Source organism: Pseudomonas sp. 10S4 (assembly GCF_034344865.1).
Taxonomy (GTDB): domain Bacteria; phylum Pseudomonadota; class Gammaproteobacteria; order Pseudomonadales; family Pseudomonadaceae; genus Aquipseudomonas.
In genome coordinates, this window is the sequence record NZ_CP133774.1 from 1 (window position 1) to 57,671 (window position 57,671).

Here is a 57,671-nt window from a genome sequence, read left to right on the forward strand (position 1 = left end):
TTTTCCTGCAGGCCTCTGCGATTAGAATTGGAGGAGTTATCCCAGTTACGCACACCATGCATTCTTCACTGGAATATGAATCACTTTGTGGTGCTAGAGAGAGTGAAGGGAAACAGCCTAAGTATTCTAGACCCAGCATTTGGTCGTAGGGTGATGACATCGTCTGAGGCCTCGAGGCATTTCACCGGCGTAGCTCTGGAATTGACACCTAACGCTACATTTCGCCCCGATTCACAGAAAGCTCGAGTCCGCCTGTACGACTTGATTCGCCGCACCATTGGGCTCAAGCGCGCTTTAGGCAATATATTTGTACTTGCACTGGCGTTGGAAACTGTCGCACTACTCGCTCCACAAGTTACTCAATGGGTAATCGATGGGGCACTGGTGTCTTCTGATCATGATCTGCTGTTGTTGGCTGTATTGGGGGGCTGCCTACTGATGGTGACGGATTTTGTCCTACGGATGGCTCAGGGTTGGATGTCATTACGTCTGGGCCAACAGTTGGCAATACAGTGGTCGGGAAACTTGTTCAGCCATATGTTACGTCTGCCCTGGACATTTTTGAAAAACGTCAACTTGGGGATATCGCTGCCCGTTTCCAGTCATTTGCTGTCATCCGCAAAATATTGACAAACGGCGCTATCACAGGAGTACTTGATGGATTAGTTGCAATAGCGACACTAACAATGATGCTTTTATACAGCCGCGCACTTACAGCAATTGTATTGATTGCCTTGGTACTGTATGGCGTCGCGCGACTAGTTTTTACCACCCGCTCCGCAACGCTTCTGAGGAGCGCATAGTACTTGGCGCCAGAGAAAACTCTTATTTCCTGGAAACAATAAGGGCAATTTTACCCATCAAGTTATTCAATGCAACCCAGTTGCGATTGGCGACTTGGCAAAATATGATTGCAGATGTTCAGAATCGAGATGTAACAACACAGAAAATATTGCTAGTGTTTGCCTGTTTGAACATTCTGATCTTTGGATTAGAAGGAATGCTGCTGCTCTATGTCGGTGGCTCCGCCGTTCTCCAGGGCGCACTATCATTGGGTATGTTGTTAGCATTCATCGCCTACAAAACCCAATTTACTGGACGAGCAAGCAAGTTGATTGACTTGGGCATTGAAATTCGTATGCTTTCACTACATTCCGAGCGACTGGCCGATATTGCTTTAGAAACACCAGAGCCTGATGAACCGATGGAAGCGGATTTTGATCGTATAGAACCTTATATTGAATTCAGACACGTTTCATATCGATATGCACATGGCGAGCCCTCGGTAATACACAATCTGTCTCTCACGATCAACGCAGGGGATTCAGTAGCAATCGTCGGTCGTTCTGGTTGCGGTAAAAGCACATTGCTTAAATTAATACTCGGCCTGCTTACACCGACAGAAGGGGAGATTTTGATTGGCGGAATACCTATGCGTCAGCTGGGGCCTCGGACATGTCGTAGCTTAGTAAGTGCTGTAATGCAGGAGGATCAATTACTGGCAGGATCTCTAGCCGAAAATATTGCTTGTTTCGATCCACACTTCTGTCAGGAACACATAGCGGAAGTAGCTCACCAAGCAGATATCCACAAGACTATTACTAATATGCCTATGGGCTACCAGACGCTTGTGTCTGAGATGGGAACCGGATTATCTGGCGGACAGAAACAGCGAATTTTTATAGCACGCGCCTTATATCGAAAACCAAAAATTCTTGCGCTTGACGAGGCAACTAGCCACTTGGATCTGCACAGTGAGCAGCATGTAGTCAGGGCGCTGCGTGAAATGCCAATTACGCGAATAATTATTGCTCATCGTCGTGAAACAATCGCTTTCGCTAAGCGTCTTGTCTGCCTGGACAATGGGAAGGTCGTGGAAGATGTTCGTCTCGATGAGACAAGGGTCAATATATGAGGCCCATCAAAATAATTGTGATAAGTGCTGTCTTGTTGCTGGATGGGATGATTGCTAAGGCTCATGACAGTGATCTTTTGCACATCTATCAACAGGCATTATTGAATGATGCTCGGTACACCGCAGAGAAAGCCCATCAGCGCACGGGGCAGGAGCACTGGTTACAAGGCCGATCAGGACTTTTACCCAAAATATCGCTAGATGCTCAAACCCACTGGATAGAAACCGACTACCAAGTTCCTACCGGCAATATCGAGCACAGCCGACAGAATCGTAGTTACGGCATCCAATTGATACAACCTATCTTTCGTTGGCAGAACTGGGTTCAGTTCAAGCAGGGTGAACTTCAACGTGTGCAAGCAAAAATCCGTCTTGAAAACGCGGGACAGGTCTTAATGTTGCGTGTTGCGCATGCTTACTTTGAAGTACTGAATGCAACTGACGTACTTCGGGCAGTACGGGATCTACGAGCTGCCGATGGGGAGCAGTTAGCAAGCGCTAAAAAGAACTTTGAATTAGGTAACACCAGCATCATTGATGTGCATGAGACTCAGGCAAGTTTTGATCGCAGCACCGCGCAACTTATCAAAGCTAAAAGCGACCTGGATCTGACCCAAAACTCCTTAGTTCGAATCATTGGGCAGCATCCAGGCTTACTGAGAGGATTGGACGACAATGTGACTCTCTTACCTCCGCAACCATTAGAGCTATCTACATGGGTTAAAGCGGCTCAGCAATTTAGTCTTGCTGTACAAGCACAAGCATTACTCCTAGACATCGCAGGCAATGAAGTACGTATTCGTAAGGCCGAACACTTACCGTCTATCGATCTGATCATCAGTCAGAACATACAGCAAAACCCTAATGCCAATACGAACCGCATTGACTCGTCTAGTATTGGACTACGTTTAAGCATGCCACTGTATAGCGGGGGTAGACTGAGTTCTGCTACTCGGCAAGCAGTAGCGATGCAGGAACAAACTGAATTTGAATTGGAAGACGCCCGCCGCGCTGCTGCGCTGACAGCCCGAAAGGCTTGGTCGGGCGTAATGGACGGCATAGCGCAGGAAAATGCGCTTAAGGCAGCGAAATCGTCCGCACTCTCGGCAGTGACATCTAATAAAATCGGATACAAGGTCGGAATTCGAGTTGGTATCGATGTCCTAGAAGCTCAAAGAAAATACAGCGACATAGTTCAACAACTGTCTCGCGTCCGTTATGACATCTTGTTGGCCCAGTTACAGCTTAAGGCCGCGGTAGGTACATTAAATGAAGTTGATATTGCCGAAATCAACGCGTTGCTGAGCGGTTGATAAAACAATAATTGAAAGTACATTGCTACAAGCTATCTATTATGGGATGTTTCCCCTACTACCAAATCGACTATTTGCCGCCCGATAGGTCGAGAAACTCAACCATGTACGCATCGCGGAATATCTCAAGCGCCGCAGGGTGAGTTTGTCTCAGCGCTGCCGAGACTTTTGCCGGTTGGGTGACGCTGCGCTCGAACAGGGCCGCTTTGAACTGGCGCTCCAGTTCGCGCGTCGACCACCTCTCCTGTATCGCCATACGCAGGTAAAACTCACGCTCTTCCGGGAGTCTGCTCTGAGTCAGGATGAGCAGATTGTGGGTTCAGAGCAATTGTGTCAGCAGCGCTGACACTTTTTTACCGGATGGCACGGCTTCATCGCGAGCAAGCTCACTCCCACAGTGTTCAGTGTTGTTCACGCGGTTTGTGACCTACACAAGTCCACTGTTGATCGGGTTGTCCGACCAAGGCAATTGTCTCACCAGTGGTGAGACTATCTCTTCAGCGCTGTAGAGGGCGGTGACTGGTAGGACGTCTTCGCGAGCAAGCCCGCTCCCACAAGGTTCGGTGTTGTTCATACGGTTTGTAGCCTTACACGAGTCCACTGTTGATCCCGGTTTTGCGACCTGGGCAATTGTCGCACCAGTGGCGCGACTATCTCTTCAGCGATGCAGAAGGTGGTGGTTGGGAAGGCCTCTTCGCGAGTAAGCCCGCTCCCACAGGGGATCGGGGGTAACTACACAATTTGTGGGCGACACACATCCACTGTGGGAGCGGGCTTGCTCGCGAAGGCGTCGGCACTGACATCATCGATATCAGCCAACAACCGCATATTCAGCCGCAACCCAGTCCTGGTGTTCTCAGCCCAAAGCTCCCCGCCCTGGCGTTGCACCGCATTACGGGCAATGCTCAATCCCAGTCCAAATCCACCATCCCCCGGCCGCGAACCATCCAGGCGAATGAACGGCGAGAAGATCCGTTCCAGATTGGCTTCAGCCACCCCGCCGCCCTGATCCTCCAGCCACAAATGCCAAAAGTCGCCATCGCGCTGTCCACCGAGGCGGACAATGCCGCCATCGGGAGAATGCCGAATCGCATTACGCAGAATGTTTTCCAGCGCCTGGGCGAGGGTATTCAGATGGCCGCGCACCCAGCAGGAAGAATCTACCGCACAGTGCAACCGACCCGCCGGCCAGCCACTTTCATAGCAGGCGTTTTCCGTGAGCATGTCCCACAGCGCCTGAACCTGGATCGATTCGTCGGGCAACCGTGTGCGTTCGGTGTCGAGCCAGGCCAGTTGCAGGGTGTCATCTACCAGCCGTTGCATGCCGTCGACTTCGCGCCCAATGCGCTCGCGCAATTGCACCAGGCCTTGCTCGCTTTCGCTGGCCACTCGCAGACGGCTCAACGGCGTGCGCAATTCGTGGGACAGGTCGCGCAGCAGTTGTTGTTGCAGGGCGACGGTGCTTTGCAGGCGCTCGGACATGTGGTCGAAGGCCCGACCCAGTTCACCCAGCTCATCCGAACGGTTGGTGGTGTGGCTCGACAGACGCACGTTCAACTGATCGGCCCGCCAGGCCTTGGCCTGTTCGCGCAAGCTGTTCAACGGCACCACCAATAACCGGTATAAACCGACACACAGCAGCAAGGTGAACAGTCCGGGAATCACCCCATTGGTGATCACGCGCCAGAACACCCGGTATTGCCCGGGCAAGAAACGTTGCGGAAGCTCAATCACCAGGCTGCCAGCGGCCGGATCCTTTGGGAACGGAACTCGCAGCCACGGCAAGCCTCGAGTATGGCGACTGGTTGGCCAATCGAGACCGCGTAGAAAGGTCAGGCGTTGGATTTCCTTCTCCACCAGCGGATAGCTGCTCAAGGACTGCAGATCGCTACCGATCACGCCGACCCAGGTTGTCTCGCGTTGACCGACATCCTGCAACCAGGCATCGACGCCTGCGCTCTTGCGCTCATCCCACGCCTGCTCCGCCTCAGCGGCATAACGCGTCAGGGTGCTTCGGGCCTCGTCGGACAGGAACAGGTTTTTCTGTTCCATGTAGCGGCCCCAGGACCAGCTCAGCCAGATCATCAGCAAACAGAACGCCACCAACAGGCACGCCAGCTTCCAGAACAGCGAGTGCCGGCCCGGCAGGTCAGACCATTTCATCGACGGCGCTCAATACATACCCTTTACCCCAGACTGTGCGCACTTCGCGCTCGGTATAACCGACGGCCTTGAGCTTGCGACGGATTTGGCTGATGTGCATGTCGAGGCTACGGTCGTGGGCCGCGTAGCCCCGTTGCAGCACCTGCTGATAAAGGAAGGCTTTGCTCAACACTTCATCGTTGTTGCGATTGAGGGTTTCCAGCAGCCGATACTCGCTGCGAGTCAGGCCGGCGGCTTGCTCGCGATAAAAGACTTCGCACTGCTCATCGTCGAAACACAGGCTATGGACCGGCGTCGCAATCGCTGTCGGGGCGGGTCGACGGTCGAAAGCCACCCGCCGCAGGATGGCTTCGATGCGCACCCGCAACTCGGCCATGCTGAACGGCTTGGGCAGGTAATCGTCGGCGCCCAGGCGAAACCCGCTGATGCGATCCGCCTCGGCGCCCAGTGCCGACATCAACACCACCGGGGTGGCATGGCTCTGACGCAGTTGGGTCAGAACGTTCAGGCCGTCCAGGCCCGGCAACAGAATGTCCATCAGCACCACATCGAACGGTTGCCCTCGGGCGATGGCCAGGCCTTCCTGGCCGTTCCTGGCACCAGGTCACTTGAAAACCGCAGCGTCCCAAGTGCTCATGGACATAAGCACCCAGCACGAGGTCGTCTTCTATAGACAGGATACGAGGAAGGCCAGCAGCGATGGGAGTCATGACTATCTGCAAATAATTCTCAGTTGCCGATTATTCAAGATTGCCTCGCCAGGGGCAACCCACGGTTTGCCCGGAAGGCAAAAGCGCCCATCCAGCCGACGAATGACGACATCAACTTTACGAAGATTGCCCGCTAGCAAATCGCTACACTGCGCAAGTGGTGCGTGCCGGATGCACGTGCGGGTTATTCAATCGCGGGATGCAGGAGAGTTGCGTGCTCAAGAAACTGGGAATTAAAGGCCGCGTGCTGTTGCTGACCTTGCTTCCAACCAGCCTGATGGCGTTGGTGCTGGGCGGCTATTTCACCTGGATGCAGCAATCGGACCTGCAAACCCAACTCATGCAGCGCGGCGAGATGATCGCCGAACAACTTGCACCGCTGGTTGCCCCGGCCATGGGCCACAAAAACACCGAGTTGCTGGAGCGCATCGCCACCCAGTCGCTGGAACAGACCGATGTGCGCGCGGTGACCTTCCTCGCGCCCGACCGTACACCGTTGGCCCACGCGGGCCCGACCATGCTCAATGCGGCACCGACCGGCAACGGCTCGCAGATGCTACGCCGCAGCGGTAACGACGCGACCCGCTACTTGCTGCCGGTGTTCGGCAAGCATCGCAATCTGGCTGGCGACGTGATTCCCGACGAAGCTGATCGCCTGTTGGGCTGGGTCGAACTCGAACTGTCCCACAACGGCATGCTGCTGCGCGGTTACCGCAGCCTGTTCGCCAGCCTGCTGTTGATCGGCGCCGGCCTGGCCGGTGCGGCGTTGCTGGCTCTGCGCATGGGCCGGACCATCAATCGGCCGATCAGCCAGATCAAACTGGCAGTGGCACAACTCAAGGACGGTCATCTGGAAACCCGCTTGCCGCCCCTCGGCAGCCAGGAACTGGATGAACTGGCGTCGGGCATCAACCGCATGGCCGGCACCCTGCAAAACGCCCAGGAAGAATTGCAGCACAGCGTCGATCAGGCCACCGAAGACGTGCGCCAGAACCTGGAAACCATCGAAACCAGAACATCGAACTGGACCTGGCGCGCAAGGAAGCCCTGGAAGCGAGCCGGATCAAATCCGAGTTTCTGGCCAACATGAGCCACGAAATCCGCACGCCGCTCAACGGCATTCTCGGCTTCACGCACCTGTTGCAAAAAAGCGAGCTGACCCCTCGCCAGCTCGACTACCTTGGCACCATCGAAAAGTCCGCCGACAGCCTGCTGGGGATCATCAACGAGATCCTCGATTTCTCGAAAATCGAGGCCGGCAAGCTGGTGCTCGACAATATTCCGTTCAACCTGCGCGACTTGCTGCAAGACACCCTGACCATCCTCGCTCCGGCCGCCCACGCCAAACAGCTGGAACTGGTGAGCCTGGTCTATCGCGACACGCCACTGTCGCTGGTCGGCGATCCGCTGCGGCTCAAACAGATTCTGACCAACCTGGTCAGCAACGCGATCAAGTTCACCCGCGAAGGCACCATCGTCGCCCGGGCCATGCTTGAAGAAGAGCACGAAGACAGCGTGCAACTGCGCATCAGCATTCAGGACACCGGCATCGGCCTGTCGAACCAGGACGTGCGCGCCCTGTTCCAGGCCTTCAGCCAGGCCGATAACTCGCTGTCGCGCCAGCCCGGCGGCACCGGTTTGGGGCTGGTGATTTCCAAGCGCCTGATCGAACAGATGGGCGGCGAGATTGGCGTCGACAGTACACCGGGTGAAGGTTCGGAATTCTGGATCAGCCTGAGCCTGCCGAAAACCCGCGACGACGCCGAGGACCTGCCCGGCCCGCCGTTGCTCGGGCGTCGCGTGGCGGTGCTGGAAAACCATGAACTGGCCCGCCAGGCGTTGCAGCATCAACTGGAAGATTGCGGCCTGGAAGTCACGCCGTTCAATACGCTGGAAAGCCTGACCAATGGCGTCACCGGCGCCCATCAGACCGAGCAGGCAATCGATCTGGCGGTGCTTGGCATCACCAGCAACGACATGCCGCCGGAGCGCCTCAACCAGCACATCTGGGACCTCGAACACCTGGGCTGCAAAGTCCTGGTGCTGTGCCCGACCACCGAGCAGACGCTGTTCCACCTCTCGGTACCCAACCCTCACAGCCAGCTCCAGGCCAAACCCGCCTGCACCCGCAAACTGCGTCGGGCCTTGTCTGATCTGGTCAACCCGCGCCAGCAGCGCAGCGAGCCCGGCGAACCGGTGTCGAGCCGGGCGCCGAAGGTCCTTTGCGTCGACGACAACCCGGCCAACCTGCTGCTGGTGCAAACCCTGCTCGAAGACATGGGCGCCAAAGTGCTCGCCGTCGAAAGCGGTTACGCCGCGGTCAAAGCGGTGCAGAACGAAACCTTCGATCTGGTGCTGATGGACGTGCAGATGCCCGGCATGGATGGGCGTCAAAGCACCGAAGCGATTCGTCAGTGGGAAAGCGAACGGCATTGCACGCCGCTGCCGATTGTCGCCCTCACCGCCCACGCTATGGCCAACGAAAAACGTGCGCTGCTGCAAAGCGGTATGGACGATTACCTGACCAAACCCATCAGCGAACGGCAACTGGCCCAAGTGGTGCTGAAGTGGACCGGCCTGGCGCTGCGTAATCAGGCGCCGGAGCGCTCCAGTGACAGCCATGGTGCCAGCGACTTGCAGGTGCTCGATCACGAAGAAGGCTTGCGTCTGGCTGCCGGCAAGGCGGATCTGGCGGCGGACATGCTGGCGATGCTGCTGGCTTCGCTGGAAGCCGATCGCGAGGCGATTCGCGTCGCCCGCGAAGCCAACGACCAGAACGCCTTGATCGAACGGGTCCATCGCCTGCACGGGGCCACGCGTTACTGCGGCGTACCGCAATTGCGTGCGGCCTGCCAGCGCAGTGAAACGCTGCTCAAGCAACAGGACCCGAAAGCTGCGGCGGCACTTGAAGAACTGGAGCGCTCGATCAATCGCCTGGCCGCGCAGGCGCGTATCAGCGCCTGACCCAGCGCAATAACACCTGACGCCATCACGGCTAAGATGTTGCAGGGACATTTCCAGGAGGACACGATGCGCACCATTCTTTTCAGCAGCCAGGGCTACGACCGCGACAGCTTCCTCGCCGCCGACTTGCCCGCCGGCATCGAGTTGCAGTTTCAATCGGCACGTTTGAGCCTCGACACCGTGGCATTGGCCGAGCATCACGAGGTGGTGTGCGCCTTCATCAATGATGACCTCAGCACCCCGGTGCTCGAACATCTCGCGGCTGGCGGCACCCGCCTGATCGCCCTCCGTTCCGCCGGTTACAACCATGTCGACCTGGTCGCGGCGAAACGCCTGGGCCTGGCCATCGTGCGGGTGCCTGCCTATTCACCCCACGCCGTGGCCGAACACGCAGTGGCGCTGATCCTGGCGCTTAACCGTCGCTTGCATCGCGCCTACAACCGCACCCGCGAAGGGGATTTCAGCTTGCACGGGCTGACCGGCTTCGACTTGGTGGGCAAGACTGTCGGTGTGGTCGGCACCGGGCAGATCGGCGCGACGTTCGCCAAAATCATGAACGGGTTTGGTTGCCAGTTGCTGGCCTACGATCCGTTCCCGAATCCACAAGTCGAAGCCCTCGGCGCGCGTTACCTGAGTTTGCCGCAATTGTTGGCCGAGTCGCAGATCATCAGCCTGCACTGCCCGCTCAATGAGCAGAGCAAGCACTTGATCAACCGTCAGTCACTGGCCCACATGCAACCGGGAGCGATGCTGATCAACACCGGACGCGGTGGCCTGGTCGACACCCCGGCACTGATCGACGCCTTGAAAGACGGACAACTGGGCTATCTGGGGCTGGATGTCTATGAAGAAGAGGCGCAGCTGTTTTTCGAGGATCGCTCGGACTTGCCGCTGCAAGACGATGTACTGGCGCGGCTGCTGACCTTCCCCAACGTCATCGTCACTGCGCACCAGGCCTTCCTGACCCGCGAAGCCCTTGGCGCGATTGCCGCGACGACCTTGCAGAACATCGCTGCCTGGTCGGCCGGGGCGCCGCAAAATCAAATCGAAGGTTAATGATGCTCAGGGCTTGGGGCCGATCGAGGACGCCAGGATCAACAATCCCAGCCAGCCGAAGCCGATCAAGCGCTGGTGCAGGGAATGCCCGCGGCGCAGCAAAAACCAGACAAAAAACGGTGGTAGTAAAAACGCCATGATCTTCAGCCAACCTTCCACCGGACGTGGCCACGGGTCGGTCGATGGCGCATTCACCGGCGCGCCCCGACGCCTGTGCCGGGAGACGGGAAGTGGAATTTCTGGAATCTCGGGCGCTGGCTCGACCGTCGGTTCAGGTTCGACAACAACCGTCGACACCTCAGGGACATGCTCATCGCGCGGCAGTTGTCCGAATGAAATAGGCGCTGCCCGGGAGGTGTTCGCTTGCCTGGCCGCTGCTGGAGCGCCGCAGTGAATGCACGATAGTGTTTCAGAGCTGATGCTCCTTTTGCATTCATAACACTCGGTCAATGCCATTTCCATTCCTTAGGGGTGCAAAAGCAGCAGTGTGCCATGACTGGGCAGGTGATTTGAACCTGATCGAAGGTCACATGCCCACGCCATGCTGCGTTGATGCCCGTGCTAGCATATCGCGCATATTTGGAGGACCCATGGTCGAACACGATTTTCGCTACACCCTGATGAACCCTCAACACACCCTGACCGAATGCCGCGCCCTGGTGCCGGGGCGTTATCAGGTCACCGGCAACGGCGGCTCGATTCGCAATAATGACGTCCTGGTGGTCACCCTCAAAGGCAGCAAGGACTTGTCCATGCGCCTGAGCGTCGAAACCGTTCGCCACTTGATCAACCCGCCCGGCCAATGGGTCGCGGTGGCCAGTGGTCCGGTGTTTGGTGAACTGGCGATCCACACCTGGAAGGTCAATTGCGACAGCTGCGCCAAAGAACTGAGCTTCGAGTTCGCGGTCGACGCCAAATTGGGCAACAAGGCTGAAAAGCCTGCCGCCACAGCGCGCATTGCCGAGCTGGGCTGGACTAGCGTCGGCGAGAAACACCTGTGCCCGAAATGCCAGGAGCCTGCGTGATGAAACACCTTGTTCTGGCCGCGATGGCGGGCGCCAGCCTGATGGGCTGCGCCGCCGACCCGGTGCAATTGCAGCAAAACCACAGTTACATTCTGGAGTGGATCGGCGAACGTCCGTTGATGGACTACAGCCATTTGACCATCACCCTGGGTGACGACGGTCGCGCCTACGGTAATGGCGGCTGCAACCACTGGTTTGCGCCCTACACCCTGGAAGGCGACAAGCTGAGCTTCGGCAAAGTGGGCAGCACCCGCAAACTGTGCGCACCGGCGTTGATGGAGCAGGAAAAACGTTTCCTGCAAGCGCTGGAAAACGTGCAGCGCTGGGACATCTCGCCAATCGACCAGATGCGTTTCTGGCCGGCAGAGGGCAAGCCGTTGCGTTGGTGGCTTGAAGAGGGTTGATCCCTTCCTCTTTGTGGCTTGGAGAATAACTGTGGCGAGGGAGCTTGCTCCCGCTGGGCTGCGAAGCAGCCCTAAATCCAGCCCCCTCGTTTCGTCAGGGACACCGCATACACTGGTTTTGCGACTGCTGCGCAGTCGAGCGGGAGCAAGCTCCCTCGCCACAGGTGGGAACAATCACTCCCACCGCACCGTTCAGTTAGTTGCCTGCAACGCCTCCAGCTTCGCCATCACCCCCGCCGCCGTCTGCTCACCCATCAACTGTTCCCGCACCTTGCCCTTGTTATCGATGATGTAAGTCACCGGTAACGCTTCACTGCGTGGCAGATCAAAGAAATCCGCCGGGTCCTGGGCCAGCACGGTGAACTTGATCCCCAGTTTCTCACTGGCGCTCTTCAGCTCATCGCCCTGCACATTGTCGAAGTTGACCCCGAACACACCAATTTTTTTGCCGTTGAGCTCTTCGGCCAGCGCGTTCAACTGCGGGATCTCGGTGCGGCACGGACCGCACCATTCGGCCCAGTAATTGACCACAATCCATTGTTTGTCGAGACGCCCGGACGCCACTTTGTGGCCATCCTGGTCGATGCCATAGTCACTGCCGCAGCCCCCAGCATTAACGCCCCGATGATCGCCAACGCCGCTGCCAATCGTCTTGTCATGTCGTGATCCTTGCTCAAAATTGAATGCGCCTGCGACCCATCGACTCTCACGGTTCTGGATTGCGCGCTGCACAGTTAGAATAGACGCCACCTTACGCAAGATGCGACCCGCAAATGACCGATCTGACGCTTTATCACAACCCGCGCTGCTCGAAATCCCGCGGTGCGCTCGAACTCCTTGAAGCCCGCGGCCTGACGCCGACCGTGGTCCGCTACCTCGAAACCCCACTGGACGCTGCGCAACTGCAGAGCCTGTTGGGCAAACTCGGGATCAACGCCCGGCAATTGCTGCGCACCGGTGAGGACGAGTACAAAACCCTCAACCTGGCAGATGCCACGCTGACCGAAGCGCAATTGATCGCGGCCATCGCGGCCCACCCGAAACTCATGGAACGGCCGATTCTGGAAGTCGGCGACAAAGCTGTCATCGGCCGTCCGCCGGAGAATGTGCTGGAGTTGTTGCCGTGAGCGCGCCGTACATTCTGGTTCTGTATTACAGCCGCAGCGGCTCGACCAATGAAATGGCCCGGCAGATTGCCCGTGGGGTTGAACAGTCGGGAATGGAAGCGCGCCTGCGCACCGTGCCGCCGATTTCCACCGAGTGTGAAGCGGTGTCGCCGGACATCCCGGACGAAGGTGCGTTGTACGCCAGCCTCGACGACCTGAAAAACTGCGCCGGCCTGGCCCTCGGGAGCCCGACCCGCTTCGGCAACATGGCGGCGCCGCTCAAGTACTTCCTCGACGGCACCAGCAACCTGTGGCTGACCGGCGCCCTCGTCGGCAAACCGGCCGGCGTGTTTACCTCCACCGCGAGCCTGCACGGCGGCCAGGAAACCACGTTGTTGTCGATGATGTTGCCATTGCTGCACCACGGCATGCTGATCACCGGCCTGCCCTACAGCGAATCGGCCCTGCTGGAAACCCGGGGTGGCGGCACGCCTTACGGTGCCAGCCATCACGCCGGGGCTGATGGCAAACTCGGATTGAATGAGCATGAAGTCGCACTGTGCCGGGCCTTGGGCCTGCGCCTGGCGAAGACCGCACAGAAGCTGGAGGGCTGACATGGCCAAGAAGCCAAAGATACTGCCCTCGATCGAATGGCTCGAACCTCGGGTCCGGGCGATGCGGGTTGTCAGCCTGGTGTGCTTTTTCGGTCTCGTGGGGCTGCTGTGCGCCTACTACCTGCTGGTCGCCGACCTGCATGGCGCACGGCCGTGGGTGATTTTGCTGATCGAACTGGTGCCGCTGCTGTTGCTGGCGCCGGGGATGATTGTCGGCAGCGCCCGCGGGCATTCGTGGATGTGCTTTGTGGTGAATCTGTATTTCATCAAAGGCGCACTGGCCGCGTATGACCCTAACCGGCAGTTGTTTGGTTTGCTGGAGATGGGCGCGAGCCTGGCGGTGTTTTGTTCGGCGTTGTTGTATGTGCGGTGGCGGTTTCAGTTGAATCGCAAGTTGGCTGGCGAGGGCGAGATCAGCGTCGCCTGATCTGACGCCTTCGCGGGCAAGCCGCGCTCCCACATTGGATCTTCAGGGGACACATTATTTGTGAACACCACAGATCCCCTGTGGGAGCGGGCTTGCTCGCGAATGGGGCGACTCGGTCTCAATGATTCACGGTATAAGCGAGCATCATCGAAATCTGGCTCATCGCCCGCCCACCACTCTGTTCGTGCCACTGGTTAAACACGTCCTGCACCAACGCCAGATCCCGCTGGCTGGTCGGCACCTTGTCGACGATTTTCTGTGCATTCAACCCCGCGACCACGTCGTAGCTCGGCACAAACGTGTCTTTGCCAACCATGCGCAAGAAGCGCGGTGCCGACAACCCGCCCAATTGATGGCCGTGTTTTTTCAGGTAGGTCCACAAGCCGACAATATCGGTCACCGGCCAATCGGCGATCAACGCGCCGAAACTGCCCTTCTCATGGGCCACATCCAGAATGAATTGCGCATTGCGCGGCACGCTCTTGAGCTTGCCCAAGTGGCGGATGATCCGCGCGTCCTGCATCAGTCGCTCCAGGTGTTCGGCGCTCATCAGCACGACTTTTTCCGGGTCGAACTTGAAAAACACTTCCTCGAAGGTCGGCCACTTGGCGTCCACCAGGCTGTGCTTTAGCCCGGCGCGAAAGACCCGCAGCGCCATGGTCGAGAGGTAGCGGTCGTCGCTGATCTTGCGCAATTGCGCCGGGGTCTTGGGAACCGGCAGATGGGCTTCCAGTTCAGCTGCCGAACCGAAGCGGTTCAGACAGTACTCGTGTAGCCACTTGTAATCGCGCATGCCCTCTCCTGAGGATTGGAATACATCACCTGTGGGAGCGGGCTTGCTCGCGAATGCGGAGTGTCAGCCGACATTGTTATCGACTGAAAGGACGCCTTCGCGAGCAAGCCCGCTCCCACAGTTTGTTCAGAGGTTGACCACGTTGACGAAGCGCGAGGCGGCGGTTTCATCGATGCGCAGGTTGGTGAAGTCAAACAGGTTGCGGTCCGCCAGTTGCGACGGCTGCACATTTTGCAGACTGCGGAAAATACTTTCGGTGCGACCCGGGGTCTTGCGATCCCACTCTTGCAGCATGTCCTTGACCACCTGGCGTTGCAGGTTTTCCTGGGAGCCGCAGAGGTTGCACGGGATGATCGGGAACTGTTTGAAATCCGAGTAAGCCTGGATGTCTTTTTCGTTGCAGTAGGCCAGCGGACGAATCACCACGTTGCGCCCGTCATCGGCACGCAGTTTCGGCGGCATGGCTTTGAGCGTGCCGTTGAAGAACATGTTCAGGAAGAACGTCTCGACGATGTCGTCGCGATGGTGACCGAGAGCCATTTTGGTCGCGCCGATTTCGTCAGCAAAGGTGTACAGCGTGCCGCGACGCAGGCGCGAGCACAGCGAGCAGGTGGTCTTGCCTTCCGGGATCAGCTCTTTGACTACCGAGTAAGTGTCTTTCTCGACGATGTGGTACTCGACGCCCAGTGCTTTCAGGTACGCCGGCAACACGTGCTCGGGGAAGCCTGGCTGCTTCTGGTCCATGTTCACGGCCACGATGTCGAACTTGATCGGGGCGACCTTCTGAAAGTGCATCAGCACGTCGAGCAGGGTGTAACTGTCCTTGCCACCGGACAGGCAGACCATGACCTTGTCGCCGTCTTCAATCATGTTGAAATCGGCAACAGCCTCACCGGCCTGGCGGCGAAGGCGCTTTTGCAGTTTGTTCTGGTTGACCGTAAGAGTGCCCATGACGCGAAATCCGTGAGGAGTGACGAAAGGCCGGCATTTTACGCAAAAATGCTTCGCCGGCGAAGTGCCCACCATCCCCTGTGGGAGCGGGCTTGCTCGCGAAGGCGTTGGGTCAGCCAGCATCTCTATTGGATGTTACGCCGCTTTCGCGAGCAAGCCCGCTCCCACAGGGGATTGTGATGACAGACCCGCCCGCGATTAGCAGATGTATTTACAGCGCGATTTGCTCTAAAGCCCCCCAACCTGCGCCGTTAAGACCTTTCTATACTGCGACATAAGGTCGCATACATATCCAGACCTTTACTTACTTGGCCACTTTGGGCCCGTAGGCGCTCCGCTGGGGGGCGATGGTAAAAACAAGAGGAGTGACTGGCATGATCCATCACGTAGTGGGGCTCTTCACCCACCCCGACCAGGAATGGAAAGAAATCCGTGGCGACCAAGAGGAAAGCATCAGCCACATGTACCTCACCCACACGCTGATTCTGGCGGCGATCCCTGCCGTGTCCGCGTTTATCGGCACCACCCAGGTCGGCTGGGTCATCGGCAGCCGCGCGCCGGTGATGCTGACCCAGGAAAGCGCGATCTGGATGACGGTCATGTCGTACCTGGCGATGCTCGGTGGTGTGGCGGTGATGGGCGCGTTCATTCACTGGATGGCCCGCACCTATGACGCCAACCCGAGCCTGGCCCGTTGCATCGCGTTTGCCACCTACACCGCCACACCGCTATTTATTGGCGGGCTGGCGGCGCTGTATCCACACATGTGGCTGGGGATGATCATCGGCACGGCCGCCATCTGCTACACGGTGTACCTGCTGTATGTGGGGTTGCCGACCTTTATGAACATTCCATCGGACGAGGGTTTCCTGTTTTCAAGCTCGGTGCTCGCCGTAGGGTTGGTGGTGCTGGTAGCCATCATGGCGTTTACCGTGATCGTCTGGGGCCTGGGCGTTGGTCCCGTCTACACGAACTAGAACTCCAATAGAACAAGATCTGCCAATACAGGCCGCCGCGAGGCGGCCTTTTAATGTCTATTGAAAGAGCACGAACAACGACCATTCGGCGCCTGGCCGATTCGCAAGCCCCGGGGGTTGCGGCATACTCGACGTCTCTGGAGATCCATCAAGCATGCCCGAGCAACTCAATACCCGCGTCGAAGACTGTTACCAACAAGCCGAAACCTTTTTCAAACGACCTTTCAAACGCCCCGTGGTAAGCCTCAAGCTGCGCGGGCAAAAAGCCGGTGTCGCGCATTTGCACGAGAACCTGCTGCGCTTCAACCCGCAGCTATACCGGGAAAACACCGAAGACTTCCTCAAGCAGACCGTGGCCCACGAAGTCGCGCACCTGATCGCCCATCAACTGTTTGGCGACCGCATCCAGCCCCACGGCGAAGAGTGGCAACTGATCATGCGCGGCGTCTACGAACTGCCGCCCAACCGTTGCCACACCTACGACGTCAAACGCCGCAGCGTGACCCGCTACATCTACAAATGCCCGTGTGCCGACAGCGATTTCCCGTTTTCGGCCCAGCGGCACAGTTTGGTGCGGCAGGGGCGGCGGTATTTGTGCCGGCGTTGCCGCAGTACGTTGGTGTTTAGTGGGGAGATGCGGGTCGAGTAACAGGTTTTTTCGTGTTCATGCCGGCCTCATCGCGAGCAAGCTCGCTCCCACAGGGGATTTTCGGCGTGACACAGAACCAGTGTGGGAGCGAGCTTGCTCGCGAAGGCGTCTTATCAAGCGCTACACAACCACCTTGGCACGCCGCAATTCCTCGATCCGCTGCGCACTAAACCCCAACTCCCCCAACACCTGATCCGTGTGCTGCCCCACCGCCGCACCGATATACCTGGGCGCCGGCAACCCTTCGGAAAACTTCAACGGACAAGCCATTTGCTGCTGAGTTGATCCGTCACCGCGAGGCACCTCAGTCACCAATCCCCGCGCCTGCAACTGCGGATGCCGCACCGCCTCGCCCACACTCAACACCGGCTCGACACACGCATCAACCCCGGCAAACAGCTCACACAACTCGGAAAAGTCATGCTTCTCGAATTCAATTTTCAAGTCATTTTTCAACGCCTGTTGCTGCTCTGGCTTGGGCGATAAACCCTGGACCGCCAGTTCCGGGCGACCCAGCACCGTGCACAGTTGCTGCATAAACGCCGGCTCCAGGCTGCCCACCGATAACCAGCGTCCATCCCGCGAACGGTAATAGTCATAGAAACTGCCGCCATTGAGCATCTGATCTTCGCGCTCCGGTTCCACACCGCAGGCCAGATACCCGGCGCCGGCCATGGCGTTCAGGCTGAAGGCGCAATCGGTCATGCTCACATCCAGATACTGTCCCTGCCCCGTCTGCTGCCGGGCGATCACCGCCGCCAGCAATCCAATGACGCCGTGTAACGAGCCACCGGCTATGTCTGCCGCCTGAATCCCCAACGGTAGCGGGCCGCTGTCGGCGCGGCCGGTGTAACTTGCCAGCCCCGCCAGCGCCAGGTAGTTGATGTCGTGGCCAGCACGGTCCTTGTAGGGGCCAGTCTGGCCGTAACCGGTGATCGAGACGTAAATCAACTTCGGATTGATCGCCTTCAAGGCTTCATAACCCAGGCCCAGGCGCTCCATCACCCCGGGGCGGAATTGCTCCAACACGATGTCGTGGTCCTGCAGCAGTTGCTTGATCACCTCCAGCGCCTCGGGCTGCTTGAGGTCCAGCGCCAGGCTGCGCTTGTTGCGATTGAGGTACGCATGACTCGCCGAGACGCCCTGGTCGTGGGGCGGCAGCACCCGCAGCAGGTCCATGCGGGTTGGCGATTCGATGCGCAGCACCTCGGCGCCCATGTCTGCCAACAGCAGGGAAGCAAACGGCCCCGGCAGCAGTGTCGAGAAATCCAGAACCTTGAGTGATGCCAGTGGACCGGGCATGGGTGTACTCCTTGAGCGATGCCTCCAGCCTAGGCAGCCAATCGCATTGCAGCAATCACCCGATGTGTCAGCCGTCGTGACCGTTACGCTCAAATCCCAGGCATAAAAAAACCCGCCGAAGCGGGTTTTTCAGTGCAGCCGTCTTATTTGACGTTGCTTGGGGTGACGCCTTCGGACACGCCCAGATCGTCTTCAGGACGGGTGTCGACAATACCGCGACCGCCAGAAGCCAGTTCGGCCTGCATCACGTCGGTGTCCAGTTCCTTGACCCACTTGGCCACAACCAGCGTGGCAACGGCGTTACCCACGAGGTTGGTCAACGCGCGGGCTTCGGACATGAAGCGGTCGATACCGAGGATCAGCGCCAAGCCGGCAACCGGCAGGTGGCCAACAGCCGACAGGGTCGCGGCCAACACGATGAAGCCACTACCGGTCACGCCAGCAGCGCCTTTGGAGGACAGCAGCAACACCACCAGCAGGGTGATCTGGTGCGTGATGTCCATGTGGGTGTCGGTCGCTGTGAGCGATGAAGAGGGAGGCCATGGTCAGGTAGATGGCGGTGCCGTCGAGGTTGAACGAGTACCCCGTCGGGATCACCAGACCCACAACGGATTTCTTCGCGCCCAGACGCTCCATTTTGATCAGCATGCGTGGCAGCACGGATTCCGAGGAGGACGTACCCAGCACGATCAGCAGTTCTTCACGGATGTAGCGAATCACTTTCAGTACGCTGAAACCGTGAGCGCGAGCGATACCGCCCAGCACGACCAGCACGAACACCAGGCAGGTGATGTAGAAGCACAGCATCAACTGACCCAGTTGCACCAGCGAACCCACACCGTAGGCACCGATGGTGAACGCCATGGCGCCCAGGGCACCGAGTGGCGCGAGCTTCATGATCATGTTGATGATGTTGAACATCACGTGAGCGAAGCGATCGATGAAGTCCAGGATCGGCTTGCCGTAGGCACCCAGGCGATGCAGGGCGAAACCGAAGATCACCGAGAACATCAGCACTTGCAGGATATCGCCGGTGGCGAACGCACCGATGATGGTGTTCGGGATCACGTTCAGCAGGAAGCCGACGACGCTTTGATCAGCACCGGCTGCTACATATTGAGCGACTTTGGAAGCATCCAGCGTGCTCACGTCGATGTGCATGCCGGCGCCCGGCTGGACGATGTTGACCACCACCAGACCGACCAACAGTGCAATGGTCGAAACGATTTCGAAGTAGAGCAGCGCGTAGCCGCCGGTCTTGCCGACCGATTTCATGCTCTGCATGCCCGCGATACCGCTGACAACGGTGCAGAAGATGATCGGGGCGATGATCATTTTGATCAGTTTGATGAACCCGTCACCCAGTGGCTTGAGGGCCACACCGGTCTGCGGGTAGAAGTGACCGACCAGGATGCCAATGGCGATGGCAACGATCACCTGGAAATACAGGGATTTGTACAGTGGCTGACGAGTCGTCATTGCAAAGTTCCTCAAGAGTGCCCCGTGACAACATCCATCTGTTGCCCCATGACACTTCAATTGCGAACCCTCCTGCACTGGAGGGATTTGTTTTGTCGAGCCGCTCAACGGCAGGCATCTGCCCGTTGTATCGCAAAGCCCGTGCCACCTCTGCCGAATTCCCTGCAAGCCTTTTGACATCAAGGGTTACAGGGTTTTCTTTGTCACCGACCGGCTACAGCAATGTGGCGGATTTCCGCCTATCGGCCAGACCTCATCCTACAATTTGGCGGATATCCGCCTTGTTCATCGCCAAGTCCTGCGGCTACCATCCGGCGCTTAGTGGACGGACCTGCCTCCTATGCGCGAACGCACCATCGCCAGTCATTTCGCCCGTGCCGCCCTCGGTGGCGCGCGTCGGCGTGGTTATGATTATTCAGGCTTGTTGTTACAACTGGGGATCAGCCCCGAGTTGCTCGACGAGCCAAGGGCACGCATCGCGCCGGAACAATTCACCCGGCTGATCCAGGGCCTGTGGCTGGCGCTGGACGACGAATACCTGGGATTCGGGCAGGCACCGAGCAAACCCGGCAGTTTCGCCATGATGTGCCACGCGATTATCCATTGCCGCAGCCTGGAGAAAGCACTTCATCGCGGCTTATTGTTTTATAGCCTATTCCCCGAGGCGCCGCGTCTGACCCTGACCCGCGAAGACGAAATGACTCCGCCTGAGCCTCGACGATTCACAGTTGCGGGACCCGGATCACTTCCTCAGTGAATCCCTGCTTGTGATCTGGCATCGTCTCGGCAGTTGGCTGATCGGCCAGCGTATTCGCCTGGAGCAGGCGACATTCAGCTATCCGAGACCTGAGCACGGCGCCGAGTACGATCTGCTATTCCCCTGCCCGCAGGAGTTTTCAACGGCCCAGAGCAGCCTGCTGTTTCACAGTCGCTACCTGAGCATGCCGTTGTTGCAGGACGAGCGCACGCTCAAGCATTTCCTCGAACGCTCCCCCGCCGACCTGTTGTCGCGCCCGGATGACGGCGACAGCTTGAGCAGCCAGTTGCGCCGTTTGCTCAGCCGCGACAGTGCGCGCTGGCCGGACCTGGAAGCGGTGGCCGCGCACTTGCACATCAGCCCGCAGACCTTGCGCCGGCATTTGCGCGAAGAAGGCAGCAGTTTTCAGGAATTGAAGGACCAGTTGCGGCGGGACATTGCGATTTATCACTTGGGGCGGGCGGATCTGTCGTTGCAACAGATTGCCGAGCAGTTGGGGTTTTCCGAGCCTTCGGCGTTTCATCGGGCGTTCAAGAAGTGGACTGGACTTACACCTGGGGCTTATCGCGCGCAGGAGAATTGAGATCAGTTTGGCTTACTGGCTTTTGTGGCGAGGGAGCTTGCTCCCGCTGGGCTGCGAAGCGGCCCCACGATTTTGCGAGCGCTGCGCACTCGAACGGGAGCAAGCTCCCTCGCCACAATGGATCGGCTATTCCCGCGAACAACCTCAAACCACCGGAAAATGAATCCGGAACGCCGCGCCGCCCATGGCCGAATCCCCCAGAGTCAACTGGGCGCTGTAGCTTTCGATGATGTCCTTGACCACCGCCAACCCGATCCCCTGCCCCGGATGCTGTCGATCCAGTCGTTCACCCCTTTGCAGAATCCGCGCCCGCTGATCCGGCGGCACGCCCGGCCCGTCATCCTCGACGCACAACTCAACTCCGCTAAGCGTTTCGCGCACGCTGATGCGCACTTCGCTCAGGCACAGGCGATAGGCGTTCTCCAGCAGGTTGCCCATCATCTCCAGCAAGGCGCCCTGCTCGATCGGCACGTAACACGGGTCCGGCAGGTCGAAAGCGACCCGCACCCGTTTGTCGCGGTAGACCTTGTCCAGCGTGTCGCACAGGCTTTGCAGCACCGGGCGCAGGCGCACCTGATGGCGTACCAGACCGCTTTTGCGCAGGCTGGCGCGCTGCAACTGATAGCTGATCTGCTGACTCATGCGTTCGATCTGCGATTGCAGCACCCAGGCCTGGTCACGGTCCTGCGGGCGCTGGGCCATGTCCTCGCTGACGCCTTGCAACACGGTCAACGGGGTTTTCAGGCTGTGGGCCAAGTCATCGAGGGAATCGCGATAACGGCTGCGCTGCTCACGCTCGCTGTGCAGCAAGCGGTTGAGGGAACCGGTCAGGCGCAGCAGTTCACGCGGGTGTTCTTCGCTGAGGCTTTCGCGGGTGCCGCTTTCGATCTGGTCCAGTTCCTGGCTCAGCCGGCGCAACGCCTGCAAGCCCCAGGTCAGACCGATCCACAACAACGACAACAACACCAGCAACGCCGCGCCAAACCCCAGATAGAGATTTTCCCGCAGGCCTTCAAGGGTGGCTTCGTACTCACGAACCGGCTGCAAGGCCACGATACTGAACGCCGCACTTTTACCGCCCAGCAGTTTGACCTCGACGTCATAGACGAAGAACTCATGACCATTGGCCTCGCGAATGCGTGCAAACTCGCTACCGCGCCCGTCGTAACGCGGCTTGTAGTTGATGATCTCTTCCTGGGAGGCCTTCGAGCGCCAGACCAGATGCCCCTCGCGGTCATAGATGTAGCCCAGCAAACGGCTGTCGGTGAGGTTGAAACGCTCATCGGGCAATTGCAAAGGCATCTGCAAGTGGTTGTTCTCCACCCGGGCAGCGGAGATCAGCGTGGTGACGTCCGAGGCCAGGCGTTGCTCAATGGAATCCTGCAACGCCAGGCTGAACGCGCCCTGCATCGCCGGCAGCAACGCCAGCATGAACAACACCGCCAACAGGGTGGCGGCGAGCATCAGGCGAACGCGAAGAGAACGAATCAAGTACAGCGCTCATTGAACAAGTAGCCGAGGCCACGCACGGTGACGATCGGTTTGAACCCGGCGGGACCTTCGAGTTTGCGGCGCAGGCGACCGACCAGCACTTCGATCACATTCGGATCACGCTCATCGTCATCCGGGTAGAGCTGTTCCATCAAGCGGTCCTTGGCCACCACTTGCTGGTGATGGCGCATCAGGTACTCGAGGATCCGGTATTCGTACGCGGTCAGCGCCAGCGGCTGTTCTTCGAGTGACGCCTGCTTGCGATTGAGGTCGAGCATCAACGGCCCGGCGACAATAGTCGACTGAGTGAACCCGCTGGAACGGCGCAACAAGGCATTGAGCCGGGCGTCCAGCTCTTCGAACTGGAACGGCTTGACCACGTAGTCGTCGGCACCAGCGGCGAGGCCTTCAACCTTGTCCTGCCAGTTGCCGCGGGCGGTGAGGATCAGGATCGGAAATGTCTTGCCCTGGGAGCGCAGCAGACGGATCAGGTCGAGCCCGCCCATGCCCGGCAGTCCGAGGTCGATCACCGCCAGGTCATGGTTGAACTGCTCGGTCTGATACAGCGCCTCTTCGGCGTTGCCCACGGACTCGACCACGTGGCCGCTATCCGTCAGGCGGGTTTGCAGGTGATGGCGCAGCAGCGCTTCATCTTCGACGACCAGCAATTTCATAACGCTCTCCCGGGCAAAACAACATCTCCAAAGGTGCAACGGCAAATCTCGATGGCGACAAGGTGAAGCTTGCAGCCATCCACCAGGCAGAACTGATCATAGCGACCCATGAGGTCTTCCTGACGCAGTTTAATGCCATTGTGCGAGGCCGACATGCAGTTGTAGGTGAGATTGGCACTGGCATGACTGTTTTGCTGGACCAGTCATTGGGGGCATTTCCTCATGCGCAGGCGCGTTTGATCATGGGTCTACATTACCGACCGGCCCCTGAACTCCCCCTGAACGCACTCTAAACCTGAGCTGAATCAAATCGACTAGGCTGTTTTGACGACTTTATTAAAAGGAGATCCGACCATGCGCATGTTCTTCGTCCTCGTTTTACTGGCCTTGAGCGGGCTGACTCAGGCTGCGATCAAGACTCAGGAAATTCCCTACCAAAGTACCGACGGTACAAAAATGATCGGCTACTACGCCTACGACGACGCGATCAAAGGCCCACGCCCGGGAATTGTGGTGGTGCATGAGTTCTGGGGGCTGAACGATTACGCCAAGCGCCGCGCCCGGGACCTCGCCGGTCTGGGCTATAGCGCGTTGGCTATCGACATGTATGGCGGCGGCAAGAACACCGAGCATCCGAAGGACGCCATGGCGTTCATGCAAGAAGCACTGAAGGACAGCGCGGTGGCCAGCGCACGTTTCCAGGCCGGGCTTGATCTGTTGAAACAACAGCCACAGACCGACCCGAACAAACTCGCGGCCATCGGTTACTGCTTCGGCGGCGGTGTGGTGCTGAATGCGGCGCGTCAGGGCTTGCCGTTGAAAGGTGTGGTGAGTTTCCACGGGGCACTGGCGACCAACACGCCCGCGACGCCGGGCAGCGTGAAGGCGAAAATCCTCGTCGAGCATGGCGCCAAGGACAGCATGGTCACCCCGGGTAATGTGGCGGCGTTCAAGTCTGAAATGGACAAGGCCGGGGCCGACTACAAATTCGTCAGCCTGGCAGACGCCAAGCATGGGTTCACCAACCCGGATGCGGATCGCTTGAGCCATGGTGATCATGGCGGGCCGGACATTGGTTACAACAAGGCGGCGGATGCCAGTTCGTGGGCGGATATGAAGGCGTTCTTCAAGAAAATATTTAGCTAAGCACACCAGAAACTGGGGCGGGACAGTGACCTCTGTGGTGAGGGGGCTTGCCCCCGTTCGGCTGCGAAGCAGTCGTAAAATCAGCAAACGCGGTTTACCAGTTGAAACCCGATTGCAGGTTTTAGCACTGCTTCGCAGCGCAACGGGGCAAGCCCCTCGCCACAGGTTGAGTTTCAACTGGGGTTCTTGCTGTGAACACTACCCAGCCGCAACCCAACCCGGCAAAATGCCCGCCATGAATCCCGCCCCCGCCCTACCCGTCTGCTGCACCCCACTTGAGGCCCATTGGCCGCTACCGTTCGTGCTGCCCGATGCGGTGCTGCTGAGTACTCACTTCGACACCTCGCAACTGGCCAGCGATGACTTCCAGCGCAGCGCCATCGAGCCGCCCGCGAGCATCCAGCGTTCGGTGGCCAAGCGTCAGGCCGAGTTTCTGGCCGGACGCGTCTGCGCCCGGGCCGCACTGCAACAACTGGAAGGGCTGAGCTTTATCCCGGCCATTGGCGAAGACCGGGCACCGGTTTGGCCTGCGCACATCACCGGTTCGATCACCCACAGCACCGGCCGGGCCGCGGCAATTGTTGCGAAGAAGGCCCACTGGCGCGGCTTGGGCATGGACCTGGAAAACCTGCTCAATGTCGAACGGGCCGAACGCCTGGCCGGGGAGATCCTCACACCGCCGGAGTTACAGCGCATGGCGGCGAGCGGGACCGATCAATTGGCGCTGCTGGTTACCCTGACGTTTTCGGTGAAGGAAAGCCTGTTCAAGGCGCTCTACCCGATCGTGCAAAAGCGCTTTTATTTCGAACATGCGGAAGTGTTGGAATGGACCGAGAGCGGTCAGGTGCGGTTGCGGCTGCTCACGGACTTGTCCAGTGAGTGGTGTAACGGGACCGAATTGGACGCGCAGTTTGGGGTGCAGGATGGGCAGTTGTTGAGCCTGGTCAGCATCAAGGCCTGAAGATCTTCAGTGTCTCGAGGGGCCTCATCGCGAGCAAGCTCGCTCCCACAGGGATTTGCGGGGTGGCATAGATCCAATGTGGGAGCGAGCTTGCTCGCGATGGGTCCCTGACTGACAACAAAGACTTCAGCGTTTTTCTTGATTACGCGGCCAACTCAAACTGAAACACGCCCCGCCCAAACTTTTGCTCTTGCTGATCAGCGCCCGCCCGTCATGCCAATGGACGATCCGGCGCACGATGGACAAGCCCAACCCATGCCCGCCCGATGCCCGGGTCCGGCTGTCATCGAGGCGCAGGAACGGCGTGAAGATTTTCTCCCAGGCCACTTCCGGCACGCCCGGCCCGTCATCCTCGACATCGACCCGGCAGCGCAACTGCCCCACCTGATAACTGACGGTCACCCGCGACTGCGCATGGCGCATGGCGTTACTGACCAGGTTTTGCAACGCCCGGTGCAGGTAGCGCGGCTCAGCTTCGACCCAGGCATCGTCACAATCGGCGGCCGACAGGCACAACCCTCGTTGTACCGTGACGTCCGCACGCAACGGTGCCAGTTCCTCGATCACCTGATTGACCAACGCATCGAGATCGATGCGCTGGAAATTCAGCGCCGGTGAGCCTTGTTCCAACCGCGCGTAGGTGAGCATCTCGTCCACCAGTTTGTCGAGGTCCTCGATGTCGTGGTCCATGCCTTCGCGGTACTTTTCCAGTGCCTGGGGCGTGGTGGCCGAGCCGATCATCTCCAGACCAAAACGCAGGCGTGCCACCGGCGTACGCAGTTCATGGGACACCGCGCGCACCAGTTCGCGCTGAATCGCCAGCAGTTGCTGCAAGTGCGTCGGCCATGCCGTTGAACGCCGCCGCCAGACGCCCGACCGAATCTGCGCCGCGCGCCGGCACGCGGGTTTCCAGGCTGCCCTTGGCGATGCGCGTGGCGGCGGCTTCGAGGCCACGCAAACGACGCTCCAGTTGCCGCACCAACAGATAAACGATCAAACCGATCAGCGTCAGCCCAAGGGCGGCGATCAGCACCAGCCATTCCGGCGGATACGGGTTCATCTGAAACAGCGGGCCGATTTCCAGCACCCACGGCGTGCCGACCATGCCGGCAAACACCCGGATCGAATCGCCGCCCTTGCCCAGCGCCATCACCGTGTCGCCTTCGGACACCCGGCGACTCTGATCCTCGTCCATGTCGGCCTCTTCGACCGTGACCAGCCGCAGGTCGAAACCGAAGCCTTTATCTTCTTTCAATTGCGCCAGGCGTTTGGGTTGTTCGGCGACCGGGTAGCGCACCAGTTCATCGGCCAACAAGTAAATGGTCGCGCGGGCCAGTTGCTCGCTGATCTGCTGGACTTCCCCGGTGAGTACCAGTTGTTCCTTGTCACTGACCAACCGGTAAACCTTTGCTGCGTGAGGGCCGGTCTGTTCGACCAGCGCATGGCCACGCAACACACGGGTGCGCTGGGTCAGGTCGAGGTCGGTCTGGGCGAAGGTCTGCAACGACAAGGGAATGCCCAACAGACGCTCCCAGACCAGCAACGCCCGGTGGCGCTCGGTCTCGTTCATGGGTTGCAGGTTATCGGCCATCAGCGAAAACGTGCCGTGGGCCAGGCGTTCACGGTATTGCTCGCTGCGCACCTGGTTGAGCAGGTGCAGCGCCAGCACGCCGAGCACTGCCACCAGGACCAGCGCCGCACACATGCCGCCGTAGATGCGCAGGAAGATCGAGTTCACAGCGTGCAGGCTTCCGGAACGAACAGATAACCCTTGCTGCGCACGGTCTTGATCAAACGCGGATGCTCCGGGTCATCGCCGATCTTGGGGCGAATGCGCGAGATGCGCACGTCGATGGAACGGTCCTGGCCGTCATAACCGATGCCACGCAATGCGGTGAAGATTTCTTCCCGAGACAGGATGCGCCCGGCGTTGGCCACCAACAGCCAGAGCAAGTCGAACTCGGCGCTGGTCAGTTCGATGCCGTTGTCATTGAGCCAGGCTTCACGCAAAGCGTTGTCCACCACCAGCGGGCCGAACTGCAAACGCCGAAGTTTTTCCGGGGCCACTTCCGGCGCTTCGCTGCGGCGCAACAAGGCCTGGATGCGCGCCAGCAGCAACCGCGGGCGCACCGGTTTGCACACGTAATCATCGGCGCCCAGGTCCAGGCCGAGAATCTGATCGGCGTCATCGGTACGGGCGGTGAGCATCAGGATCGGGCCGTCATATTTGTCGCGCACCTTGCGGCAGATGCTCAGGCCATCCTCGCCGGGCAGCATCAGGTCGAGAATCACCAGGTCTGGCTGCTCCTTGATGATCCGCGCCGCCGCCAGGGCGCCATTGCCTTCGATTGCCACGCACAGGCCATTGGCTTCGAGGTAATCACGGGTCAGTTCGGCCAGACGTTGGTCGTCTTCGACAATCAATACCTGCCAGGCTTCTTGCTCCACGGGTGACCTCTGCTTGCCAACAACACTAATAAGGAAGGATCCGCCCGTCTTTTTGTAATGATTGGGGAGGATAAGAATGCTTGCGTACCGGCCGATTGTATAAACGTCGACTGCCGAGAAAACAAGTCGGCAAATGCGTTCGGACAACGCGGTTTTTTGTGATAGGGTTCGCGCCCTTAAAAACTGCCCCAACCGTTTTCAATCATGAAAATACCATGACAAACGGTCGACTCCAGTAGGGTCGCGGCCTACACGCTGTTTCCACGTTTCACACACAATTTACGCACAGGTTTATCCACAGGTAGTACGTTGCAATCACCCCCAAAACGCATTATCTTGTACCTCGGCGCTAAAAAACCCTACATGTAGGGTTTTCGCCCAAAAACCAAACACAAATCAGACACCGAATTCAAGCGCTTTTATTGCCTTTGTCTGGTTGAACCAAACGTATTTTCAGAAGACCAAACCGCACGAGCGGATGGCTGCTGTTTTTGACCCCCAAGCGGCGAAAACGGTACGGGTGTTGCAGTCCATAACTGTCACCCAAAAGGAATTCGGTTTTCAGCCTACGGCTTGAAACCAAAGACTTCGGCATGGAAGCGGCGCTCAAAAGGCCCCCTTCCTGAACTGTCCCGAAGTTGTTATGCCCGGCGCTCGCCGGTTGTAGTGCTTCAGGACGGAACGGTGGGCACCGTGATGGTGCCCAAACAAACATAGAGAACGTGGAGACACCCATGCAAACCGACACAACTCGCGAGAACCCGCAGGGCACCTTGCCGCAGGCCGCTGATTCGAATTCGGATCTGTCCGCCACCGCGCCTGGCCAACTGCGCGTGATCAAGCGTAACGGCACTGTCGTTCCTTACACCGATGACAAAATTACCGTCGCCATCACCAAAGCGTTTCTCGCAGTTGAGGGTGGCACCGCTGCTGCCTCGTCGCGAATCCACGACACCGTTGCCCGCCTGACCGAACAAGTCACCGCGACCTTCAAGCGTCGCATGCCTTCGGGCGGCACCATCCACATCGAAGAAATCCAGGACCAGGTTGAACTGGCCCTGATGCGTGCCGGCGAGCAGAAAGTGGCCCGCGACTATGTGATCTACCGTGACGGTCGTTCGAAAGAACGCGCTGCCCACGCGCCGACCGAAGAAGCCGTCAACGCTCACCCGTCGATCCGCATCACCCGCGCCGACGGCACCTTTGCTCCTCTGGACATGGGCCGCCTGAACACCATCGTCACCGAAGCGTGCGAAGGCCTGGCAGAAGTCGACGGCGACCTGATCCAGCGCGAAACCCTGAAAAACCTGTACGACGGCGTGGCCCTGACCGACGTCAACACCGCTCTGGTGATGACCGCCCGCACCTTGGTTGAGCGTGAGCCGAACTACTCGTTCGTGACCGCCCGCCTGCTGATGGACACCCTGCGTGCCGAAGGCCTGAGCTTCCTGGAAGTTGCCGAAAGCGCAACCCACCACGAAATGGTCGACCTGTACGCCAAGGCCCTGCCTTCGTACATCGCCAAGGGCATCGAATTCGAATTGCTGAACCCGATCCTGGCCACGTTTGACCTGGAAAAACTCGGCAAGGCAATCAACCACGAGCGCGACCAGCAGTTCACGTACCTGGGCCTGCAAACCCTGTACGACCGTTACTTCATCCACAAGGATGGCGTGCGTTTCGAACTGCCGCAGATCTTCTTCATGCGCGTGGCCATGGGCCTGGCGATCGAAGAGAAGAACAAAGAAGACCGTGCGATCGAGTTCTACAACCTGTTGTCGTCCTTCGATTACATGTCCTCGACTCCAACACTGTTCAACGCGGGCACCCTGCGTCCACAGCTGTCGAGCTGCTACCTGACCACCGTGCCGGATGACCTGTCGGGCATTTACCACGCGATCCACGACAACGCCATGTTGTCCAAATTCGCTGGCGGCCTGGGCAACGACTGGACGCCGGTTCGTGCCTTGGGTTCGTACATCAAGGGCACCAACGGCAAATCCCAGGGCGTTGTTCCGTTCCTGAAAGTGGTGAACGACACCGCCGTAGCCGTTAACCAGGGTGGCAAGCGCAAAGGCGCTGTCTGTGCCTACCTGGAAACCTGGCACATGGACATCGAAGAGTTCATCGAACTCCGCAAGAACACCGGTGATGATCGTCGTCGTACCCACGACATGAACACTGCCAACTGGATCCCTGACCTGTTCATGAAGCGCGTCTTCGATGACGGCAAGTGGACCTTGTTCTCGCCGTCCGAAGTTCCGGATCTGCACGACCTGACCGGCAAGGCTTTCGAAGAGCGCTACGAGTACTACGAAGCGCTGTCCGAGTACCCGGGCAAGATCAAGCTGTTCAAGACCATCCAGGCCAAAGACCTGTGGCGCAAAATGCTGTCCATGCTGTTTGAAACCGGCCACCCATGGCTGACCTTCAAAGACCCGTGCAACCTGCGCAGCCCGCAGCAGCACGTTGGCGTGGTTCACAGCTCGAACCTGTGCACCGAGATCACCTTGAACACCAACAAGGACGAGATCGCCGTTTGCAACCTGGGCTCGATCAACCTGCCGAACCACATCACCAACGGCAAGCTGGACACCGCCAAGCTGGAACGTACCGTGAACACCGCCGTTCGCATGCTCGATAACGTTATCGACATCAACTACTACTCGGTGCCACAAGCGAAGAACTCCAACTTCAAGCACCGTCCGGTCGGTCTGGGCATCATGGGCTTCCAGGACGCTCTGTACCTGCAGCACATTCCTTACGGTTCCGACGCTGCCGTCGAGTTCGCCGACAAGTCCATGGAAGCGGTCAGCTACTTCGCTATCCAGGCTTCCTGCGACCTGGCCGACGAGCGCGGCGCCTACGAGACGTTCCAGGGTTCGCTGTGGTCCAAAGGCATCCTGCCGCTGGATTCGCAACAGATCCTGATCGAGCAACGTGGCCAGAAGTACATCGACGTTGACCTGAACGAATCCCTGGACTGGGCACCGGTTCGTGCCCGTGTACAGAAAGGCATTCGTAACTCCAACATCATGGCCATCGCACCGACCGCCACCATCGCCAACATCACTGGCGTATCGCAGTCGATCGAACCGACCTACCAGAACCTCTATGTGAAATCGAACCTGTCGGGCGAATTCACCGTGATCAACCCGTACCTGGTTCGCGACCTGAAGGCTCGCGGTCTGTGGGACTCGGTCATGATCAACGACCTGAAGTACTACGACGGTTCGGTTCAGCAGATCGAGCGCATCCCGCAAGAACTCAAAGAGCTCTACGCGACTGCCTTCGAAGTGGACACCAAGTGGATCGTTGACGCGGCAAGCCGTCGTCAGAAGTGGATCGACCAGGCTCAGTCCCTGAACCTGTACATCGCCGGCGCTTCGGGCAAGAAACTGGACGTGACCTACCGCATGGCTTGGTACCGTGGCCTGAAAACCACTTACTACCTCCGTGCCCTGGCCGCGACCAGCACCGAGAAGTCGACCATCAACACCGGCAAGCTGAACGCTGTTTCCAGCGGCGGCAACCACGGTGACGATTCGGTCCTGGCAGCTCCTGCCGGTCCGGCACCAGTGCCAAAGGCTTGCGCGATTGACGAGCCGGATTGCGAAGCTTGCCAATAAGCTGAGCCGGTAAGCGCTTAACGGCGCTTATCTGAAACCCCCGATTAGTTCTCTGGACTGGTCGGGGGTTTTCTTTGCCTTGGGGAAAGTGTTGGTCGGTCTGACGTCTTCGCGGGCAAGCCTCGCTCCTACAGATTCTATGTCGCTCCCAAGGCAAATGAACGACGCCAAATCTGTAGGAGCGAGGCTTGCCCGCGAAGAGGCCATCACCCACAACGCAAATTCAGAGACCAGCCTCAAATCCCGTGCATAAAAAAGCCCCTCTTCCGAGGGGCTCTTGGTGAAGCGCTACAACCCAACCAGCATCAGGTCATCTGAATGATGGTCTGCATGATGGTGCTCTGGGTGGAGATGGTCTTGGCGTTCGCCTGGTAGTTGCTCTGCGCCTTAATCAGGTTGACCAGTTCGTTGGTCAGGTTGACGTTGGACTCTTCCAGGGAGTTGGACTCGATAGAACCCAGAGTCCCGGTTTCCGGAGCATCGTAGCCCGGGATACCCGAAGAGAACGTCTCTTTCCAGCTAGTGCCGCCAACCGCTTGCAGGCCTTGTTCGTTAGTGAAGCTTGCCAGTGCAACCTGGCCGATAGCCTTGCTCTGGTTGTTGCTGAAGTTGGCGAACAGGGTACCGGTGCCGTCGATGGTCAGGTTGGTGATCTGGCCAGTGGCGTAACCGTCCTGAGTCGGGATCGAACGCGCGGTGTCAGCGTTGTACTGAGTGGTATTGGCCATGGAGATGGTCACACCGGCCGGGTTAGCGGCAGCGCCATTGGCTGTCCAAACGCCATTGGTCACAGTGCCTGGCACCCAGCTGTTAACCGTCAGGTTGCTGCTGATGATTGGAGCGCCGCCCGCCGGATTAGGCGTGCTGACCTGAGTCAACTTACCAGTGGCGTCAAACGACAGTGTCGAAGCGACCGGTGCAGTGGTTTTCGGGTCGCTGCCGGTAGCATCCGGGTTGCGGCCGTCTACCAGGGTGTAGACCTTCCAGGTATTGCCACCGGTTTTCACCAGGTATTGATCCATGGAGTGCTGGTTGCCCTGACTGTCATAGATCGGGGTGCTGAACGACTTGGTGTAGGTCGCCGTCAGAGTCGGGTCGAACTTGCCGGCCGGAACGGTATCGTCGATAACCGGGGCCGTCGAGTTCAGGTTGATCGTCGAAGTCACCAACGAAGTGGTCTTCGGCGCCAGGTTCGAAGTGTCAATTTTCAGATCGGTCAACACACCGTTGATGACTTTGCCATTGGCATCCACACCGTAGCCTTGCAGGCGCGAGGTGTAGTCGGTGTTGGTGATGTAACCATCGCTGTTGACCTTGAACGTACCGGCACGGGTGTAGGTCGTCGAACCGTTGTTGCTCAGGGTGAAGAAACCCGAACCGTTGATGCCCATGTCCAACACGTTACCGGTGTTGTTGATGTCACCTTGGGTGAACTGTTGGGACACGTTGGCCAGTTTTACACCGCTGCCGACGACTTGGCTGCCGCTGCCGAGTTTGGTCGCCGAATAGACGTCTTCAAACTCTGTACGGGAGGATTTGAAACCGGTGGTCGCGACGTTGGCGATGTTGTTACCGGTTACATCCAGTTGTTTGTTGGCTGCATAGAGACCGCTAAGGCCGATATTGAAAGACATATTCCACTCCTTTGTGCCGGTTAGTCGGCTCTATATACCAATGGTTTGAACTTTGGACAGGGCGACCGGGCCCAGGCCTGCGAGGTTGAGCGTCAGCTCGCCGCCGGTCTGGCTCAGGGTCACGCTGTTGACGGTGGCCGGCAGGTAAACCGCCAGGTCCGTCGCCGTACCGTCGACAGGCGCGCTGGCCTTGACGGTATAAGTGCCGACTGGAACGGTGGCGCCGCTCGAGTCCTTGCCATCCCAGGTGAAGGCAGCACTGCCTGCCGCCTGAGTGCCCAGATCGATGGTTCTGACTGTGTTGCCACTGCTGTCGGAAATGGTCACGGTGCCGCTGGCGATGGACGACGTCAGGTTCACCGAACCGTTAACCGCTTTGGTCGGATCATCAACCTGCAGTGAGTTGGTCTGCACGATCACCGAACGACCGACCAACGACGAAGCCTGCAACGCTTGCGAAGAGCTGAAGTTGCTGGCAATCGAGCTGACCGTGGTGTTCAGCGTGGTGATGCCTTCCAGACTGCTGAACTGGGCCAACTGGGCGACGAACGCACTGTTGTCCTGCGGGTCCAGCGGGTTCTGGTTTTTGAGTTGGGTCACCAGCAATTGCAGGAACGCGTCCTTGCCCAGTGTCTGGCCGCCGGTCGCGGCGCCGGCCAAAGAGCCAAGGCTATTCGCGGTGGAGCTGTTGGCCGTCACCGAGGAGTTGGCCAGAATGTCGTTCATGCTGAGGCTGCTGGTGGTATCGGTAACACTCATCTGAGTCGCCCCTTATCACTGACCGAGGGTCAGGACCTTCTGCATCATGGTTTTGGCGGTGTTCATCATTTCCGCGTTGGTCTGGAACGAACGGCTCGCGGAAATCATGTCAGCCATTTCTTCGACGACGTTGACGTTCGGGTAGTAGACGTAGCCTTTGGCGTCGGCAGCCGGATGGTTCGGCTCGTAGCGCGCTTCAAGATTGCTCTGGTCTTCGACCACGCCCAGCACTTGCACGCCTTGACCGGCGGCGTCCTGGCTCTGGAACAGCGAATCGCTGCCGCCGTTCTGGCCGCCCTGGAACATGGTGGCGAATACCGGGTGACGGGCACGATAGGTCTGGTCGATGCTCGACGAGACGGTTTCGGCGTTGGCGATGTTCGAGGCAACGGTGTTCAGGCGAGTGGTCTGGGCACTCATGCCGCTACCGGCAATGTTGAAAACACTGGCAAGAGACATGACTTACTCTCCACGCAGGGCTGAAACCAGCCCTTTGAATTTGCTGTTGAGCAGGGTGAAGCTGGCCTGGAAGCCCACCGCGTTTTCCGCGTAGTTGGATTGTTCCAGTTGGGCGTCCACGGTGTTCTGGTCGATCGACGGTTGCATCGGCGTGCGATACAGCAGCGACTCGTCACCATTGCCCAGGCCTTCGGCTTCGATATGACGGCTGTTCGTCATGTTCAAGGCGAAAGTGCCGTTCTTGGTTTTCTCGTTCTGTGCGGCAAGCACCTTGGAGAAATCCAGGTCCCGAGCCTTGTAGTTCGGGGTGTCGGCGTTGGCAATGTTGTTGGCCAGGACTTCGGCACGCTGAGCGCGGAAGCCCAGGGCTTGTTCGTGGATACCGAGCGCTTTATCGAAGCTGATGCTCATGTCGGGAAACCTTCGGGTGACCTGATTTTTCGTAACGTGAACATAGCAAGCCGCGTGCCAATTAAAAAAGCCCGTAAACCGGGCCTTTGCGGGCATCGGCAAGGCGGCAATGCCAGAAAAGCGGCAACGGGTTTCCGCCGCCTGCCGCTTTTCTGCCGCTTTCCCGAATCGCGCGCGGCCCCTGTAGGAGCTGCCGAAGGCTGCGATCTTTTGATCTTGATCTTAAAAACCAGGATCAAAAGATCGCAGCCTTCGGCAGCTCCTACGTGATGCAAAAGCGGCAGGCATAAAAAGGGAGCCCTTGAGGACTCCCGTTTTTATGCCTGCCGCTTTTGCATCACTTCGCCTGGTAAATGATCCCCGGACTGCACTGGACCATTTGGTAATGGTCCGGCAAACCGTTCAGCGCTTCAGAAGCGCCCAGGAACAAGTAACCACCCGGCTTCAACGTGCTGTGAATGCGCAACAGGATGTCTTTCTTCACCTCGGCGGAGAAGTAGATCAGTACGTTGCGGCAGAACACGATGTCGAACTTGCCCAGTGCTGCGTAGCTATCGAGCAGGTTGAACGAGCGAAACTCCACCCGACTCTTGATCGGCGCCTTGATTGCCCAACGCCCCGGCCCTTTCGGGTCGAAGTAACGCTGCAAACGCTCGGGCGACAGACCGCGACCGATCGCCAGGCTGTCGTACTCGCCAGTCTTGCAGTTGGTCAGCATGGTGCCGGACAAGTCGGTGGCAACAATCTGCACGCCCATCTTCAACTGGCCCATGTTGACCCGTTCGAACTCGTCGATGGACATCGACAGCGAATACGGTTCCTGACCCGACGAGCAAGCCGCCGACCAGATGCGCAGACGTTGACCGGGAGCAGCCTTGATTGCTTCGGGCAGCACCTTGTTCTTCAAGACTTCAAACGGATAGGTGTCACGAAACCACAGGGTTTCGTTGGTCGTCATGGCATCCACCACCATTTCGCGCAAACCACTGCGCGGCTGGGTCTGGATGCGCTGCACCAGTTCACCCAGGGACTTGATGCCCTGCTGTTCCATCAGTTTGTTGAGACGGCTCGAGACCAGGTACTGCTTGTTTTCACCGAGCAAAATGCCACAGGCTTTTTCCAGGAATACCCGGAACTGTTCGAAATCCAAATTACCCGTAGACAAAGATACCGCCTCTTAAATCGTGTTGACCGCCAGGGGCAAAAGGCCCCTAGCTGATGTCTGCTGCTTTGATCCGGTCGACTACCCGGGATGCCAGGTCATCAGGACGGAATTTGGCAAGGAAGTCATCGGCACCGACTTTCTTGACCATCGCCTGATTGAACACACCCGACAACGAAGTATGCAGGATGATATGAAGCTTTTGCATGCGAGGGTCGTTGCGGATCTCGGCCGTCAGGGTGTACCCGTCCATCTCCGGCATCTCGATGTCGGAGATCATCATCAGGAACTCTTCTTCCGGCTTCTTGCCCTCGTCGACCAGCTTGCGCAGGTACTCCAGCGCTTGCCGACCGTCGTTCAACGCCACCACTTCGACACCGATCGTTTGCAGGCAACGGGTCACCTGCTTGCGCGCCACCGACGAGTCATCGACCGTCAGCACTCGCAAGGACAAGGCCTTGTGCTGGGTTTCGACATCGACCACCCCCACCGAAATCGCTTCCGGTGTCGGCGCAACCTCCGCCAGGACTTTCTCGACATCGATGATTTCGACTAACTGATTGTCGACCCGAGTCACAGCCGTGAGGTAATGATCGCGTCCAGTGCCCTTGGGTGGCGGATGAATCTCCTCCCAGTTCATGTTGACGATGCGCTCTACCGACCGGACCAGGAAACCCTGAGTCTTGGTGTTGTACTCCGTGATGATCACGAAGGGATTGCTTTGATCTTTAAGTGCACCGGCACCGGTCGCCATCGCCAGATCGAGGATCGGGATGGTCGCCCCACGAATATTTGCCACACCGCACACGACGGGACTGGACTTGGGCATCAGAGTCAGTTTGGGGCATTGCAGCACCTCACGAACCTTGAACACGTTGATCCCGTAGAGTTGCTGGCCGTCGAGACGGAACAACAACAGCTCCAGGCGATTCTGCCCTACCAGTTGCGTGCGCTGGTTTACCGAATCCATTACACCAGCCATGCCCAGACTCCTACACCAACGCTAAGTTGTGTTGCGACGCACATTCATCACTAAACGGCACGGCGCTTGCTTTTTAACCCTTATGAACGATCAAACGACATTTTTCCGACGCCTGACATCAAACTACCGCAAATTGCTTTGCGTGATGTCGGCTGCTTGCCTGTTGACCCCTGGCAGCCCTGCCGTTGCTGATGCGGTTACCTTGCCTGACATGCTTATCGGCGTCACTCAGGGCTTTCTTGAATTCACCGTAGAGGACTATCTGGCTACCAGTCAAACGGAAGGTCGCTACGAAATCGAGGTCAAGCAGCTCGATCCGCGACTGCGCATGCCCATGTGCGACAAGGAATTGACAGCCTCCCTGGAAAGCCCGGCCACCCCCATCGGGCGGGTTACAGTCAAGGTTCGTTGCGAGGGCAGCTCCCCCTGGACCGTGTTCGTACCCGCTCAAGTGCACCTGTTTCGAGAGGTCGTCACCACCACTCGCCCGCTCAGGCGCGCCGGCATCATCGAACCGGGCGATGTCGTTTTACGCGAGCGCGACATCAGCTTGATCAACCAGGGGTATTTCACCTCGGTTGACCAGGCCATCGGACAGAAACTTACCCGACAAACGGTAGGCGATCAGGTCATCACCCTGGTCCATCTCGAACAGGCGGAAGTCGTACGCAAGGGTGATCAGGTGGTGATTACCGCACGCAGTGGTACGCTCAGTGTGCGCATGCCGGGCGAAGCGCTCTCCAATGGCGGCCTGGCTGAACAGATAAGGGTAAAAAACCTCAATTCCATGCGAGTCATCAAGGCGCAAGTCACCGCGCCAGGCCAAGTGGAAGTGTCCATGTAGGGCTCTCTGTTTTGTGAAGCTATGGCGCGCCGCCTGGCTGTTGCCTAAACTGTGCCCCATGCAGGACAAGTGCTGGCGCATGCGGCTCATTGCTTAAATGAGCCTAAAGTTTTCGCAGGGATTGCCGAAAACATGGCAAGCGTCCAAATACCCAGAGGTTTTTTTATCATGGTCATCGATTTCAGCCGTTTAAACAGCTCCTCGCCACTTACGGGCAGTACACGTACCAGCGTTGCCAAGGAAACCGCCGACGCCGGCAAATCCGCACCGCTGACTACCCCGGCCGAACAGGCCAGTACCGTCACAAGCGGGGAATCGGTACATCTCAGCAATGAGGCTCAACAGTTGCAAAAGGTCACTGACAAGCTGCGCGATCAGCCTGCCGTCGACAACGCCCGTGTGGCCGAGTTGAAAGCAGCGATTGCCGATGGCAGCTATAAAGTCGACAGCAACCGTGTAGCCAGCAAACTGCTCAACTTCGAAGCCCAGCGCTAGGCCATCGCCTGCGCCAGGCTTTTGGACGCTTAAAACCCAAGGCCAGCCATGCACGACACTAATCTACTGCAACTGATCACCGACGACTTTGCTCCAGCTCAACGCTTGCTGGCGTTATTGCAAACCGAGTCCCTCGCCTTGCACGGTCGCGACATGCCACTGCTTGAAGAAATTCTGGCGGAAAAACAGGCATTGATCATTTTGCTCGAACAGCATGGCCGCAAGCGCAGCGAAATCCTCGCCAGCCTGAACCTGCCCCTCACTCGCGCCGGCCTTGAGCAACTCGCCAGCCATTCGAGCATTGGCGGTCAGTTGCTGGAACAAAGCGATGTGCTGACCGATCTTCTGGCTCAATGCCAGGCTGCCAACGTCAAGAATGGCCAGTCGATCCTGATGCAGCAGGCCGCTACGGCCAATCAGCTGAAAATCCTCACCGGTGGCGAACCTCCAGCGCTCTATGATGCACGCGGATCAACTGCCAAGATGGCCGGACCTCGTCCGCTCAGTCAGGCTTGAGTCCGCTAATGAGCACGCCCTATCAAGACGCGAAACATGCTGGCAGAATGCCGGCTAGTAGTCATATTTTGTCTGGAGATTGATGAACCGTGTTCAATGCCTTAAGTGCGGAAGATGCTCCGCAGCCACCCAAGGTGCTCACCACACCCCTGGAAATCTCCGGCAACCTGCGCCAGCTGCAAGACAGCCATGATCCGCTGATCATCACGTTCCACGAACGTAGCCAGCGCTTCCAGAGCTATCTGGTGGACATCGATCGTGACAGCAACATGATCGCCCTGGACGAGATGATCCCCCGTGACGGTGAACGCTACCTGTTGGCCGGTGAACCATTCCGGGTCGAAGGCTTCCACGACGGTGTGCGCATTGCCTGGGAAAGCAACGGTCCGTTGACCATCGACGAGTCCGGTGGTGGTCGTTGCTATCGGGGCGCGCTGCCGACCGAGGTGGTTTACCACCAGCGTCGCAATGCCTTTCGCGCCGCGTTGAAGCTGGCGCAACTGGTTAATGTCGAACTGGGCGGTGAAAAACTCAAGTCGCCAATCAACGGCAAGTTGCTGGATATCTCTGCCACTGGCTGCAAGCTGCGCTTCGAAGGCGATATCACTTCCAGCCTGCAACTGGGCCAAGTCTATGACCGCTTCATCGCCGCCCTGCCCTTTGGCAGCATGACGGCCCCGGTTGAACTGCGTTACTTACACTTCGAAGAAAGAATCTCCACCACGTTCGCCGGCGTACGCTTTCACAACATGAGCGGCCTGGTGCAACGGCAGGTCGAGCGCTTCGTCTATCAGCTTCAGCGCGAAGCCCGGCGCTTCGACAAAGACGACATGTAAGCACTGCGCTTCAATAAAAAACGGGCAGTCCCTTGCGGTGACTGCCCGTTTTTTTATGCATGGATATTAAGGTCTGGCCTCGGTGAAGCTTTGTTCGCGACCTGTGTCCGGGTCGTGCGGTTCTTCCGGAGACGGATCGGTTTCAGGTTTCGGCTCAGGGTCCGGTTCAGGATCGATCGGGTTCTGCATCTGATCCTGCACCACCTGCTCATCGACCCGCGGGTCAAGGGCTGCCACCAGCGGTGAACTCGACATGCTGTCAGGCATGGCCACGTGATGCAGTGGCGCATCGTCGACCTGATGCAGGTTGGTCACCGCTTTCGGGCGAATCCGCCACACCAGCACCAGCGCAAAGAAGCTGAAGAAGGCATACAGCATGTGGCTGCCGAACAGTTTCATCAGCACCCCGGCCACCAGCGGCCCGATACTGGCGCCAACGCCGTAGGTCACCAAAAGCATCGCTGTCAGGGAAACCCGACGATCCCCCTCAACGTGGTCATTGGAAAACGCCACCGCCAACGGATACAGGCAAAACTGCACCAGCGAACAGAAGAACCCGGCGATGAACAGCACCTCCAGCGGCACTTCGGTCATGATCGCCAGCGGCAACGCAGCAACGGCCAGACACAAAGCGAAGCAGCGGATCAGCAACGCCCGGTCATAACGATCAGACAACCAGCCCAACGGCCACTGCACCACCAGACCGGCAAAAATGCAGCTACCCATGAACAGACCGACCTGCTCGGTCGAAAGCCCTTGTTGCGAGGCATACAACGGTGCCAGACCGTAGAACGAACCGACGATCAACCCGGCCCCCAACACCGTGCTCAACGACTGCGGCACTCGCTTGATGAAGAACCGCGGCTCCATCGGTGCCGGATGCAAAGGCGCCGGGTGAATGCGTCGGGTCAGGGCCACCGGCACCAGGCACAACGCGAAGCACAAGGCGACCAGCATCAGCAGCTCCAGGCCCAAGGCCGGGTGCAGAACCAGAATCAGCTGCCCCAACACCAGCCCCAGGTACGAGGCAATCATATAACCGCTGAACACCAACCCGCGCTGCTTGGCTTCGGCCTGCTCATTGAGCCAGCTCTCGATGACCATGTATTGGCACATCATGCCAAGACCCACGATCACCCGCAGAAACAGCCACGCAGGCAACCAGTTGATCAAGCCATGGCCCAACACTGCCGCGCCGACAATCCCGGCACACGCTGCATAGGCGCGAATATGCCCGACCCGGGCAATCAACCGGTGGCCGATTTTGCCGCCCAGCACCAGGCCAAAATAGTTGGCCGCCATCAACGCACCGACCCACAAGCTGTCGACATGGTCAGCCGCCAGGCGCAAGCCCAGATAAGTACTCAACAGACCCGAGCCGATCAACATCATCAGCGAGGCGAAATACAGCGCTCGAAAGGATTTCCAGATTTGGCGCATCGGCGTTCCGAGCGGCTCCTTGCAGTGAGTATCGGGCTAGCGAGAACGATAGCCCGAAGACGACGGGTCGTCAGGCCTGGGCTGCTAAAACACGCCGTTCCCAGGGAGTAATTTCATCAAAGAAGCTGGTCAGTTCCATGGTCTTCGAAGCGATGTAGCCTTCGATGAACTCCTTGCCAAACAGTTCCATCGCCAATTGGCTACGTTTCAGACGTTCAAGGGCAGCGTGCAAGGTACATGGCAACGAAAGATTATCCGGCACCACGAATTCGCCCTGAATCGCCTCACTCGGCTCCAGCTCGTTTTCGATGCCGTGCAGCCCGGCGGCCAGGCTTGCGGCAATCGCCAGGTACGGATTGGCATCGGCGCCAGGCAAGCGGTTCTCGACCCGACGGGCCACCGGCGAACTGGCCGGAATACGCAGACCCGCCGCACGATTATCGTGGGACCAGCAGGCATTATTCGGCGAAGCAAACGGGTGGCACAAGCGCTGATAGGAGTTCACGTTCGGCGCAAACAACGCGGTGAAGTCGGCCATGCCGGCCTGCTGACCGCCGATGAAATGACGGAAGGTCGCCGTTGGCTGCCCGGCCTCATCGCTGAACACGTTACGCCCGCTGCCGATCTCGACGATACTTTGGTGAATATGCATCGAACTGCCCGGCGTGTGCGCCAACGGCTTGGCCATGCACACCACCGTCAAGCCGTGCTTGAGCGCAACTTCTTTGAGCAGGTGCTTGAATAAAAAGGTCTGGTCAGCCAACAGCAACGGATCGCCGTGCAGCAGGTTGATCTCGAACTGGCTGACGCCCATCTCGTGCATGAAGGTATCGCGAGGCAAGCCAAGGGCGGCCATGCATTCGTAGACTTCACTGAAGAATGGTCGCAAACCGTTATTGGAACTGACGCTGAACGCCGAATGACCGTCCTCGCGACGACCGTCCAGGCCAATGGGCGGCTGGAACGATTGCGTCGGGTCGGTGTTGGGCGCGAAGACAAAAAACTCAAGTTCGGTCGCCACCACTGGCGCGAGGCCATGTGCGGCGTAACGCGCGATAACCGCTTTGAGTTGGCCGCGGGTCGACAGACGGGAGCTTTCCCCGGTCAGTTCATCCGCATCACAAATGGCGAATGCCCGAGGCTGTTTGCTCCACGGCAAACGGTGGATTTGAGCAGGGTCCGCAACCAGCGCCAAGTCGCCATCATCGCTGCCGTAAAAACGCGCCAGCGGATATCCGCCCATGATGCATTGCAGCAGCACACCCCGCGCCATCTGCAACCGCCGCCCTTCCAGGAAACCCTCGGCAGTCATTACCTTGCCCCTGGGTACGCCGTTCAAATCCGGCGTAACACACTCAATCTCATCAATGCCCGTCAATCGCTGAGCGAGTGAACGCTGGCCATCGGTTGTCATGACGCAATCCTTGTTGTTGTGCGAGCCGCGAACGGCGACCCGTACAAAATAGGCTCCGCCCGTTCGGAATATCAAGCACTGGCGAACAAAAAACCAAACCGATGTCCCAGCTCCTACAGGAACGTGTATCAGGGCAAGTAGAGGCTGAAGACGCCACCGCCCAGTGGACCGCCGTTGCTGATGCGCGTGTATCCGCCAACGCCGTTGCGCTGATGCAACGCAGCGATGCGCCCGGCGAAGTAAAGGCCCAGACCAGTGCTGCCGGTGCTGTGGTTGATGCCCTGCACGTAGTCGTCCTGGCGCTCGATCATCTCGGGCGGATAGCCTTCGCCATCGTCGTTGATGGTCACCACCAGTTGACCGGCCTCGTCGCTAACCGTGATCAACAGCGCATCGCGTGCGTAACGGATAGCGTTGTTGATGCTGTTGGCCAGCACCGAAGCAACCAATTCCCGGTCAAAGAAACCCAACGGGCTCAGCGGGTCCACTTCGTAGGTCGCCATGATGCCGCGACTGGCGAACACCTCCTGATGCGCGGCCAGTTGCGCTTCAATAAAGTCATCCAGCTCATGGTAAGCCGGCTGCAATGGCATCTGGTTGACGCCGAGCTTATAGAGCCCGAGCAACTGCACCAGCATGCCGTTGAGGTGGGCGAACTCGAAGTCGATGACGCCCTGTTCCTTGGTGTGCTGCTGATCGGGCAAGCGCGCCAGCCATTGGCTGTGAGCCTGCATCAGCATCGCTAGCGAGTTCTTCATGTCGTGCACGGTAGAGGCAATTACCGTGGAGAAGTCGAGTGCCTGTTCGCTGTCGTTCATTCGCCAAACGCCTTGCTTCGCAGCTTCTGATAACGGGGAAAACGGGTGTCGGTATCGGGCATCAGGCCGACCGTTTTCAGGCAGGTCCGGCACTCTTCGAGTTCCGCCGATGGGACATTGGTGTCAGTGCCATGCAGCAGCGATTGCGCCATGTTCAGCGCAATACTGATGTTCTTCGGTTGCAGCGCCAGGGCTTTGCGGAACACATCCCGTGCTTCCACCAGGTTACCGGTCTTGTACACCCGCACGCCCTGTCGGTTGAGGTCGGCGGCGGCGTTACCGGCATTGAGGATAGTCGGATCGTCAGTCAACTTGGCGATGCCCTGCATCACTGTCGGATCGTCACCGTAGATCTCCGCACAGTTTTTAAGCATCGAAGCGCCCGCAGTGGCTTGCCCGAGCATTTGCAGTTGCTTGGCCACCAGCAGCGCCGCTTCGGCACTCATGAATTGCTCCATGCCATCGAGGCGCATCATCGCTTGTTCGGTGAGCTTCTCGGCGGTCTCGGCATCGTTGAGCAGCAGGCTGGTAGCCTTCATCAGCCGTGCACGAATCTGCAGGCCCGGGTCGGAGGGGTTCTCCTTGGCCACAGCACTGAGGGTCGTGTTGATTTCCAGCCGAGTCCGAGTGTCCAGCCCCTTTTCGCTGCCCTTGCTGATCAAGGCGTGGGCCAGGCCAAGGTTGCTTTCGGCATCCTTGAAGCGAGACTGGGCACCTTGAGCCACCGCCTGGCGATAGGCTTTAGAGGCAGTGTCAAAATCTTCGTTGGCCATCGCCAGTTTACCCAGCAACGCTTGCCGGCGGACCGCCAGTGGCGACAGGCGAATGGCTTCCTCCAACACGCGCTGGGCACCCTTGGTATCGCCTTGCGAGACCAACACATCGGCCATGCCGTCATAGAGCGCCGGCATCATCGGGAATACTTTCAGCGCTTTTTCATAGACGCCTTTGGCCTGGGCAACCTGGCCGCGCTTGAACAGCAACTTGCCCAGCCCGGCAAACGCCCATGGCAAAGGCCGATCAGCGATGATGCCGTCGTAAAGACGTTCCAGCGCTTCGTTCTGGTTCAGGTCGCGCAAGGCATCGGCGCGATAACGCAGGCACAGCGGCGAGTAGCGGATGTCTTGCTTGCACAAGGCGATACAGGCGTTGAGCACCTCGACCGGTTTACCCCGGTCAAGCGCCTGCAGGATCGGCTTGAGCAACGTCTTTCGCTGCACCAGCCGTTCCAGCCGCTGGGCCAGACCAGAACGGTTGAACGGCTTGGTCAGGTAAGCATCGGGCTCGTGCTCCAGGGCGCTGAGCACCATGGCCTGACTGGTTTCGGCGGTGACCATGACGAACACACTTTCATGGCTGATCAGCTTCTCGATCATCAGGTCTTCAAGCACCTGCTGACCGTTTTTCTTGCCATCGCCCAGATGAAAATCCTGCAGGATGAAATCGTAGGACTTCTGCGCACACATACGCAGCGCCTGCTCACCGGTATCAGCGGTGTCGACATCCTTGATGCCCAGCTCCCGCAGCATGGACCTGACGGAGCTGCGGAAATCCGAGAAATCATCGACGATCAGAAAACTCTTTTGGTGATACGACAGCATCGAAGATTTCCAGGCAATTTAAGAAGAACAACCCAAGGGCAAATACACCAACACGCTTAGCTTCACTGTCTCTTGGCGCGCAGATGATAGCTGGAGGCCAAAGGCTATCAAGCGTTTTCGCATCAACCCGCAAGGATACTTTCGGGTTGCCGCGAGCAAAGAGAACAACGACCGTTCGGGTTATCGGCCAGTGGTGGCCTTCCCTTGAAGCGGTGAGTGTGAAAACGTGCATTTGCCTGAGCTTAATGCACACTTGCACGGCGACAGATTGCCAAGGTCGCTTACTTTATGAACTCAAGGTCTTATTACTGTGCACACCCAAGGACGCTGGATGTTGTCCGCTTGTGCTCTGTTGGTTACCCAGCAGGCACTGGCGACTGGAATGGACTGTACAAAAGCGGCAAGCGCCGCTGAAAAAACCATCTGTGCTGATACGGGACTGTATGAACTGGACACTCAGATGGGGTCGGCTTACCGAGGGTTAATGGATGCGGCTCCTCATTCAAAGTCCGAATTGAAAACCGCTCAGCGCGCTTGGCTAAAGGCGCGCGATCAGTGCGCTGAAAAGGTTGATTGCCTGGATCAGAGCTATCGGAAACGTCTGCTGTCGCTGCAACAGCAGACGAATGAAGCGGTTGCTCAGCAGCCGGCGGGCATAGACAGGTTGGTACTGGATGACCTGAAACAAGCTATTCAGACAGCCAGTAAAACCGATGCAGAGTTTCCGTTAGAGCGGGCACTTGATCCACTGGTGATCAAAAAGGGCACTACTACGTTTTCAAATGTCAGGGATGATGAAAACTCTGTTGAAGACCCGCAGTTCCCGAAGGCGATTCCCAAAGGCGTGACGCAGGACGAGTGGCAGGCTCTCACGGGCTCTAAAGTTGAGAGCGAGGGTGAGAACGGCAACACCTCCTATACCTTGATGGACTTGGACGGTGATGGATTGCGGGATCTTGTTGTCGACACCTATTCTGGCGGCACTGGGTTGTTTTCTTACATAGAAACGTTTCACCGGGTTGGAGACGTATTTGTCAGAAGGACAGGTGCTGGTGACACTGAATCTGAAAGCTCGCTTTTTTCCCTTAATGGTCGCGGTGCGAACCAGTCAGTTGATTGGATAAATATTCGTGGCCGGGTTTATGCCGCTTATCGAAACAGCTACTACGGTGTTGATCAGGTTTACCTGCTTGATCCTCTTAAGGCTCCTGACGCGGTTCCGACTGTGAGCATCAATTACCGCTATCAACTGTCTGTGCCCAATACTCAAAAAGATGATGCCAAAGGCACTAGCGTCACGTTGGACGCGGTGCTGCATACAGCACTGACTAAGGCATTGGTTGGTGTCAGTAAAACTGAAGCCAAGGATGTAGGTGATCAGAGTCGTCCCCTTTGCCCTATCCCCCCAGCAGGACCGGGCGATGGTGATTATTACAGTTATGGCCCTGGGCACTACACCATCGAAATTGTGGGTGATATGCCTGTTGTGATTGGGGAGCAGTGCTATATCGGGAGGTTGGCGGATTGGTTTGGAAGTTATAGCGCCAAAGATGGACTGTTCGCAGAACTCGCCCTCCGAAAGCCAGACTTGGAGGGTGACGGACGTAGTTATGAGGTCAATGGGCGACGCCGCATGACCGATGTAACCACTTCGGTTGGCAAGTTTGAAGAAGGCAATGGCGGCTGACGGGGGTGTCGATTGAGGGATACTAAAAAGCCCCATCAGTAGATTCTGATGGGGCTTTTTTATTTATGTGTTTTCGGACACTTTCCTGCGGGCAAAACAAAACCCCTACCTGCATACGCAGATAGGGGTTTCGGAATTTAATCTTGACGATGACCTACTCTCACATGGGGAAACCCCACACTACCATCGGCGATGCATCGTTTCACTGCTGAGTTCGGGATGGGATCAGGTGGTTCCAATGCTCTATGGTCGTCAAGAAATTCGATAGCCAGGTCGTTCTCCTTACGGAGTACGCTCCAGCGAATGGGTATGTGATAGATCTCGGTGTTTTGTGAGTGCTTCGAACTTTCGGTTCGTTTCGTCTTCACACACCGCAATCTGGTGCTCTTTCGCTTTTCAGCTCGAAGCAAGCAAATTGCTTGGGTGTTATATGGTCAAGCCTCACGGGCAATTAGTATTGGTTAGCTCAACGCCTCACAGCGCTTACACACCCAACCTATCAACGTCGTAGTCTTCGACGGCCCTTCAGGGGACTCAAGGTCCCAGTGAGATCTCATCTTGAGGCTAGTTTCCCGCTTAGATGCTTTCAGCGGTTATCCGTTCCGAACATAGCTACCCGGCAATGCCACTGGCGTGACAACCGGAACACCAGAGGTTCGTCCACTCCGGTCCTCTCGTACTAGGAGCAGCCCCTCTCAAATCTCAAACGTCCACGGCAGATAGGGACCGAACTGTCTCACGACGTTCTAAACCCAGCTCGCGTACCGCTTTAATGGGCGAACAGCCCAACCCTTGGGACCTACTCCAGCCCCAGGATGCGACGAGCCGACATCGAGGTGCCAAACCATGCCGTCGATATGGACTCTTGGGCAAGATCAGCCTGTTATCCCCGAGGTACCTTTTATCCGTTGAGCGACAGCGCTTCCACAAGCCACTGCCGGATCACTAGTCCCGACTTTCGTCCCTGCTCGACTTGTCAGTCTCACAGTCAAGCTCCCTTGTGCACTTACACTCGACACCTGATTGCCAACCAGGTTGAGGGAACCTTTGGGCGCCTCCGTTACTTTTTAGGAGGCAACCGCCCCAGTCAAACTACCCACCATACACTGTCCTCGATCCGGATAACGGACCTGAGTTAGAACCTCAAAGTTGCCAGGAGTGGTATTTCAACGTTGACTCCACCTGAACTAGCGTCCAATCTTCACAGTCTCCCACCTATCCTACACAAGCCACACCGAACACCAATACCAAGCTGTAGTAAAGGTCACGGGGTCTTTCCGTCATGCTGCGCGTAACGAGCATCTTTACTCGTAATGCAATTTCTCCGAGTTCGCGGTTGAGACAGCTGGGAAGTCGTTACGCCATTCGTGCAGGTCGGAACTTACCCGACAAGGAATTTCGCTACCTTAGGACCGTTATAGTTACGGCCGCCGTTTACCGGGGCTTCGATCAAGAGCTTCGCGTTAGCTAACCCCATCAATTAACCTTCCGGCACCGGGCAGGCGTCACACCCTATACGTCCACTTTCGTGTTTGCAGAGTGCTGTGTTTTTAATAAACAGTCGCAGCGGCCTGGTATCTTCGACCGGCATGGGCTTACGCAGTAAATCGCTTCACGCCTCCGGCGCCCCTTCTCCCGAAGTTACGGGGGCATTTTGCCGAGTTCCTTAACCACGAGTTCTCTCAAGCGCCTTGGTATTCTCTACCCAACCACCTGTGTCGGTTTGGGGTACGGTTCCTGGTTACCTGAAGCTTAGAAGCTTTTCTTGGAAGCATGGCATCAACCACTTCGTGTTCTAAAAGAACACTCGTCATCAGCTCTCGGCCTTAGAATCCCGGATTTACCTAAGATTCCAGCCTACCACCTTAAACTTGGACAACCAACGCCAAGCTGGCCTAGCCTTCTCCGTCCCTCCATCGCAATAACCAGAAGTACAGGAATATTAACCTGTTTTCCATCGACTACGCTTTTCAGCCTCGCCTTAGGGACCGACTAACCCTGCGTCGATTAACGTTGCGCAGGAAACCTTGGTCTTTCGGCGTGGGTGTTTTTCACACCCATTGTCGTTACTCATGTCAGCATTCGCACTTCTGATACCTCCAGCAAGCTTCTCAACTCACCTTCACAGGCTTACAGAACGCTCCTCTACCGCATCACCTAAGTGATACCCGTAGCTTCGGTGTATGGTTTGAGCCCCGTTACATCTTCCGCGCAGGCCGACTCGACTAGTGAGCTATTACGCTTTCTTTCAAGGGTGGCTGCTTCTAAGCCAACCTCCTGGTTGTCTGTGCAACTCCACATCCTTTCCCACTTAGCACGCGCTTTGGGACCTTAGTTGGTGGTCTGGGTTGTTTCCCTTTTCACGACGGACGTTAGCACCCGCCGTGTGTCTCCCATGCTCGGCACTTGTAGGTATTCGGAGTTTGCATCGGTTTGGTAAGTCGGGATGACCCCCTAGCCGAAACAGTGCTCTACCCCCTACAGTGATACATGAGGCGCTACCTAAATAGCTTTCGAGGAGAACCAGCTATCTCCGAGCTTGATTAGCCTTTCACTCCGATCCACAGGTCATCCGCTAACTTTTCAACGGTAGTCGGTTCGGTCCTCCAGTTAGTGTTACCCAACCTTCAACCTGCCCATGGATAGATCGCCCGGTTTCGGGTCTATTCCCAGCGACTAGACGCCCTATTAAGACTCGCTTTCGCTACGCACTACCCTATTCGGGTTAAGCTCGCCACTGAAAATAAGTCGCTGACCCATTATACAAAAGGTACGCAGTCACCCAACAAAGTGGGCTCCCACTGCTTGTACGCATACGGTTTCAGGATCTATTTCACTCCCCTCTCCGGGGTTCTTTTCGCCTTTCCCTCACGGTACTAGTTCACTATCGGTCAGTCAGTAGTATTTAGCCTTGGAGGATGGTCCCCCCATATTCAGACAAAGTTTCTCGTGCTCCGTCCTACTCGATTTCATGACTAAGAGATTTTCGCGTACAGGGCTATCACCCACTATGGCCGTACTTTCCAGAGCGTTCCGCTAATCTCAAAGCCACTTAAGGGCTAGTCCCCGTTCGCTCGCCACTACTAACGGAATCTCGGTTGATTTCTTTTCCTCAGGGTACTTAGATGTTTCAGTTCCCCTGGTTCGCTTCTTAAGCCTATGTATTCAGCTTAAGATACCTAACTTATGTTAGGTGGGTTCCCCCATTCAGACATCTCCGGATCAAAGTCTGTTTGCCGACTCCCCGAAGCTTTTCGCAGGCTACCACGTCTTTCATCGCCTCTGACTGCCAAGGCATCCACCGTATGCGCTTCTTCACTTGACCATATAACCCCAAGCAATCTGGTTATACTGTGAAGACGACATTCGCCGAAAATTCGCAATTACTCACAAATTTTACCTTAGCCTGATCCGTTACCAGTGAAAGTAACGTCCAGTCTATCTTTCTATCACATACCCAAATTTTTAAAGAACGATCTAATCAAAGACTAGAAATCAACATTCACCATCACCAGGATGGAATGCTCATTTCTAAGCTTTCAACAAACAGAAGCAGTAGTGGTGGAGCCAAACGGGATCGAACCGTTGACCTCCTGCGTGCAAGGCAGGCGCTCTCCCAGCTGAGCTATGGCCCCATATTTCTACAGGTGTCCCACACAAGCAAAATTGGTGGGTCTGGGCAGATTCGAACTGCCGACCTCACCCTTATCAGGGGTGCGCTCTAACCAACTGAGCTACAGACCCAATTTCGGGCTGCTTCTTTATCGTCTTCTTCAATGAATCAAGCAATTCGTGTGGGAACTTATGGAGCAGCTGATGTCGTCGATTAAGGAGGTGATCCAGCCGCACCTTCCGGTACGGCTACCTTGTTACGACTTCAGTCCTAATCACCGAATCCCACCTTCGTAACAGCTCCTTCCCGAGAGGGTTAGGCCACCGGCTTCGGGTGTTACCGACTTTCATGACTGTGACGGGCGGTGTGTACAAGGCCCGGGAACGTATTCACCGCAGCGTTGCTGATCTGCGATTACTAGCGACTCCGACTTCATGAGGTCGAGTTGCAGACCTCAATCCGAACTGAGACCGGCTTTTTGGGATTAGCTCCACCTTGCGGTATTGCAGCCCTTTGTACCGGCCATTGTAGCATGCGTGAAGCCCAAGACATAAGGGGCATGATGATTTGACGTCATCCCCACCTTCCTCCGAGTTGACACCGGCAGTATCCCATGAGTTCCCACCATTACGTGCTGGCAACATAGGAAGAGGGTTGCGCTCGTTGCGGGACTTAACCCAACATCTCACGACACGAGCTGACGACAACCATGCACCACCTGTCTCAATGTTCCCGAAGGCACCAATCTATCTCTAGAAAGTTCATTGGATGTCAAGCCTTGGTAAGGTTCTTCGCGTTGCATCGAATTAATCCGCATGCTCCGCCGCTTGTGCGGGCCCCCGTCAATTCCTTTGAGTTTTAGCCTTGCGGCCGTACTCCCCAGGCGGGGAACTTAATGCGTTAGCTGCGACACGGAGACCGTGGAATGGTCCCCACATCTAGTTCCCAACGTTTACGGCATGGACTACCAGGGTATCTAATCCTGTTCGCTCCCCATGCTTTCGCTCCTCAGCGTCAGTTACGGCCCAGAGATCTGCCTTCGCCATTGGTGTTCCTCCTGATATCTGCGCATTCCACCGCTACACCAGGAATTCCAATCTCCCCTACCGCACTCTAGTCTGCCCGTACCCACTGCAGGCCCGAGGTTGAGCCTCGGGTTTTCACAGCAGACGCGACAAACCGCCTACGAGCTCTTTACGCCCAATAATTCCGGACAACGCTTGCACCCTACGTATTACCGCGGCTGCTGGCACGTAGTTAGCCGGTGCTTTTTCTGCAGGTACCGTCACTTTCGCTTCTTCCCTACTAAAAGAGGTTTACAACCCGAAGGCCGTCGTCCCTCACGCGGCGTTGCTGCATCAGGCTTTCGCCCATTGTGCAATATTCCCCACTGCTGCCTCCCGTAGGAGTCTGGGCCGTGTCTCAGTCCCAGTGTGGCCGGTCACCCTCTCAGGCCGGCTACCCGATCGTCGCCTTGGTGAGCCATTACCTCACCAACTAGCTAATCCGACCTAGGCTCATCTGATAGCGCAAGGCCCGAAGGTCCCCTGCTTTCTCCCGTAGGACGTATGCGGTATTAGCGTCCGTTTCCGAGCGTTATCCCCCACTACCAGGCAGATTCCTAGGCATTACTCACCCGTCCGCCGCTCGCCACCAGGTACAAGTACCCGTGCTGCCGCTCGACTTGCATGTGTTAGGCCTGCCGCCAGCGTTCAATCTGAGCCATGATCAAACTCTTCAGTTCAAACATCTTTGGGTTTTTAAGAAACCCTAAACTTGGCTCAGCAATCGTTGGTTACATCTTTGATTTCTCGCGGAGTAACTTGTGATGCTGATAATCTTGTTGACTATCAGTCTGACTCCACAAGCACCCACACGAATTGCTTGATTCAGTTGTTAAAGAGCGGTTGGTTAAGATCTTTCATCTCAACCGAGGCGCGCATTCTACAGCAGCCTCTGTCACTGTCAAGCGGTTATTTTCAGAAGTTTTCAAAGTTTCCTTTGCAACTTCAACCACTTGCGCTTCCGATCTCTCGTTAGCGGGAGGCGAATTCTACAGCGTTACTCGCTGCTGTCAACACCTCTTTTCCGCCACTTTCGACCGAGAAGATCGAACCGTTAATAGAGCCACACAACACCGCTCTACCAACTCCTTCTGGGCTTCGATGACCTGAAGCAACTCGCTGCCGAAAACTGCATAACTCTTTGTTTACCAAGGAGTTTTCCGTTTCGACTGCGCCGGAAGTGGGGCGAATTATAGACTTCCAGAATCTGCCGTCAAGCCCTGATTTAGCTTTTCTATCAATAACTTGCTGAAAGCTGGAAAACCGCACGACTCCTTCTATATAGGAGAGCAAAACAACGCCTTCTATATAGAAGGAACCCTCAAAGCGCCCTGAATGCAGAACTCAGCGCTCACGCACTGACAGACAGCCGCCGCCAAAGAGGCAAATGAACACCTAACAAGAAATGGTCTTTTGGAAATCGCTAGCCAGTTCAGGAAGAAAACGACTGAGCGTGAAATTAAGTGGTGTCCCAGGGCAGGTTCGAACTGCCAGCCTTCCCCTTAGGAGGGGGATGCTCTATCCAATTGAGCTACTGAGACACAAGTCGCCCGCGAGAACCGCGGTGCGATGGACGGCGAGCATGTTAACGGGCAAGCCTGCTTTTGTCATGTCGTCCTTTGGCTTTTTAAGTGTAGGCAAATGCCTCAAGCCCCCAAGATAAAGCTGTCACTCTGCCCTTAATCGCCTGCGGCGTATTTGGTGTGTTGTTCGTACTGGCGCTGATCATCGGGCGTCGAATCAAATTTGATCCGGTTTTGCGCTGAGCTTCAGCAGACTCAAAAGCCCCTTGACCGTGACAGCCAAATCACCAGAGTTATCCAGCCGATGGATCAGCACATCACCGATCGAACCGTCAGCCACAAATAGTCCATTGCGTCGAAGCCTGGCCTCAATATCTACCAGACTTTCACGACCCCGCCGCAACAAACGCTCGCGTAACACGTCATCCTTGACCGTCAGCAATACCGGCAGCAGCGTGGGATAACGCTCCAGCGCAGCGAGCAAATGCCCCCGAGAGCCATTCATTAGCACATGGCAACCCGTACTAAGCCATTGGTCTATTTCGATGGGAATGCCGTAATCCAGCCCATTTGCATGCCAGAAGAGTGCGAAGTCGCCCTCGCGCCGGTACCGCTCGAATTCCGCCAAGGAAACGCCTACCGCCTCCTCCCCTTTAGATTCGGCCGATCGAGTAATGACGCGCCGGACCACCTCACAACCGAGCGCCCGCAATGGCTCTCTAGCGGCATCGATGAGCGTGTCTTTACCCGACCCGGAAGGCCCCATCAGATAAATCAATCTGCCATCCATCCTGAAATCATCCCGCACGACAGGCTCGCCTCTAGTAAATCGGCCATTTGCCACTATCCTATACAAGGTAAGGATCGTGATCGAATCCGCATAGCATGCACCCTCAGGCGTCTTCGGACATTACCCGCGGGAGCAAGAGGACGCGGTCAGAGATGTGGACCTGGGCAAACTTTTCAAACCAGTCCGCATTTCTGATAATTGGTGCTGGCATAACGCCTTTATCCAGTTCAATATTTGTCACAGAATTGACGCCAATGATCTGGCTACTTTGAGGCATGATGCGAGCCTCTATCAATTCAGGTTGAACATTTGGCCAGAGTGCTTGTCCTAACAGACATCCTGCGGCCAATCCCGAGAACCGCTCCCCTGAACTAACCGGTTAAATATATGCGCCCATTGAAACAGGCAATTTATTCCAGCCGTACGGCTGACAAGTTCGTCGTACGTCTGCCAGACGGAATGCGTGAACGCATTGCCGAGGTGGCTCGCAATCATCATCGCAGCATGAACTCCGAAATCATTGCGCGCCTTGAGCAGAGTCTTATTCAGGAAGGCGCACTGGGCGAAGAGCTGAGCATGCGCCTGGACAGCCCAGAGCTGTCACTGCACGAACGCGAACTACTGCAACGCTTCCGCCAACTCTCCCACCGCCAGCAAAACGCACTTGTTTCGCTGATCGCCCATGACGCCGAAATGGCCGCAGACGCGTCCTGACTCACTCTAGAAAACTCAGGCCAGCATAATCGCTGGCTTTTTTTGCCCGAAATTCGGAGCAAAAAAAGCCCGCCAATTTGGCGGGCCTTGAAGAAGCTATTCAGAGCAGGAAGATTGTCGCCAACCCCAGGAAGATGAAGAACCCGCCGCTGTCGGTCATGGCCGTGATCATCACACTGGCGCCCATTGCCGGGTCGCGCCCCAGACGCGCGAGAGTCATGGGTATTAATACCCCCATCAGCGCCGCCAGCAACAAGTTGAGCGTCATGGCGGCGGTCATCACTACACCAAGGGACCAACTGCCATAGAGCAGATAGGCGACGACACCAATTACACCACCCCACACCAAGCCATTGATCAAACCCACCGCAAGCTCTTTGCGCATCAAGCGCGACGTGTTGCCGGTACTGACCTGGTCCAGGGCCATGGCTCGAACGATCATTGTGATCGTCTGGTTACCCGAGTTACCACCAATACCCGCCACGATAGGCATCAATGCCGCGAGCGCTACCAGCTTCTCGATGGAGCCTTCAAACAGACCGATTACCCGGGACGCTATAAACGCAGTGATCAGGTTCACCGCCAGCCAGGCCCAACGGTTACGCAGGGATTTCCAGACTGACGCGAAAATATCTTCTTCTTCACGCAGACCTGCCATGTTGAGAACTTCGTTTTCGCTCTCTTCACGAATCAGGTCGACCATTTCATCGATGGTCAGACGACCAATAAGCTTGCCGTTCTTGTCGACAACAGGCGCGGAGATCAAGTCATAACGCTCGAACGCCTGAGCGGCATCGTAAGCGTCTTCGTCCGGGTGAAAACTCACCGGATCGCTAGCCATGACTTCGGAAACCTGTTTATCCGGATCGTTAACCAGCAACCGCTTGATCGGCAGGACACCCTTGAGCACGCCGTCGTAGTCGACGACAAACAACTTATCGGTATGCCCCGGCAATTCTTTAAGGCGACGCAGGTAACGCAGAACCACTTCAAGACTGACATCCTCACGGATGGTCACCATCTCGAAGTCCATCAGCGCACCGACCTGCTCCTCGTCATAGGACAACGCGGAGCGAACGCGCTCACGCTGCTGGCCATCAAGGGTTTCCATCAGCTCATGGACGACGTCTCGCGGCAGCTCGGAGGCCAGGTCAGCAAGTTCGTCGGCATCCATGTCCTTGGCTGCAGCCAGGAGCTCGTGATCGTCCATGTCGGCGATCAGGGTTTCACGGACCGAGTCGGATACTTCGAGCAGAATATCGCCGTCACGATCAGCCTTGACCAATTGCCAGAGCGTCAGACGATCGCCCAGCGGCAGAGCTTCAAGGATGTAGGCAACGTCAGCGGAGTGCAGATCATCGAGCTTGCGTTGCAGCTCGACGAGGTTTTGCCGGTGAACCAGGTTCTCGACCCGATCGTGATGCGGACCTTCCTGGCGATGAGTCAGGTCTTCGACCACTCGCTGACGCTGCAGCAGCTCAACAACTTGAGCGAGGCGGTCTTGCAAGCTTTCCTGCGTTTTCTTTACTTCAACTTCGGACATAGGCGAACTCCACTCCCAGCAGCGGGGTACGCCGGAAGGATCAATCAGTCAATTCATGATTGGAAAAACGGGGTACTGAGTAACTACTGGGTAAGTCCATGGAGGTTTTCCACAAGCCCCGGCGGGGCTGACGGGCGCAATGATACACCGCCTGACGGTTTAAAACGCTAAAAAATCGTGGTTGAAACAAGCGCTTGCAAGACAAACCTGAGCGCTGCCCTTACCGATGAAACTGCGACGACTTATCCTGAAAAGAAAACACACCACCGCCAAAAAATGTAGCGACTACCCTTCAGGCGGAACGTCATGGAGGACGCCGAATGCCATCGAACACACACCTTCTTTTGTTGACCACCCTACTCTGCCTGCCACCTTGGGCGCTTTCAGCGACCATCCACCGATGCGAAGCACCCGACGGGCGCATCACCTTCACAACGATGAGTTGCAAGGCCGAGGAGAGCCTTTCACTTCAGACCGTGCGCCCGTTCATGCCGGGAACCACAGTGGCGGTCATGCCTGAAGCCGACACCCAGGAAAAATCAGGTATGAATGCAAAAAGGAGGGAACTGACCGTTGTCGGCCAATCAGAGGACAAATGTGGAAACCTGATCGACGCCAAACAACGTCGCGAAGCAATCATCAATCAGCGGGTCGTTGCCGGCATGACCCAGCAGGACGTTGAAAGCGCTCTCGGCAAACCGGACAAGATCAGCATTCGGAATTCGGCCACTAGTTATCGCTATGACCTCAAGCGAGGTCGCAGCGCACACGTCGAGTTTGATGAGAAAGGATGCGTCAAAGGAAAAGCCAAATCCCAGACAGCAAAAAGCCCGCGTTAGACGCAGGCTTTTTGGTGTTTGGTGCACTCGACAGGATTCGAACCTGTGACCGCTCGGTTCGTAGCCGAGTACTCTATCCAGCTGAGCTACGAGTGCATTTTGTGTTTTTAAACCAGACCACAACTGGCTGAAGCAAAGTCGCTCGCATTACTGCAAACAACTCTTAAATGGTGCACTCGACAGGATTCGAACCTGTGACCGCTCGGTTCGTAGCCGAGTACTCTATCCAGCTGAGCTACGAGTGCATTTGTTGCCGCGCATTATAGGCCGTCTAATCTCTATGTCAAACACTTTTTCTAGTAATTTCAACAACTTACCGAAGAAGCCAGATTACAACGTACTACGCAAATAATGGCGGAGAACGGGGGATTCGAACCCCCGACACCCTTTTGAGGTGTACTCCCTTAGCAGGGGAGCGCCTTCGGCCACTCGGCCAGCTCTCCGCAACACGGGGCGTATCTTAACCAACCTTTTCCCCGTTTGCAAACATAAAAAACGATAAAAATTAATGGCTTGGTTCTTCGTCCTTCTCTTTCTTGATACGCAGGTAAATTTCCTCACGATGCACAGCCACCTCTTTCGGGGCGTTGACACCAATACGCACTTGATTTCCTTTGACGCCGAGCACGGTCACAGTGATTTCGCCATCACCAATAATCAGGCTTTCTGCGCACCGACGAGTCAGAATCAGCATACCTTTCTCCTCACGCATTTCAGTTCAGGGACAACAGTCTGCAAAAAAAGGCACTCGACCTACAACCGGAACGATCGCAGCCCTACATGCCTGAGTATTGACCAGCGCGAGCAAAAGAACAGTTCTCGGGTCGCGCTATTCAAAAAAGACGAAGGGCGCGGTCAGACCGCGCCCTTCGGGAACCGCATCACTCACCCTGACGGGCAGGCGCATCCAGTTCGAAAGCCGTGTGCAGAGCGCGCACAGCCAGTTCCAGGTACTTCTCTTCAATCACGACGGAAACTTTGATTTCCGAG

At 57.2% G+C, this 57,671-nt stretch carries 43 protein-coding genes, 6 tRNA genes, 3 rRNA genes and 9 pseudogenes (1 of these 61 running past the window's edge); 25 read left to right on the plus strand and 36 right to left on the minus strand.

Annotated features, from left to right (window positions below; all coding sequences use genetic code 11):
* Nucleotides 1-12: 12 nt before the first annotated feature.
* The 4 genes and pseudogenes from RHM58_RS00005 to RHM58_RS00015 all read left to right on the plus strand — a co-directional run.
* Nucleotides 13-630: pseudogene (locus tag RHM58_RS00005) on the plus strand (cysteine peptidase family C39 domain-containing protein); the annotation flags it as partial.
* Entirely contained in the window at nucleotides 513-803 is a 291-nt protein-coding gene (locus tag RHM58_RS33830) for an ABC transporter transmembrane domain-containing protein (RefSeq protein WP_416195292.1), read from the plus strand. The pseudogene RHM58_RS00005 and the gene RHM58_RS33830, both read left to right, overlap by 118 nt.
* Before the next feature lie 167 nt (nucleotides 804-970).
* The gene (locus tag RHM58_RS00010; protein ID WP_322269350.1) at nucleotides 971-1,915 is read left to right on the plus strand and encodes a peptidase domain-containing ABC transporter; all 945 of its coding nucleotides are present in this window, start codon (nucleotides 971-973) and stop codon (nucleotides 1,913-1,915) included.
* Entirely contained in the window at nucleotides 1,912-3,228 is a 1,317-nt protein-coding gene (locus RHM58_RS00015; protein WP_322269351.1) for a TolC family outer membrane protein, read from the plus strand. Before RHM58_RS00010 ends, RHM58_RS00015 begins: the two co-directional genes overlap by 4 nt.
* Nucleotides 3,229-3,304: 76 nt before the next feature.
* On the opposite strand, the pseudogene RHM58_RS00020 reads toward RHM58_RS00015, so the two are convergent.
* The 3 genes and pseudogenes from RHM58_RS00020 to RHM58_RS00030 form a co-directional block, all read right to left on the minus strand.
* Nucleotides 3,305-3,547: pseudogene (locus RHM58_RS00020) on the minus strand (DUF1016 N-terminal domain-containing protein); the annotation flags it as partial.
* A 413-nt stretch (nucleotides 3,548-3,960) separates the two neighbouring features.
* Nucleotides 3,961-5,391, minus strand: a complete 1,431-nt coding sequence (locus RHM58_RS00025; protein ID WP_322269352.1) for a sensor histidine kinase — start codon at nucleotides 5,389-5,391, stop codon at nucleotides 3,961-3,963.
* Nucleotides 5,378-6,101: pseudogene (locus RHM58_RS00030) on the minus strand (response regulator transcription factor). The gene RHM58_RS00025 and the pseudogene RHM58_RS00030 overlap by 14 nt, the downstream one beginning before the upstream one ends.
* 214 nt (nucleotides 6,102-6,315) lie before the next feature.
* On the opposite strand from RHM58_RS00030, the pseudogene RHM58_RS00035 reads away from it, so the two are divergent.
* A pseudogene (locus RHM58_RS00035) lies at nucleotides 6,316-9,065 on the plus strand (response regulator).
* Between the two features lie 66 nt (nucleotides 9,066-9,131).
* Nucleotides 9,132-10,121 (plus strand): 2-hydroxyacid dehydrogenase, encoded by a 990-nt coding sequence (locus tag RHM58_RS00040; RefSeq protein ID WP_322269353.1) that lies wholly within the window; start codon nucleotides 9,132-9,134, stop codon nucleotides 10,119-10,121.
* 6 nt (nucleotides 10,122-10,127) lie between these two features.
* On the opposite strand, the gene RHM58_RS00045 is transcribed toward RHM58_RS00040, so the two are convergent.
* A complete protein-coding gene (locus RHM58_RS00045) occupies nucleotides 10,128-10,577 on the minus strand; it encodes a hypothetical protein (protein WP_201254927.1) in 450 nt (149 codons plus the stop codon).
* A 134-nt stretch (nucleotides 10,578-10,711) separates the two neighbouring features.
* Between RHM58_RS00045 and RHM58_RS00050 the strand changes: the two genes are divergently transcribed.
* Both RHM58_RS00050 and RHM58_RS00055 read left to right on the plus strand, forming a co-directional pair.
* Nucleotides 10,712-11,146 (plus strand): hypothetical protein, encoded by a 435-nt coding sequence (locus RHM58_RS00050; protein ID WP_201205866.1) that lies wholly within the window; start codon nucleotides 10,712-10,714, stop codon nucleotides 11,144-11,146.
* Nucleotides 11,146-11,550, plus strand: a complete 405-nt coding sequence (locus RHM58_RS00055) for an META domain-containing protein (protein ID WP_201205868.1) — start codon at nucleotides 11,146-11,148, stop codon at nucleotides 11,548-11,550. The genes RHM58_RS00050 and RHM58_RS00055 overlap by 1 nt, the downstream gene beginning before the upstream one ends.
* A gap of 192 nt (nucleotides 11,551-11,742) precedes the next feature.
* On the opposite strand, the pseudogene RHM58_RS00060 reads toward RHM58_RS00055, so the two are convergent.
* Nucleotides 11,743-12,209, minus strand: a pseudogene (locus tag RHM58_RS00060) (TlpA family protein disulfide reductase).
* A gap of 114 nt (nucleotides 12,210-12,323) precedes the next feature.
* Between RHM58_RS00060 and arsC the strand changes: the two are divergent.
* Genes arsC through RHM58_RS00075 form a run of 3 tightly spaced genes read left to right on the plus strand, consistent with a single transcriptional unit; the run spans nucleotide 12,324 to nucleotide 13,697 of the window.
* A complete protein-coding gene (gene arsC / locus RHM58_RS00065; RefSeq protein WP_201205872.1) occupies nucleotides 12,324-12,677 on the plus strand; it encodes an arsenate reductase (glutaredoxin) in 354 nt (117 codons plus the stop codon).
* The gene (wrbA, locus tag RHM58_RS00070; protein ID WP_201191627.1) at nucleotides 12,674-13,270 is read left to right on the plus strand and encodes an NAD(P)H:quinone oxidoreductase; all 597 of its coding nucleotides are present in this window, start codon (nucleotides 12,674-12,676) and stop codon (nucleotides 13,268-13,270) included. Before arsC ends, wrbA begins: the two co-directional genes overlap by 4 nt.
* A 1-nt stretch (nucleotide 13,271) precedes the next feature.
* Nucleotides 13,272-13,697: a DUF2069 domain-containing protein gene (locus RHM58_RS00075; protein ID WP_201205873.1), complete on the plus strand. Its 426-nt coding sequence runs from the start codon at nucleotides 13,272-13,274 to the stop codon at nucleotides 13,695-13,697.
* Between the two features lie 118 nt (nucleotides 13,698-13,815).
* Here RHM58_RS00075 and RHM58_RS00080 read toward each other — a convergent pair whose 3' ends face one another.
* On the minus strand, nucleotides 13,816-14,490 hold the full coding sequence (locus tag RHM58_RS00080; RefSeq protein WP_201205875.1) for a DNA-3-methyladenine glycosylase I: 675 nt from the start codon (nucleotides 14,488-14,490) through the stop codon (nucleotides 13,816-13,818).
* A 126-nt stretch (nucleotides 14,491-14,616) separates the two neighbouring features.
* Nucleotides 14,617-15,441, minus strand: coding sequence for a tRNA 2-thiocytidine(32) synthetase TtcA (ttcA, locus tag RHM58_RS00085; RefSeq protein WP_201205877.1), 825 nt, complete (start codon nucleotides 15,439-15,441; stop codon nucleotides 14,617-14,619).
* Nucleotides 15,442-15,815: 374 nt separating this feature from the next.
* On the opposite strand from ttcA, the gene RHM58_RS00090 reads away from it, so the two are divergent.
* Together RHM58_RS00090 and RHM58_RS00095 are read left to right on the plus strand one after the other, a co-directional pair.
* Complete coding sequence (locus RHM58_RS00090) at nucleotides 15,816-16,418, plus strand: Yip1 family protein (RefSeq protein WP_201205879.1); 603 nt, start codon at nucleotides 15,816-15,818, stop codon at nucleotides 16,416-16,418.
* A gap of 154 nt (nucleotides 16,419-16,572) precedes the next feature.
* The gene (locus tag RHM58_RS00095; RefSeq protein WP_201205881.1) at nucleotides 16,573-17,067 is read left to right on the plus strand and encodes a SprT family zinc-dependent metalloprotease; all 495 of its coding nucleotides are present in this window, start codon (nucleotides 16,573-16,575) and stop codon (nucleotides 17,065-17,067) included.
* A gap of 120 nt (nucleotides 17,068-17,187) precedes the next feature.
* Here the strand turns inward: RHM58_RS00095 and RHM58_RS00100 are convergent, their stop codons facing one another.
* A complete protein-coding gene (locus tag RHM58_RS00100; protein WP_201205883.1) occupies nucleotides 17,188-18,369 on the minus strand; it encodes a CaiB/BaiF CoA transferase family protein in 1,182 nt (393 codons plus the stop codon).
* A gap of 143 nt (nucleotides 18,370-18,512) precedes the next feature.
* Nucleotides 18,513-19,848, minus strand: a pseudogene (locus RHM58_RS00105) (dicarboxylate/amino acid:cation symporter).
* A 340-nt stretch (nucleotides 19,849-20,188) separates the two neighbouring features.
* Here RHM58_RS00105 and RHM58_RS00110 point away from each other — a divergent pair.
* Nucleotides 20,189-21,188 (plus strand): annotated as a pseudogene (locus RHM58_RS00110) (AraC family transcriptional regulator).
* Nucleotides 21,189-21,332: 144 nt separating this feature from the next.
* Here RHM58_RS00110 and RHM58_RS00115 read toward each other — a convergent pair.
* Both RHM58_RS00115 and RHM58_RS00120 read right to left on the minus strand, forming a co-directional pair.
* Nucleotides 21,333-22,679 (minus strand): ATP-binding protein, encoded by a 1,347-nt coding sequence (locus tag RHM58_RS00115; RefSeq protein WP_322269356.1) that lies wholly within the window; start codon nucleotides 22,677-22,679, stop codon nucleotides 21,333-21,335.
* Nucleotides 22,676-23,353, minus strand: a complete 678-nt coding sequence (locus RHM58_RS00120) for a response regulator (RefSeq protein ID WP_322269358.1) — start codon at nucleotides 23,351-23,353, stop codon at nucleotides 22,676-22,678. Before RHM58_RS00120 ends, RHM58_RS00115 begins: the two co-directional genes overlap by 4 nt.
* A 354-nt stretch (nucleotides 23,354-23,707) precedes the next feature.
* Between RHM58_RS00120 and RHM58_RS00125 the strand changes: the two genes are divergently transcribed.
* Together RHM58_RS00125 and RHM58_RS00130 are read left to right on the plus strand one after the other, a co-directional pair.
* Nucleotides 23,708-24,499, plus strand: a complete 792-nt coding sequence (locus tag RHM58_RS00125; protein ID WP_322269360.1) for a dienelactone hydrolase family protein — start codon at nucleotides 23,708-23,710, stop codon at nucleotides 24,497-24,499.
* 235 nt (nucleotides 24,500-24,734) lie between these two features.
* Nucleotides 24,735-25,460 carry a 4'-phosphopantetheinyl transferase family protein gene (locus RHM58_RS00130; protein ID WP_201254925.1) on the plus strand — a complete coding sequence of 242 codons (726 nt, stop codon included), beginning with the start codon at nucleotides 24,735-24,737 and terminating at the stop codon, nucleotides 25,458-25,460.
* A gap of 126 nt (nucleotides 25,461-25,586) precedes the next feature.
* Here RHM58_RS00130 and RHM58_RS00135 read toward each other — a convergent pair.
* Both RHM58_RS00135 and RHM58_RS00140 read right to left on the minus strand, forming a co-directional pair.
* Nucleotides 25,587-27,198: pseudogene (locus RHM58_RS00135) on the minus strand (ATP-binding protein).
* Nucleotides 27,195-27,908, minus strand: a complete 714-nt coding sequence (locus RHM58_RS00140) for a winged helix-turn-helix domain-containing protein (protein ID WP_201205898.1) — start codon at nucleotides 27,906-27,908, stop codon at nucleotides 27,195-27,197. The pseudogene RHM58_RS00135 and the gene RHM58_RS00140 overlap by 4 nt, the downstream one beginning before the upstream one ends.
* A gap of 734 nt (nucleotides 27,909-28,642) precedes the next feature.
* Here RHM58_RS00140 and RHM58_RS00145 point away from each other — a divergent pair.
* Nucleotides 28,643-31,537: a ribonucleoside-diphosphate reductase subunit alpha gene (locus RHM58_RS00145; RefSeq protein ID WP_201254923.1), complete on the plus strand. Its 2,895-nt coding sequence runs from the start codon at nucleotides 28,643-28,645 to the stop codon at nucleotides 31,535-31,537.
* A 305-nt stretch (nucleotides 31,538-31,842) separates the two neighbouring features.
* Here RHM58_RS00145 and flgE read toward each other — a convergent pair whose 3' ends face one another.
* The 6 genes from flgE to RHM58_RS00175 form a co-directional block, all read right to left on the minus strand.
* Nucleotides 31,843-33,171 (minus strand): flagellar hook protein FlgE, encoded by a 1,329-nt coding sequence (gene flgE / locus RHM58_RS00150; RefSeq protein WP_201205902.1) that lies wholly within the window; start codon nucleotides 33,169-33,171, stop codon nucleotides 31,843-31,845.
* A gap of 30 nt (nucleotides 33,172-33,201) precedes the next feature.
* Nucleotides 33,202-33,930, minus strand: a complete 729-nt coding sequence (gene flgD / locus RHM58_RS00155; RefSeq protein ID WP_322269362.1) for a flagellar hook assembly protein FlgD — start codon at nucleotides 33,928-33,930, stop codon at nucleotides 33,202-33,204.
* 15 nt (nucleotides 33,931-33,945) lie between these two features.
* Nucleotides 33,946-34,389: a flagellar basal body rod protein FlgC gene (gene flgC / locus RHM58_RS00160; RefSeq protein ID WP_054054819.1), complete on the minus strand. Its 444-nt coding sequence runs from the start codon at nucleotides 34,387-34,389 to the stop codon at nucleotides 33,946-33,948.
* A gap of 3 nt (nucleotides 34,390-34,392) precedes the next feature.
* On the minus strand, nucleotides 34,393-34,800 hold the full coding sequence (flgB, locus tag RHM58_RS00165; protein ID WP_201191654.1) for a flagellar basal body rod protein FlgB: 408 nt from the start codon (nucleotides 34,798-34,800) through the stop codon (nucleotides 34,393-34,395).
* A gap of 337 nt (nucleotides 34,801-35,137) precedes the next feature.
* On the minus strand, nucleotides 35,138-35,965 hold the full coding sequence (cheR, locus tag RHM58_RS00170) for a protein-glutamate O-methyltransferase CheR (protein WP_007899126.1): 828 nt from the start codon (nucleotides 35,963-35,965) through the stop codon (nucleotides 35,138-35,140).
* A gap of 46 nt (nucleotides 35,966-36,011) precedes the next feature.
* Nucleotides 36,012-36,944 carry a chemotaxis protein CheV gene (locus RHM58_RS00175; RefSeq protein WP_201254922.1) on the minus strand — a complete coding sequence of 311 codons (933 nt, stop codon included), beginning with the start codon at nucleotides 36,942-36,944 and terminating at the stop codon, nucleotides 36,012-36,014.
* Between the two features lie 82 nt (nucleotides 36,945-37,026).
* Here RHM58_RS00175 and flgA point away from each other — a divergent pair, with 82 nt between their 5' ends.
* The 4 genes from flgA (at nucleotide 37,027) to RHM58_RS00195 (ending at nucleotide 39,635) form a co-directional block, all read left to right on the plus strand.
* Nucleotides 37,027-37,788 carry a flagellar basal body P-ring formation chaperone FlgA gene (flgA, locus tag RHM58_RS00180; protein ID WP_201205908.1) on the plus strand — a complete coding sequence of 254 codons (762 nt, stop codon included), beginning with the start codon at nucleotides 37,027-37,029 and terminating at the stop codon, nucleotides 37,786-37,788.
* 168 nt (nucleotides 37,789-37,956) lie between these two features.
* Nucleotides 37,957-38,283, plus strand: a complete 327-nt coding sequence (gene flgM, locus RHM58_RS00185) for a flagellar biosynthesis anti-sigma factor FlgM (protein ID WP_201205910.1) — start codon at nucleotides 37,957-37,959, stop codon at nucleotides 38,281-38,283.
* 48 nt (nucleotides 38,284-38,331) lie between these two features.
* Complete coding sequence (locus RHM58_RS00190; protein WP_322269364.1) at nucleotides 38,332-38,799, plus strand: flagella synthesis protein FlgN; 468 nt, start codon at nucleotides 38,332-38,334, stop codon at nucleotides 38,797-38,799.
* An 89-nt stretch (nucleotides 38,800-38,888) separates the two neighbouring features.
* Entirely contained in the window at nucleotides 38,889-39,635 is a 747-nt protein-coding gene (locus RHM58_RS00195) for a flagellar brake protein (protein ID WP_201205914.1), read from the plus strand.
* A gap of 66 nt (nucleotides 39,636-39,701) precedes the next feature.
* On the opposite strand, the gene RHM58_RS00200 is transcribed toward RHM58_RS00195, so the two are convergent.
* The 4 genes from RHM58_RS00200 to RHM58_RS00215 all read right to left on the minus strand — a co-directional run bounded on the left by RHM58_RS00200 (nucleotide 39,702) and on the right by RHM58_RS00215 (nucleotide 44,908).
* Complete coding sequence (locus tag RHM58_RS00200; RefSeq protein WP_201205916.1) at nucleotides 39,702-41,075, minus strand: MFS transporter; 1,374 nt, start codon at nucleotides 41,073-41,075, stop codon at nucleotides 39,702-39,704.
* Nucleotides 41,076-41,145: 70 nt separating this feature from the next.
* Nucleotides 41,146-42,387 carry a glutamine synthetase family protein gene (locus tag RHM58_RS00205; RefSeq protein WP_201206755.1) on the minus strand — a complete coding sequence of 414 codons (1,242 nt, stop codon included), beginning with the start codon at nucleotides 42,385-42,387 and terminating at the stop codon, nucleotides 41,146-41,148.
* A gap of 230 nt (nucleotides 42,388-42,617) precedes the next feature.
* Complete coding sequence (locus RHM58_RS00210) at nucleotides 42,618-43,307, minus strand: sensor histidine kinase (RefSeq protein ID WP_201205918.1); 690 nt, start codon at nucleotides 43,305-43,307, stop codon at nucleotides 42,618-42,620.
* On the minus strand, nucleotides 43,304-44,908 hold the full coding sequence (locus tag RHM58_RS00215; RefSeq protein WP_322269366.1) for a response regulator: 1,605 nt from the start codon (nucleotides 44,906-44,908) through the stop codon (nucleotides 43,304-43,306). Before RHM58_RS00215 ends, RHM58_RS00210 begins: the two co-directional genes overlap by 4 nt.
* A 310-nt stretch (nucleotides 44,909-45,218) precedes the next feature.
* Here RHM58_RS00215 and RHM58_RS00220 point away from each other — a divergent pair, with 310 nt between their 5' ends.
* Nucleotides 45,219-46,595 (plus strand): lysozyme inhibitor LprI family protein, encoded by a 1,377-nt coding sequence (locus RHM58_RS00220; RefSeq protein ID WP_322269368.1) that lies wholly within the window; start codon nucleotides 45,219-45,221, stop codon nucleotides 46,593-46,595.
* Nucleotides 46,596-46,736: 141 nt separating this feature from the next.
* Here RHM58_RS00220 and rrf read toward each other — a convergent pair.
* The 6 genes from rrf to RHM58_RS00250 all read right to left on the minus strand — a co-directional run bounded on the left by rrf (nucleotide 46,737) and on the right by RHM58_RS00250 (nucleotide 52,813).
* A 5S ribosomal RNA gene (gene rrf, locus RHM58_RS00225) occupies nucleotides 46,737-46,852 on the minus strand.
* A 173-nt stretch (nucleotides 46,853-47,025) separates the two neighbouring features.
* Nucleotides 47,026-49,920: ribosomal RNA gene (locus tag RHM58_RS00230) — 23S ribosomal RNA — on the minus strand.
* A 234-nt stretch (nucleotides 49,921-50,154) separates the two neighbouring features.
* Nucleotides 50,155-50,230, minus strand: a tRNA-Ala gene (locus RHM58_RS00235).
* A gap of 32 nt (nucleotides 50,231-50,262) precedes the next feature.
* Nucleotides 50,263-50,339: transfer RNA gene (locus RHM58_RS00240), tRNA-Ile, on the minus strand.
* 83 nt (nucleotides 50,340-50,422) lie between these two features.
* Nucleotides 50,423-51,952 (minus strand): 16S ribosomal RNA (locus tag RHM58_RS00245).
* The 16S, 23S and 5S rRNA genes sit together here with 2 tRNA genes alongside, the layout of an rRNA operon.
* Before the next feature lie 784 nt (nucleotides 51,953-52,736).
* Nucleotides 52,737-52,813: transfer RNA gene (locus RHM58_RS00250), tRNA-Arg, on the minus strand.
* 114 nt (nucleotides 52,814-52,927) lie between these two features.
* Between RHM58_RS00250 and RHM58_RS00255 the strand changes: the two are divergent.
* Nucleotides 52,928-53,038, plus strand: a pseudogene (locus RHM58_RS00255) (PA3371 family protein); the annotation flags it as partial.
* Here the strand turns inward: RHM58_RS00255 and phnN are convergent.
* Complete coding sequence (gene phnN, locus RHM58_RS00260; protein WP_201256353.1) at nucleotides 53,013-53,585, minus strand: phosphonate metabolism protein/1,5-bisphosphokinase (PRPP-forming) PhnN; 573 nt, start codon at nucleotides 53,583-53,585, stop codon at nucleotides 53,013-53,015. The pseudogene RHM58_RS00255 and the gene phnN overlap by 26 nt on opposite strands.
* A gap of 387 nt (nucleotides 53,586-53,972) precedes the next feature.
* Between phnN and RHM58_RS00265 the strand changes: the two genes are divergently transcribed.
* Nucleotides 53,973-54,299, plus strand: coding sequence for an Arc family DNA-binding protein (locus RHM58_RS00265; RefSeq protein ID WP_003178899.1), 327 nt, complete (start codon nucleotides 53,973-53,975; stop codon nucleotides 54,297-54,299).
* Nucleotides 54,300-54,399: 100 nt separating this feature from the next.
* On the opposite strand, the gene mgtE is transcribed toward RHM58_RS00265, so the two are convergent.
* Nucleotides 54,400-55,842 carry a magnesium transporter gene (gene mgtE / locus RHM58_RS00270; protein ID WP_201205930.1) on the minus strand — a complete coding sequence of 481 codons (1,443 nt, stop codon included), beginning with the start codon at nucleotides 55,840-55,842 and terminating at the stop codon, nucleotides 54,400-54,402.
* 320 nt (nucleotides 55,843-56,162) lie between these two features.
* On the opposite strand from mgtE, the gene RHM58_RS00275 reads away from it, so the two are divergent.
* Nucleotides 56,163-56,681 carry a cell envelope protein SmpA gene (locus RHM58_RS00275; protein WP_201256354.1) on the plus strand — a complete coding sequence of 173 codons (519 nt, stop codon included), beginning with the start codon at nucleotides 56,163-56,165 and terminating at the stop codon, nucleotides 56,679-56,681.
* 19 nt (nucleotides 56,682-56,700) lie between these two features.
* Here RHM58_RS00275 and RHM58_RS00280 read toward each other — a convergent pair.
* From RHM58_RS00280 to RHM58_RS00300, 5 genes are all read right to left on the minus strand, one after another.
* A tRNA-Arg gene (locus RHM58_RS00280) sits at nucleotides 56,701-56,777 on the minus strand.
* Nucleotides 56,778-56,849: 72 nt separating this feature from the next.
* Nucleotides 56,850-56,926 (minus strand) — tRNA-Arg (locus RHM58_RS00285).
* Between the two features lie 107 nt (nucleotides 56,927-57,033).
* Nucleotides 57,034-57,124, minus strand: a tRNA-Ser gene (locus tag RHM58_RS00290).
* A 62-nt stretch (nucleotides 57,125-57,186) separates the two neighbouring features.
* On the minus strand, nucleotides 57,187-57,375 hold the full coding sequence (gene csrA, locus RHM58_RS00295; protein WP_002554426.1) for a carbon storage regulator CsrA: 189 nt from the start codon (nucleotides 57,373-57,375) through the stop codon (nucleotides 57,187-57,189).
* Nucleotides 57,376-57,562: 187 nt separating this feature from the next.
* Nucleotides 57,563-57,671, minus strand: the 3' portion of a protein-coding gene (locus RHM58_RS00300; protein WP_201205934.1) for an aspartate kinase. Its footprint extends 1,133 nt past the window's final position; only the last 109 of its 1,242 coding nucleotides appear in the window; its start codon lies off the right edge, out of view; its stop codon occupies nucleotides 57,563-57,565.

Bases quoted from the DNA above. Each gene is read 5' to 3' on its own strand.
- RHM58_RS00015 (WP_322269351.1), top strand. From the start codon at position 1,912: ATGAGGCCCATCAAAATAATTGTGATAAGTGCTGTCTTGTTGCTGGAT.
- RHM58_RS00025 (WP_322269352.1), bottom strand. From the start codon at position 5,391: ATGAAATGGTCTGACCTGCCGGGCCGGCACTCGCTGTTCTGGAAGCTG.
- RHM58_RS00040 (WP_322269353.1), top strand. From the start codon at position 9,132: ATGCGCACCATTCTTTTCAGCAGCCAGGGCTACGACCGCGACAGCTTC.
- RHM58_RS00045 (WP_201254927.1), bottom strand. From the start codon at position 10,577: ATGGCATTGACCGAGTGTTATGAATGCAAAAGGAGCATCAGCTCTGAA.
- RHM58_RS00050 (WP_201205866.1), top strand. From the start codon at position 10,712: ATGGTCGAACACGATTTTCGCTACACCCTGATGAACCCTCAACACACC.
- RHM58_RS00055 (WP_201205868.1), top strand. From the start codon at position 11,146: ATGAAACACCTTGTTCTGGCCGCGATGGCGGGCGCCAGCCTGATGGGC.
- arsC (WP_201205872.1), top strand. From the start codon at position 12,324: ATGACCGATCTGACGCTTTATCACAACCCGCGCTGCTCGAAATCCCGC.
- RHM58_RS00075 (WP_201205873.1), top strand. From the start codon at position 13,272: ATGGCCAAGAAGCCAAAGATACTGCCCTCGATCGAATGGCTCGAACCT.
- RHM58_RS00080 (WP_201205875.1), bottom strand. From the start codon at position 14,490: ATGCGCGATTACAAGTGGCTACACGAGTACTGTCTGAACCGCTTCGGT.
- ttcA (WP_201205877.1), bottom strand. From the start codon at position 15,441: ATGGGCACTCTTACGGTCAACCAGAACAAACTGCAAAAGCGCCTTCGC.
- RHM58_RS00090 (WP_201205879.1), top strand. From the start codon at position 15,816: ATGATCCATCACGTAGTGGGGCTCTTCACCCACCCCGACCAGGAATGG.
- RHM58_RS00095 (WP_201205881.1), top strand. From the start codon at position 16,573: ATGCCCGAGCAACTCAATACCCGCGTCGAAGACTGTTACCAACAAGCC.
- RHM58_RS00100 (WP_201205883.1), bottom strand. From the start codon at position 18,369: ATGCCCGGTCCACTGGCATCACTCAAGGTTCTGGATTTCTCGACACTG.
- RHM58_RS00120 (WP_322269358.1), bottom strand. From the start codon at position 23,353: ATGAAATTGCTGGTCGTCGAAGATGAAGCGCTGCTGCGCCATCACCTG.
- RHM58_RS00125 (WP_322269360.1), top strand. From the start codon at position 23,708: ATGCGCATGTTCTTCGTCCTCGTTTTACTGGCCTTGAGCGGGCTGACT.
- RHM58_RS00130 (WP_201254925.1), top strand. From the start codon at position 24,735: ATGAATCCCGCCCCCGCCCTACCCGTCTGCTGCACCCCACTTGAGGCC.
- RHM58_RS00145 (WP_201254923.1), top strand. From the start codon at position 28,643: ATGCAAACCGACACAACTCGCGAGAACCCGCAGGGCACCTTGCCGCAG.
- flgE (WP_201205902.1), bottom strand. From the start codon at position 33,171: ATGTCTTTCAATATCGGCCTTAGCGGTCTCTATGCAGCCAACAAACAA.
- flgD (WP_322269362.1), bottom strand. From the start codon at position 33,930: ATGAGTGTTACCGATACCACCAGCAGCCTCAGCATGAACGACATTCTG.
- flgC (WP_054054819.1), bottom strand. From the start codon at position 34,389: ATGTCTCTTGCCAGTGTTTTCAACATTGCCGGTAGCGGCATGAGTGCC.
- flgB (WP_201191654.1), bottom strand. From the start codon at position 34,800: ATGAGCATCAGCTTCGATAAAGCGCTCGGTATCCACGAACAAGCCCTG.
- RHM58_RS00175 (WP_201254922.1), bottom strand. From the start codon at position 36,944: ATGGCTGGTGTAATGGATTCGGTAAACCAGCGCACGCAACTGGTAGGG.
- flgA (WP_201205908.1), top strand. From the start codon at position 37,027: ATGAACGATCAAACGACATTTTTCCGACGCCTGACATCAAACTACCGC.
- flgM (WP_201205910.1), top strand. From the start codon at position 37,957: ATGGTCATCGATTTCAGCCGTTTAAACAGCTCCTCGCCACTTACGGGC.
- RHM58_RS00190 (WP_322269364.1), top strand. From the start codon at position 38,332: ATGCACGACACTAATCTACTGCAACTGATCACCGACGACTTTGCTCCA.
- RHM58_RS00200 (WP_201205916.1), bottom strand. From the start codon at position 41,075: ATGCGCCAAATCTGGAAATCCTTTCGAGCGCTGTATTTCGCCTCGCTG.
- RHM58_RS00205 (WP_201206755.1), bottom strand. From the start codon at position 42,387: ATGACTGCCGAGGGTTTCCTGGAAGGGCGGCGGTTGCAGATGGCGCGG.
- RHM58_RS00210 (WP_201205918.1), bottom strand. From the start codon at position 43,307: ATGAACGACAGCGAACAGGCACTCGACTTCTCCACGGTAATTGCCTCT.
- RHM58_RS00215 (WP_322269366.1), bottom strand. From the start codon at position 44,908: ATGCTGTCGTATCACCAAAAGAGTTTTCTGATCGTCGATGATTTCTCG.
- phnN (WP_201256353.1), bottom strand. From the start codon at position 53,585: ATGGATGGCAGATTGATTTATCTGATGGGGCCTTCCGGGTCGGGTAAA.
- RHM58_RS00265 (WP_003178899.1), top strand. From the start codon at position 53,973: ATGCGCCCATTGAAACAGGCAATTTATTCCAGCCGTACGGCTGACAAG.
- mgtE (WP_201205930.1), bottom strand. From the start codon at position 55,842: ATGTCCGAAGTTGAAGTAAAGAAAACGCAGGAAAGCTTGCAAGACCGC.
- RHM58_RS00275 (WP_201256354.1), top strand. From the start codon at position 56,163: ATGCCATCGAACACACACCTTCTTTTGTTGACCACCCTACTCTGCCTG.
- csrA (WP_002554426.1), bottom strand. From the start codon at position 57,375: ATGCTGATTCTGACTCGTCGGTGCGCAGAAAGCCTGATTATTGGTGAT.